Origin of the sequence: Actinokineospora pegani, from assembly GCF_009745975.1 — a bacterium.
GTDB classification, from domain to species: domain Bacteria; phylum Actinomycetota; class Actinomycetes; order Mycobacteriales; family Pseudonocardiaceae; genus Actinokineospora; species Actinokineospora pegani.
Genome location: NZ_WHOL01000065.1, coordinates 54,861 through 112,531 on the forward strand (window position 1 = coordinate 54,861; position 57,671 = coordinate 112,531).

At 73.0% G+C, this 57,671-nt stretch carries 50 protein-coding genes, 1 tRNA gene and 1 riboswitch (1 of these 52 only partly in view); of the genes, 39 read left to right on the top strand and 12 right to left on the bottom strand.

What is annotated here, in order from left to right:
• Positions 1-80: 80 nt before the first annotated feature.
• The 4 genes from GCL84_RS09555 to GCL84_RS09570 all read right to left on the bottom strand — a co-directional run bounded on the left by GCL84_RS09555 (position 81) and on the right by GCL84_RS09570 (position 6,285).
• Entirely contained in the window at positions 81-1,754 is a 1,674-nt protein-coding gene (locus GCL84_RS09555; protein ID WP_235926118.1) for a serine hydrolase domain-containing protein, read from the bottom strand.
• A gap of 81 nt (positions 1,755-1,835) precedes the next feature.
• Complete coding sequence (locus GCL84_RS09560; protein WP_156755040.1) at positions 1,836-3,104, bottom strand: exo-beta-N-acetylmuramidase NamZ family protein; 1,269 nt, start codon at positions 3,102-3,104, stop codon at positions 1,836-1,838.
• A 4-nt stretch (positions 3,105-3,108) separates the two neighbouring features.
• Positions 3,109-4,926, bottom strand: a complete 1,818-nt coding sequence (locus tag GCL84_RS09565; protein WP_197523130.1) for a glycoside hydrolase family 3 protein — start codon at positions 4,924-4,926, stop codon at positions 3,109-3,111.
• Positions 4,927-5,475: 549 nt separating this feature from the next.
• Positions 5,476-6,285, bottom strand: a complete 810-nt coding sequence (locus tag GCL84_RS09570) for an HAD-IB family hydrolase (protein WP_235926119.1) — start codon at positions 6,283-6,285, stop codon at positions 5,476-5,478.
• A gap of 551 nt (positions 6,286-6,836) precedes the next feature.
• On the opposite strand from GCL84_RS09570, the gene ssd reads away from it, so the two are divergent.
• The 8 genes from ssd to GCL84_RS09610 all read left to right on the top strand — a co-directional run bounded on the left by ssd (position 6,837) and on the right by GCL84_RS09610 (position 12,371).
• Complete coding sequence (ssd, locus tag GCL84_RS09575) at positions 6,837-7,934, top strand: septum site-determining protein Ssd (protein WP_156755041.1); 1,098 nt, start codon at positions 6,837-6,839, stop codon at positions 7,932-7,934.
• 22 nt (positions 7,935-7,956) lie between these two features.
• Positions 7,957-9,120 (top strand): TadA family conjugal transfer-associated ATPase, encoded by a 1,164-nt coding sequence (locus GCL84_RS09580; RefSeq protein WP_156755042.1) that lies wholly within the window; start codon positions 7,957-7,959, stop codon positions 9,118-9,120.
• Positions 9,114-9,908 carry a type II secretion system F family protein gene (locus tag GCL84_RS09585; protein WP_156755043.1) on the top strand — a complete coding sequence of 265 codons (795 nt, stop codon included), beginning with the start codon at positions 9,114-9,116 and terminating at the stop codon, positions 9,906-9,908. The genes GCL84_RS09580 and GCL84_RS09585 overlap by 7 nt, the downstream gene beginning before the upstream one ends.
• Positions 9,908-10,489: a type II secretion system F family protein gene (locus tag GCL84_RS09590; protein ID WP_156755044.1), complete on the top strand. Its 582-nt coding sequence runs from the start codon at positions 9,908-9,910 to the stop codon at positions 10,487-10,489. Before GCL84_RS09585 ends, GCL84_RS09590 begins: the two co-directional genes overlap by 1 nt.
• 34 nt (positions 10,490-10,523) lie before the next feature.
• Positions 10,524-10,694 carry a DUF4244 domain-containing protein gene (locus tag GCL84_RS09595; RefSeq protein WP_156755045.1) on the top strand — a complete coding sequence of 57 codons (171 nt, stop codon included), beginning with the start codon at positions 10,524-10,526 and terminating at the stop codon, positions 10,692-10,694.
• A complete protein-coding gene (locus GCL84_RS09600) occupies positions 10,691-11,038 on the top strand; it encodes a TadE family type IV pilus minor pilin (protein WP_156755046.1) in 348 nt (115 codons plus the stop codon). The genes GCL84_RS09595 and GCL84_RS09600 overlap by 4 nt, the downstream gene beginning before the upstream one ends.
• A 31-nt stretch (positions 11,039-11,069) precedes the next feature.
• A complete protein-coding gene (locus GCL84_RS09605; RefSeq protein WP_156755047.1) occupies positions 11,070-11,420 on the top strand; it encodes an Rv3654c family TadE-like protein in 351 nt (116 codons plus the stop codon).
• Between the two features lie 318 nt (positions 11,421-11,738).
• Positions 11,739-12,371, top strand: a complete 633-nt coding sequence (locus GCL84_RS09610; RefSeq protein ID WP_156755048.1) for a bifunctional DNA primase/polymerase — start codon at positions 11,739-11,741, stop codon at positions 12,369-12,371.
• Positions 12,372-13,020: 649 nt separating this feature from the next.
• Here GCL84_RS09610 and GCL84_RS09615 read toward each other — a convergent pair.
• On the bottom strand, positions 13,021-15,396 hold the full coding sequence (locus tag GCL84_RS09615; protein WP_156755049.1) for a DEAD/DEAH box helicase: 2,376 nt from the start codon (positions 15,394-15,396) through the stop codon (positions 13,021-13,023).
• 270 nt (positions 15,397-15,666) lie between these two features.
• Between GCL84_RS09615 and GCL84_RS09620 the strand changes: the two genes are divergently transcribed.
• From GCL84_RS09620 to GCL84_RS09655, 8 genes are all read left to right on the top strand, one after another.
• Entirely contained in the window at positions 15,667-17,964 is a 2,298-nt protein-coding gene (locus GCL84_RS09620; RefSeq protein WP_156755050.1) for a sodium-translocating pyrophosphatase, read from the top strand.
• A gap of 296 nt (positions 17,965-18,260) precedes the next feature.
• Positions 18,261-18,677, top strand: a complete 417-nt coding sequence (locus tag GCL84_RS09625; protein WP_156755051.1) for a hypothetical protein — start codon at positions 18,261-18,263, stop codon at positions 18,675-18,677.
• 119 nt (positions 18,678-18,796) lie between these two features.
• Positions 18,797-19,405, top strand: a complete 609-nt coding sequence (locus tag GCL84_RS09630; protein WP_156755052.1) for a hypothetical protein — start codon at positions 18,797-18,799, stop codon at positions 19,403-19,405.
• Positions 19,406-19,412: 7 nt separating this feature from the next.
• Positions 19,413-19,922, top strand: a complete 510-nt coding sequence (locus tag GCL84_RS09635) for a hypothetical protein (protein WP_156755053.1) — start codon at positions 19,413-19,415, stop codon at positions 19,920-19,922.
• A gap of 70 nt (positions 19,923-19,992) precedes the next feature.
• Positions 19,993-20,598 carry a hypothetical protein gene (locus tag GCL84_RS09640; RefSeq protein ID WP_156755054.1) on the top strand — a complete coding sequence of 202 codons (606 nt, stop codon included), beginning with the start codon at positions 19,993-19,995 and terminating at the stop codon, positions 20,596-20,598.
• 142 nt (positions 20,599-20,740) lie between these two features.
• A complete protein-coding gene (topA, locus tag GCL84_RS09645) occupies positions 20,741-23,551 on the top strand; it encodes a type I DNA topoisomerase (protein WP_156755055.1) in 2,811 nt (936 codons plus the stop codon).
• Between the two features lie 132 nt (positions 23,552-23,683).
• Positions 23,684-25,747 (top strand): bifunctional MFS transporter/dTMP kinase, encoded by a 2,064-nt coding sequence (locus tag GCL84_RS09650; protein WP_407924379.1) that lies wholly within the window; start codon positions 23,684-23,686, stop codon positions 25,745-25,747.
• A gap of 22 nt (positions 25,748-25,769) precedes the next feature.
• Complete coding sequence (locus tag GCL84_RS09655) at positions 25,770-26,960, top strand: DNA polymerase III subunit delta' (protein ID WP_156755056.1); 1,191 nt, start codon at positions 25,770-25,772, stop codon at positions 26,958-26,960.
• Positions 26,961-26,996: 36 nt separating this feature from the next.
• On the opposite strand, the gene GCL84_RS09660 is transcribed toward GCL84_RS09655, so the two are convergent.
• Positions 26,997-28,619: a hypothetical protein gene (locus GCL84_RS09660; RefSeq protein WP_197523131.1), complete on the bottom strand. Its 1,623-nt coding sequence runs from the start codon at positions 28,617-28,619 to the stop codon at positions 26,997-26,999.
• Positions 28,620-28,747: 128 nt separating this feature from the next.
• Between GCL84_RS09660 and GCL84_RS09665 the strand changes: the two genes are divergently transcribed.
• Positions 28,748-28,821 (top strand) — tRNA-Thr (locus GCL84_RS09665).
• A 91-nt stretch (positions 28,822-28,912) separates the two neighbouring features.
• On the opposite strand, the gene GCL84_RS09670 is transcribed toward GCL84_RS09665, so the two are convergent.
• Positions 28,913-29,200 (bottom strand): hypothetical protein, encoded by a 288-nt coding sequence (locus GCL84_RS09670; protein ID WP_156755057.1) that lies wholly within the window; start codon positions 29,198-29,200, stop codon positions 28,913-28,915.
• A 607-nt stretch (positions 29,201-29,807) separates the two neighbouring features.
• Between GCL84_RS09670 and GCL84_RS09675 the strand changes: the two genes are divergently transcribed.
• Positions 29,808-30,653, top strand: coding sequence for an HNH endonuclease (locus GCL84_RS09675; protein ID WP_156755058.1), 846 nt, complete (start codon positions 29,808-29,810; stop codon positions 30,651-30,653).
• A gap of 9 nt (positions 30,654-30,662) precedes the next feature.
• Here GCL84_RS09675 and GCL84_RS09680 read toward each other — a convergent pair whose 3' ends face one another.
• Both GCL84_RS09680 and GCL84_RS09685 read right to left on the bottom strand, forming a co-directional pair.
• Positions 30,663-32,378: a serine/threonine-protein kinase gene (locus GCL84_RS09680; RefSeq protein ID WP_156755059.1), complete on the bottom strand. Its 1,716-nt coding sequence runs from the start codon at positions 32,376-32,378 to the stop codon at positions 30,663-30,665.
• Positions 32,375-33,127 carry a hypothetical protein gene (locus GCL84_RS09685; protein ID WP_328618763.1) on the bottom strand — a complete coding sequence of 251 codons (753 nt, stop codon included), beginning with the start codon at positions 33,125-33,127 and terminating at the stop codon, positions 32,375-32,377. Before GCL84_RS09685 ends, GCL84_RS09680 begins: the two co-directional genes overlap by 4 nt.
• Before the next feature lie 119 nt (positions 33,128-33,246).
• Between GCL84_RS09685 and GCL84_RS29955 the strand changes: the two genes are divergently transcribed.
• Complete coding sequence (locus GCL84_RS29955) at positions 33,247-34,131, top strand: hypothetical protein (RefSeq protein WP_235926120.1); 885 nt, start codon at positions 33,247-33,249, stop codon at positions 34,129-34,131.
• On the opposite strand, the gene GCL84_RS09695 is transcribed toward GCL84_RS29955, so the two are convergent.
• Positions 34,099-35,130, bottom strand: coding sequence for an LLM class F420-dependent oxidoreductase (locus GCL84_RS09695; RefSeq protein WP_156755060.1), 1,032 nt, complete (start codon positions 35,128-35,130; stop codon positions 34,099-34,101). The two genes, GCL84_RS29955 and GCL84_RS09695, sit on opposite strands and share 33 nt — an antisense overlap.
• 23 nt (positions 35,131-35,153) lie before the next feature.
• On the opposite strand from GCL84_RS09695, the gene GCL84_RS09700 reads away from it, so the two are divergent.
• A complete protein-coding gene (locus GCL84_RS09700) occupies positions 35,154-35,672 on the top strand; it encodes a gamma carbonic anhydrase family protein (RefSeq protein ID WP_156755061.1) in 519 nt (172 codons plus the stop codon).
• Here the strand turns inward: GCL84_RS09700 and GCL84_RS09705 are convergent.
• A complete protein-coding gene (locus GCL84_RS09705; protein WP_156755062.1) occupies positions 35,669-36,127 on the bottom strand; it encodes a DUF4442 domain-containing protein in 459 nt (152 codons plus the stop codon). The two genes, GCL84_RS09700 and GCL84_RS09705, sit on opposite strands and share 4 nt — an antisense overlap.
• A 48-nt stretch (positions 36,128-36,175) precedes the next feature.
• A riboswitch (ZMP/ZTP riboswitch) is annotated at positions 36,176-36,265 on the top strand.
• A 31-nt stretch (positions 36,266-36,296) separates the two neighbouring features.
• Between GCL84_RS09705 and GCL84_RS09710 the strand changes: the two genes are divergently transcribed.
• The 4 genes from GCL84_RS09710 to GCL84_RS09725 all read left to right on the top strand — a co-directional run bounded on the left by GCL84_RS09710 (position 36,297) and on the right by GCL84_RS09725 (position 40,713).
• Positions 36,297-37,559, top strand: coding sequence for a serine hydroxymethyltransferase (locus GCL84_RS09710; protein WP_156755063.1), 1,263 nt, complete (start codon positions 36,297-36,299; stop codon positions 37,557-37,559).
• Between the two features lie 116 nt (positions 37,560-37,675).
• Positions 37,676-38,209, top strand: coding sequence for a MarR family winged helix-turn-helix transcriptional regulator (locus GCL84_RS09715; RefSeq protein WP_235926121.1), 534 nt, complete (start codon positions 37,676-37,678; stop codon positions 38,207-38,209).
• A complete protein-coding gene (locus GCL84_RS09720) occupies positions 38,206-39,831 on the top strand; it encodes an MDR family MFS transporter (RefSeq protein WP_156755064.1) in 1,626 nt (541 codons plus the stop codon). The genes GCL84_RS09715 and GCL84_RS09720 overlap by 4 nt, the downstream gene beginning before the upstream one ends.
• Positions 39,832-40,173: 342 nt before the next feature.
• Positions 40,174-40,713 carry an SMI1/KNR4 family protein gene (locus GCL84_RS09725; RefSeq protein WP_197523132.1) on the top strand — a complete coding sequence of 180 codons (540 nt, stop codon included), beginning with the start codon at positions 40,174-40,176 and terminating at the stop codon, positions 40,711-40,713.
• 49 nt (positions 40,714-40,762) lie between these two features.
• On the opposite strand, the gene GCL84_RS09730 is transcribed toward GCL84_RS09725, so the two are convergent.
• Positions 40,763-41,260, bottom strand: a complete 498-nt coding sequence (locus tag GCL84_RS09730; protein WP_156755066.1) for an inorganic diphosphatase — start codon at positions 41,258-41,260, stop codon at positions 40,763-40,765.
• Between the two features lie 126 nt (positions 41,261-41,386).
• On the opposite strand from GCL84_RS09730, the gene dacB reads away from it, so the two are divergent.
• From dacB to panD, 15 genes are all read left to right on the top strand, one after another.
• A complete protein-coding gene (gene dacB, locus GCL84_RS09735; protein WP_156755067.1) occupies positions 41,387-44,371 on the top strand; it encodes a D-alanyl-D-alanine carboxypeptidase/D-alanyl-D-alanine endopeptidase in 2,985 nt (994 codons plus the stop codon).
• 57 nt (positions 44,372-44,428) lie between these two features.
• Positions 44,429-45,484, top strand: a complete 1,056-nt coding sequence (locus GCL84_RS09740) for a zinc-dependent metalloprotease (protein WP_197523141.1) — start codon at positions 44,429-44,431, stop codon at positions 45,482-45,484.
• Complete coding sequence (tilS, locus tag GCL84_RS09745) at positions 45,481-46,404, top strand: tRNA lysidine(34) synthetase TilS (protein ID WP_156755068.1); 924 nt, start codon at positions 45,481-45,483, stop codon at positions 46,402-46,404. Before GCL84_RS09740 ends, tilS begins: the two co-directional genes overlap by 4 nt.
• Before the next feature lie 10 nt (positions 46,405-46,414).
• The gene (gene hpt, locus GCL84_RS09750) at positions 46,415-46,963 is read left to right on the top strand and encodes a hypoxanthine phosphoribosyltransferase (protein WP_156755069.1); all 549 of its coding nucleotides are present in this window, start codon (positions 46,415-46,417) and stop codon (positions 46,961-46,963) included.
• Positions 46,964-47,181: 218 nt separating this feature from the next.
• Positions 47,182-49,521: an ATP-dependent zinc metalloprotease FtsH gene (gene ftsH / locus GCL84_RS09755; RefSeq protein WP_156755070.1), complete on the top strand. Its 2,340-nt coding sequence runs from the start codon at positions 47,182-47,184 to the stop codon at positions 49,519-49,521.
• Positions 49,522-49,566: 45 nt separating this feature from the next.
• The gene (gene folE, locus GCL84_RS09760) at positions 49,567-50,187 is read left to right on the top strand and encodes a GTP cyclohydrolase I FolE (protein ID WP_156755071.1); all 621 of its coding nucleotides are present in this window, start codon (positions 49,567-49,569) and stop codon (positions 50,185-50,187) included.
• Between the two features lie 29 nt (positions 50,188-50,216).
• Entirely contained in the window at positions 50,217-51,014 is a 798-nt protein-coding gene (folP, locus tag GCL84_RS09765) for a dihydropteroate synthase (protein ID WP_197523142.1), read from the top strand.
• Entirely contained in the window at positions 51,011-51,391 is a 381-nt protein-coding gene (folB, locus tag GCL84_RS09770) for a dihydroneopterin aldolase (RefSeq protein WP_156755072.1), read from the top strand. Before folP ends, folB begins: the two co-directional genes overlap by 4 nt.
• On the top strand, positions 51,388-51,873 hold the full coding sequence (folK, locus tag GCL84_RS09775) for a 2-amino-4-hydroxy-6-hydroxymethyldihydropteridine diphosphokinase (protein ID WP_156755073.1): 486 nt from the start codon (positions 51,388-51,390) through the stop codon (positions 51,871-51,873). Before folB ends, folK begins: the two co-directional genes overlap by 4 nt.
• A complete protein-coding gene (locus GCL84_RS09780) occupies positions 51,870-52,334 on the top strand; it encodes a DUF3180 domain-containing protein (RefSeq protein WP_156755074.1) in 465 nt (154 codons plus the stop codon). The genes folK and GCL84_RS09780 overlap by 4 nt, the downstream gene beginning before the upstream one ends.
• Before the next feature lie 46 nt (positions 52,335-52,380).
• Positions 52,381-54,273, top strand: coding sequence for a DUF6779 domain-containing protein (locus tag GCL84_RS09785; protein ID WP_156755075.1), 1,893 nt, complete (start codon positions 52,381-52,383; stop codon positions 54,271-54,273).
• A 65-nt stretch (positions 54,274-54,338) separates the two neighbouring features.
• Positions 54,339-55,496, top strand: a complete 1,158-nt coding sequence (locus GCL84_RS09790) for a PrsW family intramembrane metalloprotease (RefSeq protein ID WP_235926122.1) — start codon at positions 54,339-54,341, stop codon at positions 55,494-55,496.
• A gap of 161 nt (positions 55,497-55,657) precedes the next feature.
• Entirely contained in the window at positions 55,658-56,572 is a 915-nt protein-coding gene (locus GCL84_RS09795; RefSeq protein WP_156755076.1) for a Rossmann-like and DUF2520 domain-containing protein, read from the top strand.
• The gene (gene panC / locus GCL84_RS09800) at positions 56,569-57,477 is read left to right on the top strand and encodes a pantoate--beta-alanine ligase (protein WP_156755077.1); all 909 of its coding nucleotides are present in this window, start codon (positions 56,569-56,571) and stop codon (positions 57,475-57,477) included. Before GCL84_RS09795 ends, panC begins: the two co-directional genes overlap by 4 nt.
• A gap of 34 nt (positions 57,478-57,511) precedes the next feature.
• Positions 57,512-57,671: the 5' portion of an aspartate 1-decarboxylase gene (gene panD, locus GCL84_RS09805; RefSeq protein ID WP_156755078.1), read on the top strand. It continues 293 nt past the right edge of the window; only the first 160 of its 453 coding nucleotides appear in the window; it begins with the start codon at positions 57,512-57,514; its stop codon lies off the right edge, out of view.

Sequence of the window (57,671 nt, forward strand, 5' to 3'; positions counted from 1 at the left end):
GCGTCTGCGACCGCCGGGCTCCACGAGCGGGGCTTGCCCTCGGAATCGCTGGTGGAGCACTGTTTGTTAGCGTCCAACCCTCACCGAGTTTGGACGCGCCAGCCAACTGGCCGCAGCAGGTGGGGTTCTTTCTCACCGTTGAGGAGCAACCGGTCACCCTCGGTGATGAAGATGCCGTCGATCGAGATTTTCCGGCCCGTGAAGCGACTATCCGTACTTGATCGCCACCGGACCGTCACAGGTCTCGTGCTGGTCACGATTGTGTCAGCGGTCCACCAACTGCGGTGTCCTGAGCCCGTGAGCGAGGCGGTCTCGCCCGCGGGCGCGCCCGGTCCGCCGACCCGCAGCGGGACCGGTTCCCACGCGGTCCCGTCGCTACTCGTCTCCACAACGAGCGCGTCGGCGTCACCGGTGTCGACGAACGCGGCGAAGCGCACCCGGATCGGCCCCCTCGCGGCCAACGGCGGACTGGTCAACGTCGCCGTGGTCGGGCTGGCAGGCGGGACGGACCAGGCTGTCCGCCCGTGTCTGGGCCGCACAGCCATGGCCAGGGCGAGGCTGGATGCCACCCGTTCGCGCGCCATGTTCACGGATGCCCCGTCACGCGCCGGGTGAACCCTGTTCGTCAACAAGATCGCGATTGAACGCGAGGCCGGGTCGATGACCAGCGATGTCCCGGTGAACCCCGTGTGGCCCGCCGTGCCGGGCCCGGACAGGCCGCCCATGTACCAGCGCTGGTCCAGTTCGAAGCCGAGACCGTGCTCGTCGCCGGGGAAGGCCTGGTTGTAGTTGGTCAACATCGCGCGCACCGACTCCGCCGTCAGCACCCGCCGCCCCCGGTAGGTGCCGCCGTTGAGGATCGTCTGCCCCAGCACAGCGAGGTCGTGGGCGGTCGAGAACACCCCGGCGTGCCCGGCCACCCCGCCCAACGACCAGGCGTTCTCGTCGTGGACCTGCCCCCGGACCATCCCGCGCGGCGGCGTCGCCTGGAACTCCGTGGCCGCGATCCGGTCGAGCTTGGCCGCGGGTGGGTTGTAGCCGGTGTCGGCCATGCCCAACGGCCGGGTGACCCACTCGGTGACGACCTGGTCCAGGCCCTTCCCGGTCAGCCGCTCGACCAGCACGCCGAGGGTGATGAGGTTCAGGTCGGAGTAGGTGTAGGCGGTGCCGGGCGGGGTGGCGGGTGCGCGGTCGAGCACGGCCCTGATCCGGGATGCCTCGTCCGGCCAGTCGCGCCAGAGGGGGATGAACGGCTCGAAGCCCGAGGTGTGGGTCAGCAGCTGCCGGACGGTGATCGCGTCCTTGCCGTTGGCCGCGAACTCGGGCAGGTGGGCGGCCACCCGCTCGTCGACGTCGACCAGGCCCCGGTCGACCAGGCCCATCACCGCCATCGAGGTGAACAGCTTGCTCACCGAGGCCACGTCGAAGATCGTGTCCGGCCGCACCGGGGCCTGGGAGGCCGCGGGCAGCTCGGTGCCGTTCCCGTCGGCGTAGCGCAGCGCCTTGCCCGTCGCGGTCCGGCTGACGGCGACGCCGTGGTGGGCCAACAGCGACACAGCACCGGGGAACAGCGGCGGAGACGCCGTGGCCCAGCCCGCGAGCGCCTCGGCCGCGGCGTCGATGGGTCCCGGGTCCAGCCCGACCGACCGGGGCGTGCCCGAGCGCAGCACCGTGTCCGCCGGGGCGAACCCGGACTGGGGGAGGTCGAACCGCCCCACCGCGGACGGTCTGCCCCGATCGTCCAGGTCAGCCACCGCTACCGCGCTGCTCGTGGTCGTGACCACGACCAGTGCCGCGCACGCCACCCGTCTCCACACCACCGCCCGACCCCCACATCACCGGTACAGCAGGTACTTGCGGCGGAGACCGCGGAAAGCGGCCTCCTCCCCGGCCCACGCGCCGATCAACTCGTCCACCCCGGCGCCCGCGTCGACCATCCGGCGCAGTCGGTCGGAGCCGGAGAGCTTGTCGATGAAGTTGTCCGGTCGCCAGCCGAACGCGTCCGGGTGCACCCGCCGGGCGGTCACGATCATGGCCACACCCACCCGGATGGCGGGGAAGCGGCGGGGGTCGGTCACGTGCACCTGCACCCCGCCGCACGCCTCGCCGACGAACTTGCCGAACGTCGGCGTGAAGTACTGCTCGCGGAACCGCGCCCCCGGCAGCCGCAGCGCGTTCAGCGCCTCGGCCCACCGCCAGTCCAGCCCCGGCGCGCCGATGATCTCGAACGGGCGCGTGGTGCCCCGGCCCTCGGAGAACACGGTGCCCTCGAACAGGCACGTGCCCGGGTAGGCCAGCGCTGTCGTCTCGGTCGGCACGTTCGGGCTGGGCAGCACCCACCGCAGCCCGGTCTCGCCGAAGAGCTGATCGCGCCGCCACCCGCGCACCTTCACGACCTCGAGCCCCGGCAAGAGCTTGCCCCCGGTGTCACCGGGCAGGAACTCCGCGGCGAACAGGCCCGCCAGCTCGCCCACCGTCATCCCGTGCTGCTGGGCGATCGGTTTGCGGCCGACCCCGGACGCGTACGCCGGGTCGAGGGTCGGCCCGAACGCCTCGCCGCCGATGGGGTTGGGCCGGTCGAGCACGACGAACCGCGAGCCCGCCAGCGCCGCCGCGTGCATCGCGGTGTAGAGCGACCAGATGTAGGTGTAGAAGCGCGCACCGATGTCGGCGATGTCGAAGACCACCGTGTCGACCCCGGCGGCGCGGTACTGGTCGGCCAGCTTCTCCGCGGTGATCCCGTAGGCGTCGTACACGGGGAGCTGGGTGCGCGGGTCGAGGTAGTCGCCCTCGGACCCGCCTGCCTGCGCCGTCCCGCGGAACCCGTGCTCGGGGCCGAAGACCGCCACCGGGGCCACCCCGGCGGCAACCATCGAATCGACCAGGTGCGTGCCGTCGCGCAGAACGCCGGTCGGGTTGGAGACCACGCCGATCCGCGCGTTCGCGAGTGGTCGCCAGCGCCGCGCCGCGAGCTGGTCGGCCCCCGGCTCGACCGGTCCGCCGCCGTGGGCGGCCTCCGGGGAGCCCGCCAGCGCGGGGGCGGCTGAGGCGGTGAGCAGCGGGGCGGCCAGCGCGGAGGTGGCGAGGAACTTGCGTCGGTCCATGGCGCTACCAGCTCAGACCGTGGTCGAACGGGTACCGCACCTTCGTCGGGTCGGTGGCCTCCGGCACGTCCACCGGGAGCTTTCCGCGCGGCGAGACCTCGCCGAGGATCACCTTGGCCAGCGACTCCAGCGACACCGCCCGCCAGGAGTAGGTCGCGACCCAGGTCGGCGCGTCGACGAAACCGGCGTCGTAGGGCACCTGCGAGGCGACCGCGACGACCGGCTTGCCGGTGGCGAGCAGCTCGGTCAGCAGGGTCCGCTGCCCGGCGTTGCCGGACAGGTTGTTGGTCAGCACGACGACGAGGTCCGAGTCCTGGGCGGCGGCGACCGCGCCCGCGATGGCCGCCGGGGTCGGTTTCAGCCCGGTGGCCAGCGGTGTCGCCGTCGATCCGCGCGCGCGGATGCTGTTGGCCAGGTTGGTCGGCGAGTTCGCCGGGGTGACCGTGTCGCCGACGCCCGCGACCAGCACCTTCCCCGGGGCGCTCGACACGGGCAGGACCGCGTCGTCGTTGCGCAGGACAGTCACTGTCTTGTCGGTGAGCCGCTGGATGGATGCCTTGTTGGCGGGCGTGCCCACCACCCTGTCCACGGCCCGCTCATCGACGAACGGGCGGGCGAGGATGCCCCGCTTCCACTTCAGCTCCAGCACGCGCAGCACGCTCTCGTTGACGCGCTGCTCGGTGATCCGGCCGCTGCGCACCGCCTCGATCACCGCGTTCTTGGCCAGCTCGAGGTCAGGGGGCATGAGCAGTTGGTCGACCCCCGCCTCGACGGCCCGCACCGCCACCTCGGCATCGCCGAACATCTCCCGCACGCCCTGCATGCCCAGCGAGTCGGTGACGATGACGCCCCGGTAGCCCAGCTCCTCGCGCAACAGCCCGGTGAGGATCGGCCGGGACAGGGTCGCGGGCACGCCGGACGGGTCCAGGCTGGGGAACTGGATGTGCGCGGTCATGATCGAGTCGATGCCCGCCTCGATCGCGGCCTGGAACGGCGGCAGGTCGACCGCGCGCCACTGCTCGGCCGTCCGGGTGATCACCGGGAGCCCGGTGTGGCTGTCGGTGGCGGCGTCGCCGTGGCCGGGGAAGTGCTTGGCGGAGGAGGACACGGTCTCGGTCGGCCTGCCGGAGGCCTGGTATCCGCGCACCTGGGCGGCGACCAACTGGGCCGACAGCTCCGGGTCCGCCGAGAACGACCGCGCGCCGATGACCGGGTTGAGCGGGTTGGAGTTGACGTCGGCGACCGGGGCGAAGTCCTGGTTGATGCCCATCGCCCGCAGCTCGCGGCCGTTCACCGTGGCCAACACCTTGGCGTCGGCCGGGCTGCGGCCCGCCCCGACGGCCATGCTGCTGGGGTACTCGGTGGCCGGGGCCTCGATCCGGGTGACGTTGCCGCCCTCCTGGTCGATGCTGACCACGAGCGGCAGGTGCGGGGCCGAGGTCAGCGCGGCGCGCTGCAACCCGTTGGAGAACGCGGCCATCTGCCGGGGGTTGTCGACGTTGTCGGTGCCGCTGTTGTTGAAGTAGATGACGCCGCCGACCTGGTGGCGCCGCACGACCTGCGCGGCGGTGTCCACCCCGTACTTCTCGCGGTTGGTCGGGTGCGCCTCGTCCGCGGACTTGCCCCACACGGTCGCGACGAACATCTGCCCGACCCGCTGTTCCAGCGGCATCCCGCGCAGCACCGCCTCCGCCCAGCCGCGCGCCACCGACTCCGCGCTGGGCGGCCCCGGCGCGGCCGAGGCGGGCAACGCGAGGCCCACGACCGTCAGGGAGATGACGGACGTGGTGAGGGCGCGGCGGAAAAGGTCGTGAACGGGCACCGAGTCCTCCAGGGTGTGCCAAAACTTGTTCACGAAGAACAAGTGTTCACCGGCAAGTTACCCACGACGCCAGGGTACGTGTCAACGGCCGAACGGATCATGTGGACAACTCGGCCGCGTCCGTGCGGCCCTGTGGGCAACCGGACACGACAAGGGCGGCCCCGCTCCCGTGGGAGCAGGACCGCCCTGGCGTCATCTGCGCGGACATCGCGGGTTACCAAGCGTGCAACCAAGTCGTACAAAGCTGGCCTCGGCGCCCGGCGTCCCGGTACGCAGGCCCCGGACGACATGCCTTACGCGGCGTGCTGCGCGTGGGTACTCCGGTGTCCGCGCACGGAGCTCGGGTCAAGGTGGCTTCCGGACTTCTCTTCGTCCGGTCCTTGGCTGACTCGAGGTCCGCATCTCCTTTCTACCCAGTGAAGAAGGTCACTTCAAGAGCTCGTTCGGGTGCACCGGTCAAGGTCGCGCGAACCCTCGACTTGAACACCGCGTGTTCCTAGACTCCGCCGTTCGTGGGAGTTTCTCCCTTGCGGGGCACCGCATCCGCGTTCAACGCTTGCGCCTGCGCTGCAATCCGTACCAAGCGGCGCCGGTCGCGGCCATGGCACCCAGTCCGATCGCTACCACCGGGGTGGCCGAGCGCGGTCTCGGCGGCACCGGCTTGGTGAACGCCAGCACCGGCCACTCCCGCTCCACGGCCACCTTGCGCAGCGCCCGGTCCGGGTTGACCACCGACGGCCGCCCGACCGCCTCGAGCATCGGCAGGTCCGTGCTGGAGTCGGAGTAGGCGTGGCTGCGGCTGAGGTCGTAGCCGTTGCGCTCGGCCAGCTCGCGCACCGCCGCGGCCTTGTTGGGCCCGTAGCAGTAGAACGCGATCTCCCCGGTGTAGCGGCCGTCCACGGCCACCATCTCGGTCCCGACGCTGTGCGTCGCGCCGATCATCGACGCGATCGGGGCGACGATCTCCGCCCCGGACGCGGACACGACCACCACGTCGTGCCCGTCGGCCTTGTGCGCGGCCACCAGGTCCGCTGCCTCGGCGTAGACGAGCGGGTGGACGATGTCGTGCAGCGTCTCCTCCACGATCGCCCGCACCTGCGCCACGTCCCACCCGGCGCACAGCGAGGTCAGGTGCGCCCGCATCCGCTCCACCTGGTCGGCGTCGGCCCCGGAGGCGACGAAGACGAACTGGGCGTAGGCGCTCTTGAGCACCCCGCGCCGGTTGATCAGACCGCCGTGCCGGAAGGGCTTGCTGAACGCGAGGGTGCTCGAGGTGGCGATGACCGTCTTGTCGAGGTCGAAGAACGCGGCTATCCGACCTGTCCCCGCCGTGGTCCCGGGGCTACCTGCGTCGCTCACCCGGTCAGCATAGGGAAGCAGTGGTGTGGACCGGATGGCCGAGGCGAACGGGGGACGTACACAGCACGGATGAGCCGCGGTGCATCTTGGCGGCACTTCTGCTCCGAACTCGCCCCCGGGGTGGCGCGGACGAGATACAGTATGCGCAGCCCGGCTTCGAGCCGGGCGGTTCAGTCCGACCCCCCGGGGCTGAACCTCTGACGACCCCCGCCCCTCCCCCCTGGCGGGGGTCGTCCCTTTTTCGGGTCCGATCCGCCTTCTTCGCAGGTCTTGGTCTTGGTCAACACCGATTGGTGAACTCTCGTCGGGTGCTGGCGTTCGCCCAATCGGGTCTTCGTGTCCTGGCGCGCTTTCCTTGTCCGCTGCGGGTTTGAGGGTCCCCAGGGGATCGTCGCACCCCGGTCTGACGGAAACCCGCTCGCGCCCGCGAGTTGTCCACAAGCCCCATCGGTGGTCCACAGAAGTCGAGGACGTCTTCCCCGGCCCCCTCCGCCGCTCCGATGCTGTTTGCGACGGCCCGAACAGGCGGGCTCGGAGGGGGAGGCAAGGGCATGGACAAGCCGGTCGTCTCGGTGCGGGACAGCGGAGTGCTCGACGACGTGCTGCGGCTCGCGGCGGCGGCGGGCACGGAGGTCGAGCGCGCGGACGGGGCGGAGGAGCTGCGGGCGCGGTGGGCGACAGCGCCGCTCGTCGTGCTCGACGACACCGCCGTGGCCGAGTGCGTCGGCGCCGCGTTGCCCCGGCGGGAATCCGTCGTCCTCGTCGCGACGGGCCCGCCCCCGCCCCCGTTGTGGGAGAAGGCGGTCGCGCTGGGGGTCAGCCGGGTGGTGGAGCTGCCCGACGGCCGCGAGTGGCTGACCGACGCGCTCGCCGACGCGGCCGACGCCCCGGCGGGGGCCGCGGGCCGGGTGCTCGCGGTCATCGGTGGTCGGGGTGGCGCGGGTGCTTCGGTGTTCGCGGCGGCGGTCGCGCTGTCCGCGCTCGAACTGGGCAGCGGCGCCCTGCTGATCGACTGCGACCCGCTCGGCGGCGGGCTGGACCTCGTGCTCTGCACCGAGGAACAGCCGGGTCTGCGCTGGCCCGACGTCCGGCTCCGCTCCGGCCGGGTGCCGGTCGCGAGCCTGCGCTCCGCACTGCCCGGACGGACCAGGGCCGGTGCGCGGCTCACCCTCCTGTCCAGCGCCCGCGACGGTGACGGCCCGGCCCCGGAGGCGGTGGCGGCCGTCGTCGACGCGGGCCGCCGGGGCGGCGAGACCGTCGTCTGCGACCTGCCCAGGGCACCGGACCCGGCCGCGGACGCCGCTCTCGACCGGGCCGACCTGGTGGTCGTGGTGGCGCCCGCCGACCTGCGTTCCGCCGCGGCGACCCGGCGGGTGGTCGCCCACCTCACCTCCCGGGGTGTCCGCCCGTCCCTCGTGGTCCGCACGCCCGGCACCGCGACCCTGCGACCGCAGGCCATCGCCGAGGCCGTGGAACTGCCGCTGCTCACCACCATCCGCTCCGACGCGGCCCTGGCCCGTTCCATCGACACCGGGGAGTTCCGGCTCCGGCCGTCCATCGCCCGCGCCGCCCGCGCCACGCTCAGGTCCCTGGCCGACCCACCGCTGGCAAAGGTCCCCCGCGCCCGGCCGTTCGCGATGCGGTTCTAGAACGATCCACAGGAGACACAAGATGTCCACATCAGATCTGGTCGACCGCGTCCGCGGCAGGCTCGCCGGTCTCGGGGCGGGGATCAGCCCGTCCGCCGTCGCCTCCGCCGTCCGGGCCGAGGCGGGCGGCGTGGTCGGCGACGGCGACGTGCTGGCGGCGCTGACCCTGCTGGAGCAGGAGTTCGTCGGCGCGGGCCCGCTCGACCCGCTGCTGCGCGACCCGACCACGACCGACGTCCTCGTGACCGCGCCGGACGAGGTCTGGGTCGACGGCGCGGGCGGGCTGCGGCGGACCGCGGTCGCCTTCGCCGACGAGGACGCCGTCCGCAGGCTCGCGCAGCGGCTGGCGATGGCGGGCGGGCGCAGGCTCGACGACGCCCAGCCCTACGTCGACGGGTGGCTGCCCGCGGTCGCGGTCGGCAGCCGCGTCCGCCTGCACGCCGTCCTGCCGCCGATCGCGGAAGCGGGCACCTGCCTTTCGCTGCGGGTGCTGCGACCCGCGTCGCACGGCCTGACCGACCTGCGCGACCTGGGGACGTTCGACGCCGAGGTGCACGACTTCCTCGCCGCCGTCGTCCGAGCCCGCTTGGCCTTCCTGGTCACCGGGGGCACGGGGTCCGGGAAGACCACGCTGCTCGCTGCCCTGCTCGGGCAGGTCCCAGCCGGGGAGCGGGTCGTCTGCGTCGAGGACGCGGGGGAGTTGCAACCCGACCACCCCCAGTTCGTGCGCCTGCTCGCCCGGCCCGCGAACATCGAGGGGGCGGGCGAGGTCACCCTTCGCGACCTGGTCCGCCAAGCGCTGCGGATGCGTCCCGACCGAATCGTCGTCGGCGAGGTCCGGGGGCCCGAGGTCTGCGACCTGCTCTCCGCGCTCAACACCGGACACGACGGTGGTGCCGGGACCGTCCACGCCAACGCCCCCTCGGAGGTCCCCGCCAGGCTGGAAGCCCTGGCCGCGCTGGGTGGCTTGTCCCGCGGCGCCCTGCACAGCCAACTGGCCGCCGCCATCCACCTCATCCTCCACATGCGACGAACCCCCGACGGTCACCGCACCCTCACCGACATCGCAGCCTTGACGAGGACACCCACGTCGGTCACGACAACCCCCGTTTGGACCGCGGGTTGTTGGCAGCCCGGCCGGGTCCAGATCGATGGGCTTCTCGGGTCTCGGACTGCGCCATGCTGAGCCTCTTGCTGCTCGCGGGGGCGATCGTCTCCTGGCCCGCCACCGCCTCCACCCGCCGCCTCCGCGCGCTGAACCCGCACCGGACCCCGCGCCGCGTCGCCCAACCCAAACCGGTGCTGCTGGCGCTGGCCGCGGCGATCACCGGCTGGTTCGCGCTCGGGCCTGCGGGCGCCATCGCCGCACTGCTCGCCGGGGGGACCTTCTTGCGGGCGCGTCGCGAGCGACGGCGGCACCACGACACGCTGTCCGGTGTCGAGGCGTTCACCGAGGCCATCGGGGCCTTCGTCACCGAGCTGTCCGCAGGCGCGCACCCGGCCTCGGCCGCCGAGCGGGTGGCGCTCGACGCCGACCCCGCTGCCGCGCGGGCGTTGCTGGCGACGGCCTCGGCGATCCGGCTCGGCGGGGACGTCGGGCAGGCGTCGGCGGGGGCGCGGCTCCCCGCCGCGCTGACGCCGGTCGCCGACCAGCTCGGCCGGGCGTGGGCGCTGGCGACCCGGCACGGGCTGCCGCTGGCGCCCATCCTCGACGCCGTCCGCCGCGACCTCGACCACCGCGTCCGCTTCGCGCGCCAAGTCCAAGCCCGGATGGCGGGGCCGAGATCCAGCGCCGCCGTGCTGGCGGGGTTGCCTGTCGCGGGCGTCCTCATCGGCGCCGCGGTCGGGGCCGCACCGCTCGACGTGTTCAAGGGGAGCGCCTTCGGTCAGGGCTTGCTCGTGTTCGGCGTGCTGCTCGCTTGTGCGGGCACCGCGTGGACTGCCCGCCTCACCCACCAGGTGGTGCTCCGGTGATGTCGCTGCTGCTCCTCGCCGCTGCCCTGCTCATCGGGGGCAGGCCGAACCACGCCCGGCGCAGGCTTGTCGCGCTCGGCCGAGGGCCTGCGCGTGCGCGCGCCCGCCGACGGTTCCTCCCGGCCCGGTCGCCCCCGGTCGACCGGCTGGGGCTCGCCGGGGGGTGGGACCTGCTCGCGGCCGGCCTCGCGGCTGGGCTCCCGGTGCCGACCGCCGTGCGGGCGGTTGCCGCCGACCTGCCGGAGCGGGTCGGGGGCGTGCTCCGCGATGCCGCCGACCTCCTGGCGCTGGGGGCCGACCCGGGGCGGGCGTGGGCCGCGGCGCTGGCTTGCCCGGAGACGGCTGAGCTGGCCAGGGGCGCGCGGCGGAGCAGCCGGTCGGGGGCGGCGTTGGCCGGGATCGCCAGGGACCTGGCCGCCGGGGTGCGTGAGCGCGCCGTCGACCTCGCCGAGGAGCGGGCGCAGCGGGCGGCGGTCCGGGTGACCGCCCCGCTCGGGCTGTTCTTCCTGCCCGCCTTCCTGTGCCTCGGGGTCGTGCCCGTGGTCATCGGGTTGGTGACGCGGGTGTCCGCACAGCTCTAACAGACCTGAACACCACCAGTGGAGAGGAACATCGGTGAACGACTTCATCGCAGGGCAGGACCGGGCCGCGATCACCGTGGAGTACGCGGTGCTGACCGTCGGGGCGGCGGCGATCGCCGCGGTGCTCGGGGTGGTGGCCAACGGGGAGTGGCTGCTCAACACCTTCAAGGACCTCGTTGACTCCGCCTTGGACGGGGCGACGTGAGCGAGGACCGCGGGGCGGTGACCGTCGAGGCCGCCATCGCGCTGGCCTCGCTGGTCGCCGTCGCCGTGCTCGTTGTCGGCGGGGTGCTGGCGACGGTGTCGCAGGTGCGGTGCGTCGACGCCGCGCGGGAGGCGGCGCGGTTGGTCGCGCGGGGCGAGCCGGAGCGGGGGCGGGCGGTGGCGGTGGCACTCGCGCCGTCGGGCGCCGAGATCGAGTTGCGGCAGGTGGGAGATGAGGTGTCGGTGGTCGTGCGGGCGCCTGCGTCGGCTCTGGTGCCGGGGTGGGAGTTGAGCGCGGACGCCTACGCCGTCGCTGAGCCGGAGGGGGTGGGGATCAATCGATGAGTCGACGTGGCGGCGGGGGGACCGCGGGGCGGTGACGCTGTGGGCGGTCGGGGTCATGGCCCTGGTCGTCGGGGTGGGCGGGGCCGCGTCGGTGGTCGGGTCGGCGGTGGTGCAGCGACACCGGGCCGAGGCGGCGGCTGACCTGGCCGCGCTGGCGGGGGCCGTCGTCGTGGTGCGGGGCGGGGGTGACCCGTGCGAGCGGGTCGGGTGGGTGGTTTCGCGGATGCGGGTGCGGCTCAAGGACTGTCGGGTCGAGGGAGAGGAGGTGGGAGTAGAGGTCGAGGCGTCGGGTTCGGGGCCGCTTGCGCGGTTCGGCGGCGGACGTGCGGCTGGACGGGCGGGGCCGGTCGATCCGGGGCAAGCGGTCGTCGTGGAACGGTGAGCGGCACCGAGATCGGGGCCGCCTCGGGTGGGGGATGCGCCTTCTCGACGGTGCTCGGGGCCGGGTTTTGCCTGGTCGGAGTGGCCTGGGCGGGGGTGACGAGGGTTGTTCGGGCGGGGTGGGTGCGCGGGGGTGGAGCGAGGGGTCGCCATCCGGTAACCGGTTGTGCGGATTTCGTTCGGCCGTCGAAAGTGTCTTCACTCACCCCGTCAAAACGACCAGTGGCCGACTCCGAGTTCCCCGGCGGCCGCTCATGCCGTTGAGTCATTTGCAGCGAGCCACACCGGCTCCGCCCCACTTGAGGAGGCACCGCCCGCGATGATCGGTAGCGATAGGTCGGACACTTGGCGCAGGGCTTTCCAGGTCGAGCTGCGAGCTGAGGCCATCGGTCTCGCCTTCCGCGGCTGGGCTGTGCTGCCAGGGACCTATCCCGCCGGTGCGCAGTGGGCGGGCCGCCAGGACTTCGAGGCCACCGGGCCGGTTCCGGTGCACGACGACTGGCAGCAGCGGATCGGCACCCGGCCCGACCAGGTCGCCACCTGGTGGGCGGGGCAGCCCTACAGCCTGCTGTTGGCCACGGGGGCGGGTTTCGACGTGATCGAGGTCGACGCCGAGATCGGGCGGCGGGCGGCGATGGCGCTGCGGTCGGTCGGCATGCCCGTTCCGATCATCGCGACGCCCGACAGCCGGTGGCAGTTCCTGGTCACCTCCTCTGACCGGGAGTTGGACTCGGCGCTCGCCGAGCGGTCCGATGTGGTCCTGCGCGGCGGTGGAGAGTGGATCACCTTGCCGCCCAGCCCGTCGCAGCACGGTGTTGTGCACTGGCGCGTCAAGCCGGAGGTGTGCGGTTGGCGCTTCCCGTCCTCGCGAGTCGTGCAGGACGCGCTGCTGGAAGCATTGGGCCTGCCGACTTTCGACAGTCTCGCGACCCAGTTGGTCACGGCGGACTAAGACCGTCCATTTGGGACGAGAGCATGACCTGACAACTCCACAGTGACCACCGTGATCGGCTCGCCCTCGTCCGCCACGAGGCAACGCCGATCACCTCCGCCAGTCCGGCGCGCGGCGCGCAGCTCCCGCCCTGAGCGCGCGCCGCGCCCGGACCGGCAGCCAACCGAGTGACCGCTGGAGGCACGTCCTCCCGCAGCGCTAACGGATTTGGGACCCGCGGCATGGCCGCGGTCGGCGAACCCGCCTGGGGCCGCCACCCGCCCGACACCGACCGCCTCCCCGGTGTCGACAACGCGAGTGGCCGCTCCTCAGCCGACCGTCCCGAGCACAACTCACCGTGGCGCAGCGGTAGCAGGACAGTGCCGAGGAACTCGGTGGCAGGCAGCACGCCGGGGGTGGGCGCTGGATTTCCAGCGCCCCCCGGCGTTGCTGCGTTTCAGGGGGCTGTGGTCACAAGCCGGGGGATTTGCGTTGGTGGCTCGTTGGGCGGGGCCCCTACGACGATCATGCGCTGTGGGAGGGAAAGGAGGGGCTGAAAAGATGCCCCTCCCACGCAGCCGGCTGAGCACATGATCGCCTTCCCCGGACAAACCGATCCACCCCAACGAGCAGTAGGCGTTGCCGGGCGGCGGTTTGTGGGGTGTGGGCGTTAGCGGCGCAGGGTGTTGAGGACCGTGGTCAGGACTGCGATGGCGCCTTGCTTGTCCAAGGGGTCGTTTCCGTTGCCGCACTTGGGGGATTGAACGCAGGAGGGGCAGCCTTCTGGGCATTCGCAGGCGGCGATGGCTTTGCGGGTGGCGGTGAGCCAGGCCGTGAGGGCGGTGTGGCCTCGATCGGCGAAGCCGGCGCCGCCGGGGTGGCCGTCGTGGACGAAGACGGTGGGGTGGGTGGTTTCCGGGTGCACGGCGGTGGAGACGCCGCCGATGTCCCAGCGGTCGCAGGTGGCGAACAGGGGGAGCAGGCCGATGGCGGCGTGTTCGGCGGCGTGCAGGGCGCCGGGGATGCGGGAGCGCTTGAGGTTGGCGCGGTCCAGGCCCTGGCCGGTGAGTAGGTCCTCGGTGATCGTGTACCAGACCGCGCGGGTGTGCAGGGTGTGCTCGGGCAGGTCGAGGGGGACCTGGTCGAGGACCTGGCCGGTGGGCAGCTTGCGCAGGTAGGCCACGACCTGGGAGGTCACCGCGACCTTGCCCAGGCAGACCTCGACCGCGCCGCCGCCGAGGGCGGGGTGGACCGTGCGGGACTCCGTCTCCAGGATGGAGATGTCCACCTCCTCGCGCGGGGAGGTGGTCCAGTCCGGGGTCTCGGCGTGCACCATCGCCAGGCCCGCGTCCAGGTCGAGGTCGTCGACCACGTAGGACGAGCCCTGGTGCAGGTAGACCGCGCCGGGGTGGACGGTCGAGCAGGCGTTGCCCTGGTTGACCGTGCCCAGCATGCGGCCGGAGTCGGTCTCCACCAGCGCGATCTGCTCGCCGCCGGAGCCGCGGATGTCGACCGCGCCGTGCGGGCGGTCGCGCTGGGTCCAGTACCAGCCGCCGGGGCGCTTGCGCAGCGAGCCCTCGGCCACCAGGTCGTCGAGGACGGCGCGGGCGGCGTCGCCGCCGAAGTCGGGGAGGCAGTCGGGGGTCAGGGGGAGTTCGGCGGCGGCGCAGACCAGTTGCGGGGCCAGCACGTAGGGGTTGCCGGGGTCGGTGACCGTGGACTCGACGGGCTTGTCCAGGATGGCCGCCGGGTGGTGCACCAGGTAGGTGTCCAGCGGGTCGTCGCGGGCGATGAAGACCACCAGCGAGCCGTCGCCCGCCCGGCCCGCGCGCCCGGCCTGCTGCCAGAACGAGGCCAGGGTGCCCGGGTACCCGGCGACGATCACCGCGTCCAGGCCCGCGATGTCGACACCGAGCTCCAACGCGTTCGTGCTGGCGACACCGAGCAGCCGCCCGTCGCCGAGGGCGGCCTCCAGTTCGCGGCGCTCCTCGGGCAGGTACCCGGCGCGGTAGGCGGCGATCCGGTTCGGCAGGTCCGCGTCGACCTCGGCCAGGATGCGCTTGGCGCCCAGCGAGGTCAGCTCCGCGCCGACCCTGGACCGGGTGAAGGCCAGCGTGCGCGCGCCACCGACGACCAGATCGGCCAGGACGCGCGCGGACTCCGCGCCCGCCGAGCGGCGGACCGGGGCGCCGTTGTCCCCGGTGACGTCGTCGAGCAGCGGGGGCTCCCACAGCGCCACCGTGCGCGCCCCGCGCGGCGAGCCGTCCTCGTCGACCGCCGCGCAGTCCACTCCGGACAGCCGGGTGGCCGAGCCCGCCGGGTCCGACACGGTCGCCGAGGCCAGGACGAACACCGGGTCGGAGCCGTACCGGCGGCACACCCGGCGCAGCCGCCGCAGCAGCAGCGCCACGTGCGAGCCGAACACGCCCCGGTAGGAGTGGCACTCGTCGACGACGACGTAGCGCAGCCTGCGGAAGAACATCGACCAGCGGTCGTGCGCGGGCAGCACGCCGCGGTGGAGCATGTCCGGGTTGGTGAACACCCAGCGGGAGTGCGCGCGCACCCAGTCCCGCTCGGCCAGCGGCGTGTCGCCGTCGTAGGCGGCGGGGCGGAGGTCGGGCAGGTCGAGGTCGCGCAGGGCGCGGAGCTGGTCGGCGCCGAGGGCCTTGGTGGGGGAGAGGTAGAGCGCGGTGGCGCGCGGGTCCGCGGTGAGCGCGCTGAGCACGGGGAGCTGGTAGGCCAGCGACTTGCCGGACGCGGTGCCGGTCGCGATCACGGTGCTGCGCCCGGCGTGCGCGTGCTCGGCGGCCTCGACCTGGTGCGACCAGGGCAGCCGCACCCCGCGCGCGGCGAAGGCGGCGCGCACCGGCTCCGGGGTCCAGTCCGGCCACTCGACGACGGCGGCCAGGCGCTCGGGCAGCTCGGTCACGTGCGTCAGCGGTTCCTCGCCGCTGGCGACCCCGGCCAGCACCCCGCGCAGCAGCCGCGCCCCGCGGTCGTGGTCGGCCGTGGTCCGGCCGGCCGCTGACGACAGATCGGCGCGCATCCGGCGATTTTCGCACACGTGAGCGAGAGAGCGGCCTGGTGGCGCGGACACGCGGAGATGATCGTGAGATCTCGATCACAAAACAGCGGAGTTGCATCACGGACGGTCAACGGTGTGGAACGAGTCGCGTGAAAGATCCGCTTTACCAATACACTCCGTCGGTGGCCCACTGATTGTGGTGGCTAACACGTGAAAACGGGGTCGGTGCACGTCGTGTGCTAGTGGCGGGTCGCCGGCTGACCGAACAGGCAGATCCTTCAGGGAGGCCGGATGTCCGGGCAGTACCTCGCGGCAGAACTGACACTCACCGGCGGCGATCGCGGTGTCGTGGTGGTGGTCGCCGTGATCGCTCTCATCGCGCTGGCCGTCGGCTACGTCCTGCTCAAGGAGGTCCTGGCCGCGGGCCAGGGGACCGCCAAGATGCAGGAGATCGCCAAGGCGGTCCAAGAAGGCGCGGCGGCGTACCTCAAGCGGCAGCGCAACACCCTGCTGGTCTTCGGCACGGTGGTGTTCCTGCTGTTGTTCCTGCTACCGGCCGAGAGCGCGGGCGAGCGAATAGGCCGCTCGCTGTTCTTCTTGGTGGGCGCGGTGTTCTCGTTCGGCATCGGCTACCTGGGCATGTGGCTGTCCACCCAGGCCAACCTGCGGGTCGCCGCGGCGGCCAACGAGCAGGGCGGCCGGGAGAAGGCGACCAGGATCGCGTTCCGCACCGGCGGCGCGGTCGGCATGGCGACCGTGGGCCTGGGCCTGTTCGGCGCGGCGGTCGTGGTGCTGGTCTACACCGGCGCCGCGCCCAAGGTGCTGGAGGGCTTCGGCTTCGGCGCCGCGCTGATCGCGATGTTCATGCGGGTCGGCGGCGGCATCTTCACCAAGGCCGCCGACGTCGGCGCGGACCTGGTCGGCAAGGTCGAGCAGGGCATCCCCGAGGACGACCCGCGCAACGCGGCGACCATCGCCGACAACGTGGGCGACAACGTCGGCGACTGCGCGGGCATGGCGGCCGACCTGTTCGAGTCCTACGCGGTCACCCTGGTCGCGGCGCTGATCCTGGGCTCGACGGCGTTCGGCAGCGCGGGCCTGCTGTTCCCGCTGATCGTCCCCGCGCTCGGCGTGATCACGGCCATCCTCGGCGTCTACATCACCAAGGCCAAACCGGGAGAGAGCGGGCTGACCACCATCAACCGCTCGTTCTACGTCTCCGCGGTGGTCTCGGCGGTGCTGTGCACGGCGGCGGCGTTCATCTTCCTGCCGAACTCGTTCACGGAGCTGACCGACAGCACGCAGGCCAACACCCCGGGGAGCCCGGCGCTGATCGCGGCGGTCGCGGTGATCATCGGCATCGTGCTGGCGGGCGTCATCCTCTGGCTCACCGGCTACTACACCGGCACCGACCACAAGCCGGTCAAGGAGGTGGGCAAGACCTCGCTGACCGGCGCGGCCACGGTCGTGCTGTCCGGGATCTCGCTCGGCTTCGAGTCCGCCGTCTACACCGCGCTCGTCATCGGCGCGGCCGTCTACGGCGCGTTCCTGCTGTCCGGCTCTGTCGTGGTGGCGCTGTTCGCCATCGCGCTGGCGGGCTGCGGACTGCTCACGACGGTCGGCGTGATCGTCGCGATGGACACCTTCGGGCCGGTGTCGGACAACGCGCAGGGCATCGCGGAGATGTCCGGCGACGTGACCGACGAGGGCGCGCGCATCCTCACCGAGCTCGACGCGGTCGGCAACACCACCAAGGCGATCACCAAGGGCATCGCGATCGCCACGGCCGTGCTGGCCGCGACCGCGCTGTTCGGGTCCTACCGGGACGCGATCGACAAGGCGTTCGCCAAGGTCGGCGAGGCCTCCGGGGAGGCGGGTTCGGCGTTCTCGTTCCTGGTGTCCGACCCGAACGTGCTCGTCGGCGTCGGCATCGGCGCCGCGGTGGTGTTCATGTTCTCCGGCCTGGCGATCAACGCGGTGACCCGGGCGGCGGGCGCGATCGTGTTCGAGGTGCGCCGCCAGTTCCGGGAGATCCCGGGGATCATGGAGGGCACCGGCAAGCCCGAGTACGGCAAGGTCGTCGACATCTGCACCCGCGACTCGCTGCGCGAGCTGGCCACCCCCGGCCTGCTCGCCGTGCTGGCCCCGATCACCGTCGGCTTCGGCCTCGGCGTCGGACCGCTGGCGGGCTACCTCGGCGGCGCCATCGCCACCGGCACGCTGATGGCGGTGTTCCTGGCCAACTCCGGTGGGGCGTGGGACAACGCCAAGAAGCTGGTCGAGGACGGCAACCACGGCGGCAAGGGCTCCGACGCGCACGCGGCCACGGTCATCGGCGACACCGTCGGCGACCCGTTCAAGGACACCGCGGGCCCGGCGATCAACCCGCTGATCAAGGTCATGAACCTGGTCTCGGTGCTGATCGCCCCGGCCATCGTGACCTGGTCGGTCGGGCCTGCCGCCTCGACCGGGCTGCGGATGACCATCGCGCTGGTCGCGCTGGCGCTGATCATCGTGGCCGTCGCGGTGTCCAAGCGGCGCGGCACGGCCATCTCCGACACCCCGTCGGGGGTTTCCGCGCAGGCGTGAGGCCGTTCTGCCGAGGCGGGTCCGGGGCACCCCGGGCCCGCCTCGACATCTGTAACGACCGCCCGGCGCGGCCGATATCTGCTTGGCAAGGGTCTCTCAGGCCCACTGGGGAAGTTCACGGCAGGAGAACACACATGAACCCTCGGCTGTCCGCGCTCGTCGCGATCGCCGCCGCCGCACTGCTCCTCGCGGGTTGCGGCTCGTCCGGTGACACCGGCAGCTCGCCCACGAGCCAAACCGCCACGGGGGCCACACCCACGCAGTGGGTCGAGTCACTCTGCACCGCTCTGAACAACGTGGACAGGAGCCTGAGCACGGCGCCTGCGCCGGACCCCGCCGGGGACGGGCCGCCCTCGGCGAAGCTGCTCATGACCACGCTGGTCAAGGCCATGGAGATGCGGTTCGACCAGGCGCTCACCAAGCTCACCGAGCTGGGGGCCCCGCCAGTGGCCGACGGGCAGCGGCTCTTCGACGAAAGCCTGCGGGAGATGCGCGAGGTCAAGGAGAGGGTGACCGAGCTGAACGCCGAGCTGGCCAAGCTCCAGGACCTCGACGAGGCGGCGTTCATGGCGGCGAGCGAGCCGCTCACGACCGTCCTCGCGGAGTCGGAGGGCGCGAACCCCGTCACCCCGTTGACCGAGAACCCGGAGCTCAAGGCCGTCCTGGAGTCCTCGCCGACCTGCAAGGGCGTTCTCGACCCCAGCGAATCCTGAGCGTCGCCACCACGCGGCCGAGCGGGGCCGGTCCCGCGCCAGGGACCGGCCCCGCTCGGCGTCCACCCACCGGGCGTGCGAGCATCGATGGTCCACGGTCCCCAGTTGAGGAGTCCGGCATGTCTGCTCGACACGCCGTTGTCGTCGCCGCCGTCCTGACGCTCTCCGCCTGTGTGACCGGCGACCCCGCCCAACCACCACCCGCCGCCGCCCCCGAGGCGGTGGACACGGCTGAGCCCACGACCGCCGACGCCGACCCGGAGGTCACCGCGTGGGCGCAGCGGGTGTGCGGGGGGCTCGTGGAGGGCATCGCCGCGCTGGAGCGGCTGCCCGACGCCGACCCGGCTGAGCCCGCCGCCTACCGCGATGCCATCGACGGCTACCTCACCGCGCTGGACGCGGGCTTCGACGACATGCGCGCCACCCTCGACGGCGCGGGCCCGCCCCCGGTCGACGGCGGCGACCAACTGTTCAAGCAGGGCACGACGCAGGTCGACGGGGCCAAGACCGTCGTCGGCCTGGCCAAGGACAAGCTGGCCGAGGTCGACACCTCGAGCCAGGCGGCCTTCCAGACCGGCTTCGCCGCGGTGGCCGACGAGCTGCGCAAGCTGGTCAAGGCGGGCAACGTGGTCAACGTGCTGCGGGCCGACCCCGGCGTCGACGCCGCGTTCGCCGCCGCGCCGAGCTGCGCGCCGCTGAACGAGGCGCCCGCCCAGCCCACGTCATGATGCCGGGGTGAGAACCACCCTGGCCGCCGTCGCGGTCGTCCTCGCCGTGGGCGGCTGCACCGCGACCGACGAGCCGGACGACGACGCCAAGGTGGCGTGGGCGGGCGAGCTGTGCGCGGCCGCCGGGACCGCCGCGCTCGACCGGCCGCCGCCCGCCGCCGACCCGGCCGACCCCGCCGCCGTGCGCTCGGCCGTCACGGCCTACCTCGAGTCCGTCACCGCCGGGCTGACCGCCGCCGTCGACGGGGTCGAGGCCCTGGGGCCGTCGCCCATCGACGGCGGCGACGCGCTCGCGGACCGCCTCGCTGCCGCCTACCGGGGGCTGCGGGAACCGTTCGACGCCCAACTGGCCGCCCTGCGCGCCGACCCCGGGCCGGGGGTGGCACTGACCGCTCTGGCGGCGGTGGTGCCGAGGATCACGTCGCTTGGTGAGCTGGCGGTCGGCCCAGGCTCCGAATTCACCCGATGGGCGGAACGCGCGCCGCGGTGCGCGGCTGTGCCGACGCTGCGGAGCTGAACCGATCAGGGTGCTGAACCGATTCGGTCCAGGGTTTCCCAGATCGAACTCCTGTTCTATCGTGCCACTTGTGGCACAGCAGTTGTCGATCTTCTCGGCGGAGGTCAGCAACCCCAGGCTGACCGACCTCGCCGGGCTGCTGTGCGGGCCGGGCCGGACGGTCGTGTTCGCCCGCGCCACGGCCAGGCTGATCCTCCCCGTTTCCGATCCTTGGCGGGCGAAAGCGCTGCTCAGGGCCTGTGCCGAGCGTGGGATCACCGCTGAGCCGCACGCCTGCGAAGAGACCGGCGAGACCCAGTTGCGCACCGCCTTCCGCCGCGACCTGGCGCCGTTGGCCGCCGCCTGGAGCAGCGCCGGGGACAAGGCCGTGCCGCCCGCGTTCCTGCCCGACGGCGCCGCGTTGCGGATGTGGGCGCTGTCCGCCGGACGGTGGACCGACGGCGGCTATCTGCTGCCCGTCGACCCCGACGCCCCCGGCACCCACGCCCCGCTCGCCGAAGCGCTCCTGCGCTGCGGCCTGCCGACGACCGCTCCGACGGCGAAAGCCGAGGTAGCCGGCCTGCGGGTGGTCGGCAGGCGCAGGCTGGCGCGGCTGCTGGAACTGGTCGGTCCCGCCCCCGGACCGGGCTGCGCCGACCACTGGCCCGCCGTTTCCCGGATGCGCGCCGTGTCCTGAGCGTGCTACTGGTGGAAAGGGGGTCATACTTCGTCGGCCGATCTCCAGCGCTGGGCAACCTGGAATAGGGCTTTTCCTACTCAGCGTGCACACTGACTGGCTGACGCAGGCACGGCACGGGGTAAACAGAGAGCGGGACAGCGTGGCAGCGACTAAGAAGACTGCGGGCGGCGGGGGCGCCGAACCCAAGCGGCTGGTGATCGTGGAGTCGCCTGCGAAGGCGCGCAAGATCGCCTCCTACCTCGGGCGCAACTTCGTCGTCGAGTCGTCCCGGGGCCACATCCGCGACCTGCCGCGCAAGGCGGCCGAGGTGCCGGAGAAGTACAAGGGCGAGACGTGGTCCAACCTGGGCGTCAACGTCGACCACGGCTTCGAGCCCATCTACATCGTCACCCCGGACAAGAAGTCCACCGTGACCGAGCTCAAGGGCCTGCTCAAGGACGTCGACGAGCTCTACCTCGCCACAGACGGCGACCGCGAGGGCGAGGCCATCGCCTGGCACCTGCTCGAAGCGCTCAAGCCCAAGGTGCCGGTGCGCCGGATGGTCTTCCACGAGATCACCGAGCTCGCCATCCGCGCCGCCGCGCAGAACACCCGCGAGCTCGACCGCGACCTGGTCGACGCGCAGGAGACCCGCCGCATCCTCGACCGCCTCTACGGCTACGAGGTCAGCCCGGTCCTGTGGAAGAAGGTCATGCCGCGGCTGTCGGCCGGCCGCGTCCAGTCGGTCGCGACCCGCATCGTGGTCCAGCGCGAGCGCGAGCGGATGGCCTTCGTCGCCGCGAGCTACTGGGACCTCTCCGCGACCATGGACGCGGGCAAGGAGGCCGAGCCGCCCACCTTCGCCTCCCGGCTGCTCTCGGTCGACGGCACCCGCCTGGCCACCGGCCGCGACTTCGGCCAGGACGGCAAGCTCAAGGCCGGGACCGACGTGCTGCTGGTCGACGAGGCCGAGGCGGGCAGGCTCAAGGCCGCCCTCGACGGCGCGCAGCTCACCGTCACCAGCGTCGAGGAGAAGCCCTACACCCGGCGCCCCTACGCGCCCTTCATGACCTCCACGCTGCAGCAGGAGGCGGGCCGCAAGCTGCGGTTCAGCTCCGACCGCACGATGCGCACCGCCCAGCGCCTGTACGAGAACGGCTACATCACCTACATGCGGACCGACAGCACCACGCTGTCGGAGACCGCCATCGAGGCCGCCCGCTCGCAGGCCACCGACCTCTACGGCGCGCAGTTCGTGCACCCGACCCCGCGGCAGTACACCCGCAAGGTCAAGAACGCCCAGGAGGCGCACGAGGCCATCCGCCCCGCCGGTGAGGTGTTCCGCACCCCCGGCCAGGTCGCGGGCGAGCTGGAGACCGACGAGTTCCGCCTCTACGAGCTGATCTGGCAGCGCACCATCGCCTCCCAGATGGCCGACGTGCGCGGCACCACCATGACCGTGCGGATCACCGGCAACGCCTCCTCCGGCGAGGAGTGCGTGTTCTCCTCCTCCGGCCGCACCATCACCTTCCCCGGCTTCCTGCGCGCCTACGTCGAGGCCGTGGACTCCGAGGAGGGCGGCGAGGCCGACGACGCCGAGCGCAGGCTGCCGATCCTGACCAAGGGCCACGCGGTCACCGCGACCGACCTGTCCGCCGACGGGCACAGCACCAGCCCGCCGCCGCGCTACTCCGAGCCCAGCCTGGTCAAGGCGCTGGAGGACCTGGGCATCGGCCGCCCGTCCACCTACGCCTCGATCATCAACACCATCCAGGACCGCGGCTACGTGTGGAAGAAGGGCTCCGCCCTGGTCCCGTCGTGGATCGCGTTCTCGGTGATCGGCCTGCTCGAGCAGCACTTCGAGCGGCTGGTCGACTACGACTTCACCGCCGCGATGGAGGAGGAGCTCGACGGCATCGCCGCGGGCACCCAGCAGCGCACCGACTGGCTGTCCGGCTTCTACTTCGGCGGCCAGGTCGGCCCGGACGGCTCGGTCGGCCGCTCCGGCGGGCTCAAGCAGCTCGTCGGCTCCGGCGTGGACAACATCGACGCCAAGATCGTCAACTCCATCCCGGTGTTCGACGACGCCGAGGGCCGCTCGGTCGTGGTGCGCGTCGGCCGCTACGGGCCCTACCTCGAGCGCGAGGTCGACAACGCGCCGCAGCGGGCCAACCTGCCCGAGGACCTGCCGCCGGACGAGCTGACCCTGGCGCTGGCCGAGGAGCTGTTCGCCACCCCGATGGAGGGCCGCAGCCTGGGCACCGACCCGGTCAGCGGGCACGAGATCGTGGCGAAGGAGGGGCGCTACGGCCCCTACGTCACCGAGGTCCTCCCCGAGGAGGAGCCCCCGGCCGACGGCGCGAAGAAGACCAAGGCCAAGACCGCCAAGCCCAAGCCGCGCACCGGCTCGCTGTTCAAGTCGATGGCGCTGGACACGATCACCCTCGACGACGCGCTCATGCTGCTGTCGCTGCCCCGCGTCGTGGGCGCCGACCCGGCCTCGGGCGACGAGATCACCGCGCAGAACGGCCGGTACGGGCCCTACCTGAAGAAGGGCACCGACTCGCGCTCGCTGACCAGCGAGGACCAGATCTTCACCGTCACCCTGGAGGAGGCGCTCAAGATCTACGCCGAACCCAAGCGCCGGGGCCGCCAGGCCGCCGCCGCGGTCCCGCCGCTGCGCGAGATGGGCGAGGACCCGGTGTCGAAGAAGCCCATGGTGGTCAAGGACGGCCGGTTCGGGCCGTACGTCACCGACGGCGAGACGAACGCGTCGCTGCGCAAGGCCGACAGCGTGGAGGAGCTCACCGACGAGCGGGCTTCCGAGCTGCTCGCCGAGCGCCGCGCCAAGGGGCCCGCGCCCAAGCGCACGACCAAGGCGCGTACCACGACGGCGAAGTCGACCACCGCCAAGTCCACGGCGGCCAAGAAGCCCCCGGCGAAGCGCACGACCGCCAAGTCGAAGGGCTGAGTCAAAAGGCCGAGTCAAAGGCTGAGTCAAAGGTTGAGCCCGGGGTATCCCCCGTCATATCCATCCCCAGGATGACCTGCGCGCGGGGCGCGGGCGGATACGCTGGTGCCCGCTCTACGGCGTGGAAAGTGGGTGGGTGACATCAGCGGCGACGGGGAGACCGGGGGCTCGAGCGGGGACACGGCCGGGGGCTCGATGGCGGCCAGGGCGCGCAGCGTGTTGTCCATCCGACCGTTCCGCAGGCTGTGGGGCGTCACGTTCCTGTGCAGCATGGGCGACTGGATGACGCTGCTCGCGCTCAGCGGGTTCGTCACCAAGCTCACCGAGGACTACAAGGCGCAGAGCTTCGCCTTCGCGGGCGTCGTGCTGACCCAGTTGCTGCCCGGCCTGCTGTTCGCCCCGATCGGCGGCCTGTTCGCCGACCGGTTCGACCGGCGCAAGGTGATGGCGTTCGCCGACGTCGGCCGGGCGCTGCTGCTGGTGTCGATCGTCGTCGTCGGGTCGCCGATCTGGCTGTTCGCGGGCAACTTCCTGGTCGGCTGCTGCGCGCTGCTGTGGATCCCGTCCAAGGACGCCGCGGTGCCCAACCTGCTGCGCCGCCCCGACCAGGTGGAGACGGCCAACCAGCTCGGCCTGGTGATGACCTACGGCATCTCGGTCGTGTCCGGCGCAGGCCTCTACGCGCTGATCACCGGCGTCAGCAACAACCTGAGCCTGTCCTTCGACGACACCGGCCTGGGCATCGTCAAGGTCATCCTGTTCTTGATCGCCGCGCTCTACCTGACCAGCGCCATCCTGATCGCCACCCGCATCCCGGAGCTGTCCGGGCGCGCGTCCGCGCCCAAGGCCGACGCCGAGGACGACAAGCCCGCGCACTCGGGCTTCCTGGCGATGATCCGCGACGCCGGCCGGTTCGTGCGCACCACCCCGATGGTCCGCGGCCTGCTCATCGGGATGCTCGGCGCGATCGCGGCGGCGGGCGCCCTTGTCGGCTCCGCACAGGCCTACGCCAACAGCATGCTCGGCGGCGACGCCACCTTCGGCCTGCTGTTCGTCGCGCTGTTCGTCGGCCTGGTGTCGGGGATGACCGGATCGCCCAAGCTGGTGCAGCGGTTGCCGCGCAACCGGATGTTCGGCATCGCCATCGTCGTGGCCGGGTTCTCGCTGTTCATGTTGGCACTGGCCCCGCACCCGGTGGTGGCGCTGCCGTTCGTGCTGCTGCTCGGCGCCTGCGCCGGGGCGGCGTTCCTGACCGGTGTGACGATCATCGGCACCGAGATCGACGACTCGGTGCGCGGCCGGATCAACGCGATCTACCAGTCGATGATGAAGGTCGTGCTGGCCGGGGCGATGGCGCTGACCCCGGTGCTGGTCGGCCTGGTCCGCCCGCACTCGATCACGCTGTTCGGCCGCGAGATGATCGTCGACGGCACCCGGCCGGTGCTGCTCGGCGCGGGCGTGCTGGCGACCCTGGTCGGGATAGTGGCCTACCGGCAGATGGACGACCGGCGCACCGAGAGCATCCTGGCCGACCTGCGCTCCGCGGTCCGCGGCAAGTCGCGCAGCGGCAGCGGCCTGCTCATCGCCGTCGAGGGCAACACCCACTTCGACACCGCCACCCAGGCCAACCGCCTCGCCGACTGGCTGCGCGGACCCGGTCGCAAAGAGGTCCTGCTGGCCACCGACCCGGTCCTCGACGACGCCAAGCTGCGCGCCGTGCTCAGCGGGGCGCAGCTATCCTCGGCCCGCGCGCACGCCCTGGTCGCCGCCGCCGTGCGCGCCGACCTGGTCGAACGCGAGATCCGACCCGCGCTGGACCGGGGCGCGCTGGTCGTCATGGAGCGCTTCGTCGACAGCCCGCTGGCGCACCTGTCCACCGCGGCCGACCTCGACGCCGCCGAGCTGGAGGGCCTGGCCAACTGGGCGACCTCCCGGCTGCGCCCGGACATCACCCTGCTGCTCGACCGCGACCCGGCCACCCTGCCGCCGCGGCCCGGCAGCGCCCGCCACCACTGGCACGTCCAGGGCGTCCTCGCCGACATGGCCGCCGCCGACCCCGACCGCTACGTCGTGGTCGACGGGGACGGCACGGTCGAGGAGGTCGCGCACCGGGTCAGCGCCGCGGTCTACGTGGCCCTGGTGACCCGCGGGGTGCCGGGCTTCGCCGAGGACGAACCGGCCAAGGTCGACGCCTGACCCGGCGTTAGGGTCTTTCGTTGTGAGCGTGTGGTCCCAGGTCGTCGGTCAGCCCGACGCTGTCGCTGTGCTCGAAGCCGCCTCGGCAGCCGCCCGCGCGGTGGTGGCGGGGGAGCCGGTGGCCTCGGGGATGACCCACGCCTGGCTGTTCACCGGCCCGCCCGGGTCCGGCCGGTCGACGGCGGCCAGGGCGTTCGCGGCCGCGTTGCAGTGCACGACGCCCGGCGAGCCGGGGTGCGGGCAGTGCCAGGGCTGCCACACGGCGCTGTCGGGCACGCACGCCGACGTGCGGCTGGTCGTGCCGGAGGGCTTGTCGATCTCGGTCGCCGAGATGCGCGCCCTCGTGCAGACCTCCGCGCGGCGCCCCACCGGCGGCCGCTGGCAGGTCGTGATCATCGCCGACGCCGACCGGCTCACCGAGGGCGCGGCCAACGCCCTGCTCAAGGCGGTCGAGGAACCCCCGGAGCGGACCGTCTTCCTGCTCTGCGCCCCCTCCGACCACCCCGACGACGTGTCGGTCACCATCCGCTCCCGCTGCCGGGCCATCGGCCTGCGCACCCCGGCCCCCGCCGCCATCGCCGCCGTCCTGCGCCAGCGCGACGGCATGGACGAGGAAACCGCCACCTGGGCCGCCTCCGTCTGCGGCGGCCACGTCGGCCGGGCCCGCCGCCTCGCCACCGACCCCGAGGCCCGCGACCGCCGGGCCAAGGTCCTCCGCATCCCCCTCAACCTCCGCCGCCTCTCCGACGTCTTCGACGCAGCGGACGACCTGGTCAAAGCCGCCGAGACGGACGCGGTGGCGGCAGGCGCGGGCCGGGACGAGGCGGAGAAGGACGCCCTCAAGACGGCCCTGGGCCACGGCGGCACCGGCAAGGGCGCGGGCACCGCCACCCGCGGCAGCGCGGGCGCCATCAAGGAACTGGAGAAGCGCCAGAAGTCCCGCGCCACCCGCACCCAGCGCGACGCCCTGGACCTGGCCCTGATCGACCTGGCCGCGTTCTACCGCGACGTCCTGGTGACCCAGGCGGGCGCGCCCGCGACGCTGAACCACCCGGACCAGGCCACCGCCTCGAGCCAGGCCGCGGCGATGTGGACCCCGGAGTCGACCCTGCGCCGCCTCGAGGCCATCCTCGGCTGCCGGGAGGCCCTGGAACAGAACGTGAAACCCCGCATCGCCGTCGAGGCGATGATCACCGCCCTCCACATGGGCTAGCCCCACCCCCGACGAGCGGGGCCTGCCAGGGGAGGGCTACTTGCGCTTGGGCCGACGGCTGGGCAGCGCGGCCACCAGGACCACACCGACCAGCAGCATCGCCGTCCCGCTCCAGAACAGCGGAATCGACTGGTACGCCGCGTTCGTGTAAGCCAGCGGCGGCATCGGAGACCCCTGCGGCGCCGGAGCGGGCGGGGCCTCCGGGCTGACCGCCGCAGTGCCGCAGACAACGCCACCCTCGGGTGCATAGGCGCGGGCGACCTGCTCACCCAGGGAGACCTGGGCCAGCGCCGACGGGAGGTTCGGCAGCCCCAGGGCCTCGGTGGGCAGGACCTGCAGGTCGAGCATCCGGGCGGTGGCGCCGAGCTGGTAGCCCTGGAACGGCTCGGTCGCGGCGGCGTCGGTCTGGTTGAGGCCCGCGACCGACAGCCGGATCACGCCGAGGTCGAGGGTCTTGAGGCCGTCGGCGATGGCGTCCCGCAGGGGCAGGCCGCCCGCGAGCAGGTCGCCGATGATCGGCAGGCCCTTGAGTCCGTCCTGGACCTGCTGGGGCAGCGCGAGGTCGGGCAGCGGCAGGGCCAGCGGGATGTCGAGCGCGGGGTTGGCCGCGTCCAGCCTGCCCAGGCTCTTGCCGCCCTGGACGACCTCCAGGACCGGCGCGCTGTACTGCACCGACGAGGTGGCCTTGTCGCCGGTGGAGGTGACGGTGAGGGTCGGCTGGCTCACGACGTTGATCGAGATCTCGAAGCCGGTGCCCGCCAGGAGCTGCACCGAGGCCACCTGCAGCGTCGAGACCGACTGGACCGCCTTGTTCGGCGACCCGGGGATGTCGACGAGCTTGACCGTCGAGCGCGCCGAGAGCGTGTCGGGCAGGCGCAGCAGCGAGCCGCCCTCGGTGCTGCCCTGGCCGCCGAGGACGCCGCCGAGGGTGCTCAGCGGGCCGGTCAGCTTCTTGAGCTGGTCGACGACGGCGTTGTCACCGGCCGCGTCGAGGCCGGGCACGTCGAACAGGCCGGTCAGGTCCTTGGCGCTGGGCAGCGTCGGGATGGCGTTGAGCGCCGACAGGCTGGCGATGCTGGTCCTGGCGTCGGAGATCGTCTCGACGCACGGGCCGAGGGTGTCGCTCCACTTGGCGTGCGCCGACCCGTCGAGCCCCTTGACCGTCAGCAGCGTGTCCAGCGGCGTCTTGGGCGGTGCGATCCCGCCGACCACCGGGTTCTCGTTGTTCGGCGGCGCCGTCTGCGCCAGCGACCCCGGCGACTGCGGGCTCGACCCCTGCACCGCGATGCCACCGGGGGAGGCCTGGGCGATCGCCTTCTCGTAGGCCAGGAACGCCTCCGAGTTGACCTGCGCGCTGGCGAGCCCGAAGCCCACCTCCACCGCCGACTGCTTGGGCAGCACGTCCTCGGCCCCCGGGATGACCGCCTTGGTCGGCGTCGAGTTCGGCAACACCCGGATCACCGCCAACCCCGTCCCCGCGTCCCCCACCGCGTGCCCGAGCGGCTGCGGCTGCGCGGGCGACGACGCGGGCGGCCCGCTGGGGTCCCGCAACGGCGGCACCGGCGTCGTCTGCACCTGCGCTGACGCGGGCGCGGCAGCGAGGGCCAGTACCGAAGCGGCGATGGGCAGTGCCAACACCACTGGCAGGCGACGACGCATGACCGGTTCCTCCTACGCGCGAACTCCTGACGCACCGGTGGTAACCGGCGTTCACCCAGTAGAACGACGCAGGCCCCCACTGGTGACGCTCAGGGTTACCGCTATAGTGGTGCACGGCAACGAGCCATGCCGCCTTAGCTCAGTCGGCTAGAGCGATTCACTCGTAATGAATAGGTCAAGGGTTCGACTCCCTTAGGCGGCTCGCACCAGCAGGGCCCCTCCGCCATCCGGTGGAGGGGCCCTGCTGCGTCCCCGGACGACACCGGCGACACCAGCGACACCTCGGGGTCGAGCTAGCTGCGCAGCACGATCGCCTTGACGAGGTCCGCGTCGACACCCAGGATCAGCAACCCGGTGACGACCGCGCTCAGCGTGACGAGCAGTCGAATGGTGCCTGACCAGGTGCGCAGGCTCTCGCCGAGGACCGTGACGACGTTTCGCGACGTCTCCCCGCTCCGTTCGCCGCAGCAGGGGGACTGCTCGTCCGGGTCTGCGATTTCGGTCCGGCTAATGCCCGCCGAGCAGACTTGCCGCTCAGCGCCTGCGGCTGGCCGGTGCGGGTCGGTGGGTTCTACCTTCAAGATGTCCAGTCCTTCGAGTAATTCGGTGCGAGAAGGGAGCGGCGGGCCGTACCTGTCCGGGAGCAGCCCACCGCTCCTGAGCGCCCGATCGAGGGTTGGCGCGGCGCCAGGGCCGTTGCATCGGTCCTCGGTGCCAGCGCGGGCGGTCCCCCGATTCGGGGGACCGCCCGCGGTGCTTCTGCTGCCTCGTGCGCACCGTCAAGGCTATGAGCGCAGGTCGGTGAAAAGGGTTGCACAACGCTGATCGGTGTCTGTTCGACGGCAAACGGGCCTGAGTGTTCAGCCCGGCCAATCAAGTTCGTCGCAGAGACCTTCCCAGAACGGGCTGGTCTGCTGTAGGGGCCACGTCGCGCTTGGGGTTTCCACCAGTGCGCACAGGCCCCTGATCTTGGGGCTGACCTGCGGTGGGGCGGCAAGGGTGTGGTGGGCGGCTGATCGCTGAGCAGTGCGGCTACCGCTGCGGGTAGAACCGTTGTTCGTGCCCGGCTGACTGCTGCGACGTGCCGTTCATCGTGCAGATCGGAGCTGGGTTGCGATCTCGGCGCCCGAAACGGGCCTTGCCGGTGTTCTGGCCCCAGCCTGTTTCGCCTCCTGAGACAGTGACCGGGTGACTACCGGCGAACAGCTCCTGCACTGGCTCGGGCACCTGCGCCCGCACACCAAGCCCGACGGCGTGCGGAGCCTGCACAAGCCGTTGTCGGTCATCTGGGCCCTCGGGCGGGTGGCCGAGGGGGAGCGGCTGCACTCCTGGTCGCGCTTCGACGTCGAGGTCGGTGGGCTGCTCGACGCGTTCGGTGGGGACGGGTCTCGCCGGACGCCGGAGTACCCGTTCGGGCGGCTGCGGGGGGATCAGTGGGAGTTGGTCGGGTGGGCGGATGCGGCGCAGCCGGGGCGGGGGGAGCTGAACCGGCTCAACCCCTCTGGCGGGTTCACCGAGGCGACCTTCGCCGCCCTGCTGGATGACGCCCTCCGGGCCAGGGCCATCGACGTGGTCCGCCGCGCCTACCTCAGCGAGCTCGACCAGGAGGGCGTCCTCGCCGCCGTCGGCCTCGAGGGCTGGGGGAGCGCGTCCGGCGCGCCCCGGCGGACGGTGACCCGCGCGGAGGTCGAGCGCAGCAGGCGCAACGCCGCGTGGGTCAAGCGGCACCACGAGGACACCTGCCAGCTCTGCGGCACCCGCCTGGCGCTCGTCGGCCGCCACTACAGCGAGGCCGCCCACATCCGGGGGCTCGGCGCCCCGCACGACGGTCCCGACGTGCCCGAGAACATGCTCTGCCTCTGCCCCAACTGCCACAAGCGCTTCGACGCCTTCGCCCTCTGCATCGACCCGGCAGGCCGGGTCCTCCAGGTCAGCGAGGGCTCGACAGCCGTTGTCGGTGCCTTGACGACCCGGGACGGCCACGAGGTCGATCAGGCGTGCGTCGCCTACCACCGGGAGCGGTGCCTGGCGTGACCCGGCAGGTCAGCGGGTCCGGACCGGGGAGTTCGCGCGCCTGGCCCGCCACGCCGTGGCGATGACCAGGGCGACCGCCGACACCAGGCCCGCCGCCGCCGTGCCCAGGGCGAACCCCGCCGACGGCTCGTGCCCCAGCAGCGTCGACGTCAACAACCACACCGCCGCCCCCAGCAGCGCGCCCAACGGCGCGGCCGCATAAGGAGCCGAAGGCCGTCGGTGCCCCCGGCGCAGCGCGCGCATCAGGGACTCCACGGATGCCACCGCGAACAGGCCCAGCAGCAAGCTGCCCCCGCCCATCACGCTGGCCAGGGGGTGTTGCGGCGTGCGCACGGTGAACTCCTGTGGCGACCCGCCGTCGACGCTCAAGGAGCCGGTCACCGCCCCACCCACCACCCAGCGCATCAGGGGCTGGGGCTCCACCTTCGCCTCGAAGGTGCCGTCTGGCGCCGGGGCGATCGGCACCCGGCCGGTCCAGAGCGACACCCCCGCCGTGGACAGGGAGAACTCGAGGACGAACGGCGCGCCTGACCCCACCGTCCCGCGCACCGGGACCGGTTTGCTCAAGTCCACCTGGACCGGGCCGGTGATCGGTTGGCCGCCGAGTTCCAGCCTGCCCGGTTGGTGGGCGATCGCGGTCGGGGCCAGGAAGGGGAGCACGACCATCGCGACCAGGGCCACGAGGCCGACCAGCAGTGGGACCACGAACGGTGGGCGGCTGAGGACCTCCTGCGCGGGACGCAGCTCAGCCGGTTCGAGCAGGTGGGTTCGCTCGTCGCGGTCGGTGCCCCGGACGGGTGCTGTCGTGGTGGTGGGGCCAGTGCCCGCGGACGTGGTGGCTGCGCTGACCACGCGGGGGCCGAGGTGGACGGGGGTGTTCGCGCGTTCGAGCCAGCCGGGGCCGAAGACGGCCGCCGCGGCGGCGGCGAGGTCGACGGCGAAGGCCTCGGCGTCGCGGTAGCGGTGGGCGGGGTCGCGGGCCAGGCTGCGCATGACCACTGTGGACAGCGGGGCCGGGACGGCGCGCAGCGGGGTCGGGTCGGTGAACATGCGCTGGCGCAGCATGGAGACGGCGCCGCGGGTGCGGTCGAACGGGAGGTCGCCGCTGAGCAGCTCGTAGAGGACCGTTCCGGCCGAGTAGAGGTCGGCGGCGGGGCTGAGCGGGTTGCCCATCGCCTGCTCGGGGGCGATGTAGGCGGGGGTGCCGAGCACCTCGCCGCCGTGGGTCATCAGGGTGGCGCCCTCGCTGATCACCCTGGCGATGCCGAAGTCGGCGACCTTGACCACACCGGAGGTGGTGAACAGCAGGTTCTTCGGCTTGATGTCCAGGTGCAGCACGCCCGCGGTGTGCGCGGCGTGCAGCCCGGCCAGCATCGCCAGGGTCAGCGCGCACGACTGCTCGCCGGTCAGGCCGCGGCCGGTGAACGCGTCCCACACGGTGCCGCCGTCGAGGCGCTCCATCACGAGCAGGTTGTCCGAGCCGGTCTGCACGTAGTCGTAGACCGGGACGATGTGCGGGTGGTCGAGGCTGGCCAGCACCCGCGCCTCCCGGTCGAAGCGCGCGTTGACCTCGGGGTCGCCCGCCACCGAGCCGGGCAGCCGCTTGATCGCGACCTGCCTGCCCAGCGACCGGTGCACGCCCGCGAACACCACGCCCATGCCGCCCGAGCCGATCTCCGAGCCCACCTCGTACTGCGGCAGCGCCGCCGACAGCGCGGTCGTCATGGCACCGGCCTGGGCAGGGCGGCGGTGGCGTCTTCGCGCACCGTGGCGGGCCCGGCGGGGTGCGGGGTGAAGAAGCCGAGCAGCATGGCCACCACCGCCGCGCCGAGCACGAGCGGGATCTCGACCTCCGGTTCGGGCGCGACCAGCCGCAGCACCGACAGCGACACCACCGCGACCAGCCCGGTCGCCACCCCGGCGGGCAGGAACCGCAGGGCCCGGCGGAAGCGGTTGCCCGGCAGCCGGTGCCGGGCGAGGGCGACCAGGGTGCTCGACCACAGCACGACCGCCAGCGCGAGCATGGCGATCCCGAACGCCCCGTAGACCGACCACAGCGACCCGCGCACGTCCACCACCGTCTCCGCCGACCCGAGCGCCACCCGGTCCTCGGTGAGCAGTTCGACCGACGTCGGCAGCAGCCCGATGGCCTGCCCGTCGAGGTCGCGCACGTCCAGCGGGAACGACCGGGTGACCTGCGAGCGCGGCGGCACGGTGAACGGCAGCGTGGTGTCGAAGGTGAAGAAGTCCAGCGCCAGCGCCTCCCCGGACACCCGCACCAGCCGCACGCTGCGCGTCGTCGAACCGGTGTTGGTGATCGTCAGGTCCAGGTCGACCGCGCGGACGGGGTCGAGGGTGACCGTGCGGTCGGTGATGTCCTGACCCGCCACGGCCACCACGACCGCGAGCGGATCATCCGACGACGGCGTGGTCTGCGCGGCGGCGGGCGCGGTGCCCGTGCACAGCAGTGTCACGAGGGCAACCGCGGTACCGATTACACGTCCCACAGGGAAACTCCCGGGATGGGTTGACCCGACTGGCGCGGATGCTACAGCGCGCGGGCGGGTCGACCCGCGGATTCGAGGTGGACAGGGTGCGCACTGTGGGCATCGTCGCGGCGGGCCTCGCCGTGCTGCTCGGCTGGCTGGCTGTGGGATCGGTCGCGCCCGCCCGGGCGCAGGCGCTGTTCGGGGCATCGGTGTCGCCGAGCAGCGGACCGGCGGGTTCCCCGTTCACGATCTCCTGGTACACCGACGCCTCGGCCTGGCCGTGCAAGACCGTGTCGTTCAGCAGCCAACTGACCGCGCTGCCCACGACGTCCTGGGACCAGCTCTCGCTGTCGTCAACGGTCCCGCCGTCCACCGCGCCGGGCTCCTACGCGATCACCGCCCGCTGCGGCGAGTCCCGGCGCGACCTCACCTTCACCGTCACCAGGTCGGTCCCGACGACGCCCCCGCCACCGTCCACGACCACCGTCTCCCCCGACATCCCGCCACCCACGACGACCACCCCGCCGCGAGTCACCCCGACGCGGACAGCGGCGCCGAGCGCCACCACGCCCACGACGGCGCCACCGAGCACCACCCCGACCGCCCCGCCGCCGACGACGAGCCAGCCGCCGATCACCAGCGGCGACCTGCCGCGCGGGGACCTGCGCCTCGACCGGGCGAGCATCAACCCCGGCGACGAGCTCACCGCCGAGGGCGAGGGCTGCGCGCCCGGCTCGGACGTCGTGCTCAGCTCCGGGGGCGAGCGCGTCGGGACGGCCCGGGCCGACGACAAGGGGGAGTTCACCGCCGGGGTCGAGTTCACCCGGGTCGAACCGGGGCGGCACCTGGTCACCGCCGACTGCGGGGTGCGGCTCAGCGGCTCCGTCGACCAGGTCGTCACCAGCTCGGTGGGCGGCGGGGCGTCCTCGACCCTGGTCGTGCTGGTGTTCTTCGTCCTAGCCTGCGGCGCTGTCGCCCGCTTCGCGTAGGGCCGCGTAGACCTCGGTCCAGCGCGCCGGGTCGGGCGCGTCGGCGGTGGTCAGGCTGACCCGGTCCACGACATCGGCGTAGCGGCGCCGGATCTCCGCCGCCGCCTCGGTGGGCGAGCCGACGACGGCGAAGGTGTTCAGCACGTCGTCGGGAATCCGGTCGGCCATCTCGTCCCACTCGCCGCGCTTGGACAACGCGTAGAGGTCGTCCTGCAGCTCGCCCCACCCGTGCAGCTCAAGAACCGGCCGGTACGCGGGGGTGGACCCGTAGAAGGCGATCTGCTTGCGCACCGAGGCGATCGACGCGGCCAGTTGCTCGTCCGTGCTGCCGGTCGCGACGAAGGACGGCCCGCTGATCTCGAACCCGGCCAGCGGCTTGCCAGCCTTGGCCCGCCCGCGCTCCAGCGCCGGGATGGTCACCTCGCGCAGGTACCGCTCGGTGGTGAAGCTGTGGCACAGCATCCCGTCGGCCACTTCGCCCGCCACCTCGGTCATCCGCTCCCCGACGGCGGCCAGGTAGACCTTGGGGTTGCCGTGCGGGTTGGGCCCCGGGTCGAAGAACGGGGTCATCAGCGTGTGCTGGTAGTGCTCGCCGTGGAACGCCAGCCGCTCGCCGGTCTCGAACGCCGACCAGATCGCCCGCACGGCCAGCACGAACTCGCGCATCCGCGCGGCCGGGGCCGTCCACGGCATGCTGAACCGCTTGGTGATGTGCGGCTTGATCTGCGCGCCCAGCCCCAGGACGAACCGCCCGCCGGAGAGCAGGTGCAGGTCGTTGGCCGCCACCGCCACGGTCATCGGGTTGCGCGCGAAGGCCACCGCGATGGCCGTCACCAGCTCGATGCGCTCGGTCCGCTCCGCGGCCACCGCCAGCGCGACGAACGGGTCCAGTTGCGTCTCGGCCACCCAGGCGCCGTCGTACCCGGCCCGCTCGGCCGCGACGACGGCGTCGGCCGCCTGGGACACCGTGCTCGCGTAACCACCCGAATCCAGCCTCATGGCGGCCACATTAATCTGCCCCCATGCCCCTCTACTCGTTTGAAGGCAAGGCGCCGCAGGTGGACCCCACCGCCTGGATCGCCCCCACCGCCACCCTCGTCGGCGACGTGACGGTCGAGGCGGGGGTGTCGGTCTGGTACGGCGTGGTGATCCGCGCCGACCTCGGCCCGGTCGTGCTGCGCGAGGGCTGCAACATCCAGGACAACTCGGTCATCCACTGCAACAACGAGGGCTGCGAGGTCGGCGCCAACGCCACCATCGGCCACCTCTGCGTCGTGCACGACTGCACGATCGGCGCGGGCGCCCTCATCGGCAACGGCGCGACGATCCAGGACCGCGCCGTGATCGGCGAGCGCACCCTGATCGCGGCGGGCGCGATGGTCGGCCCCGGCACGCACGTGCCCGGCGAGGTCGTGGCCATGGGCGTCCCCGCCAAGCGGCAGGTGCCGCTGGACGGGGTCGCCAAGCTCATGGTCGACCACAACGCGGCGGTCTACCACCACCTCGCCCGCAGGCACGCCGACGGGATCAAGGAGCTCTAAGCCTTCTTGATCGGCTTCAGCGTCCACACCACCGACATCTCGGCGGTGGTCACGCCCTCGCCGTTGGAGATCGTGCAGTCCACCTGGAACTCGGGGCGCTTGCCGGACTCGAGTTCGGCGACGACCTCGTCGGCGGGGCGGGTCAGGACGGCCTCGACCGTGAGGTCGCCCAGCGCCAGCTTCTTGTAGCGGATCTCGGAGCTGACCACCAGCGGCGTCGCCTTCGACATCACGTGGTTGATGGCCGCCAGGCCCACCGCGCCGGAAGCGGTCTCGGCGAGGCCGAACATGACGGCGGCGTGCGGGCCGCCGACGTGGTTGCGCTGGGACTCGACGTCGGTGAGGGCGCAGACCACGCGGGTGGCGCTGACCTCGGTGAACTCCACGCCCGCGGTGCTGACCCAGGGGACGGACTGCTTCATCGCGTCGGCGACCCAGGAGAAGTCGGTGCTCATGGGCGCGACATTACTCGCCGGTAACTTGGTCGCGCCACTGTTAGGCTCACCGGTGACCGCTACTGGCGTGCATGGGTGGAAGTGACCACCGGGGAGCGGTCGAGGCGGAGTTCGGCGCCGAACGCCTGGGCGCCCCGCGCGACCCAGCCGCGCGCAGAAGGGCCCGCCCGTGCACCAGCCAGTCATCCCGTCGCTCACCGCCGCCGACCCCGAGGTCGCCGGACTCGTCGAGGGCGAGGCGCGGCGCCAGTTCGAGAAGGTCCGGCTCATCGCGTCGGAGAACTACGTGTCGCAGGCCGTCCTCGAGGCGACCGGCACCGTGCTGACCAACAAGTACTCCGAGGGCTACCCGGGCAAGCGGTACTACGAGGGCCAGCAGTTCGTCGACCCGGTGGAGGTGCTCGCGGTCGAGCGGGCCAAGGCGCTGTTCGGCGTCGACCACGCCAACGTCCAGCCCTACTCCGGGTCCCCGGCCAACCTGGCGGTCTACCTCGCGCTGGCCAACCCCGGCGACACCGTCATGGGCATGGCGCTGCCCGCGGGCGGCCACCTGACCCACGGCTGGTCGGTCTCGGCGACCGGCAAGTGGTTCAACCCCGTGCGCTACGGCGTGCGCGCGGACACCGGCCGGGTCGACCTCGACCAGGTGCGCGACCTGGCCCGCGCCGAGCGGCCGAAGCTGATCTTCTGCGGCGGCACGGCGATCCCGCGCACCATCGACTTCGCCGGGTTCGCCGAGATCGCCCGCGAGATCGGCGCGGTGCTCGTCGCCGACATCGCGCACATCGCCGGGCTCATCGCGGGCGGGGCGCACCCGTCGCCGGTCGGGCACGCGCAGGTCATCTCCACCACCACGCACAAGACGCTGCGCGGGCCGCGCGGGGCGATGCTGATGTCCGACGCCGAGTTCGCCAAGCGGCTGGACAAGGCGGTCTTCCCCGGCCTGCAGGGCGGCCCGCACAACCACACCACGGCCGCGATCGCCGTGGCGCTGGGCGAGGCGGCCACCCCCGCGTTCGGCGACTACGCCCACGCCGTGGTCGCCAACGCGCGGGCGCTGGCCGAGGCGCTGGTGGAGCGCGGCTTCGACCTGGTCTCCGGTGGCACCGACAACCACCTGGTCCTGGTCGACCTGACCTCGAAGGCGATCGCGGGCAAGCCCGCCGCCCAAGCGCTGGACGCCGCGGGGATCGAGCTGAACTACAACACCGTGCCGTTCGACCCGCGCAAGCCGTTCGACCCGTCCGGCATCCGGCTGGGCACCGCCGCGATCACCACCCGCGGCCTGGGCGTCGAGCAGATGCCCAAGCTCGCCGAGTGGATCGACCGGGCCGTGCGCGCGGGCGCCGAGGACGACGCGGGCGAGATCCGGGCGGTCGCGGGCGAGATCCGCGAGCTGCTCGCGAGCTACCCCATGCCCGGCTGGGCCTGATCCGCGAACACTGCGACCGGAGTCACAGCTTATTGGTTTGCCCGGAGCGGCCCCCGAGGTTCATGCTTGTATCTACCATCTAATTGGGTGCTGCAAGCAACTCGGGGGTCGCAACCATGGTCACGCCGAAGCCCGACGCGCCATCCGCCGAACTGTCCTCGACCGAGGTCGAGCGGGGCGAGCGGCTGGCGAACGCCATCATGGGCTTCGGCAAGCAGCAAGGCGCCTTCATCGCCAGGATGAACCGGACGACTGGGATCGACCGCTCCGCGTTCATCCTGCTCAAGAACCTCCTCCACCTCGGCCCGAGTCGTTCGCGGGCGCTCGCCGAGGCGGTGCACTCCGACCCCTCCACGGTCAGCCGCCAGGTGGCGACGCTGGTCAAGGACGGTCTCGTCGAGCGCCGCGCCGACCCGGAGGACGGACGCGCCAGCCTGCTGGCCGTCACCGCCGCGGGCGTGCGGCTGCTCGAGGAGCAGCGCGCCCGGTTCGCGCTCTCCCTCACCCGCATGGTCCGGCACTGGGAGCCCGCCGACCTCGACCACTTCATCGAGTTGTTCGAGCGCTTCCTCGGCGACCACCAGGACTACCTACCCATCATGATCAACGAGTGCGCCGGACCGGTGCGTTCGGAAGGGGAATCCCGATGAGCACTCCGGTTTCGGATGCCGCGCCGGGGCAACTGAGCCACCGGCAGATCTTGACCGTCCTGTCCGGACTCATGCTCGGCATGCTGCTGGCCGCGCTGGACCAGACGATCATGGCATCGGCGATGAAGACCATCGCCGACCAGCTCCACGGCCAGACGATCCAGGCCTGGGCCACCACCGCCTACCTGATCACCGCCACCATCTCCACCCCGCTCTACGGCAAGCTGTCCGACATCTACGGCCGCAAGCCGCTCTACCTGGTCGCGATCTCCGTCTTCCTGCTCGGCTCGGTGCTCTCGGGCATCGCGGACTCGATGTACGAGCTCGCCGCGTTCCGCGCGGTGCAGGGCCTCGGCGCGGGCGGCCTGATGTCGCTGGCGCTGGCGATCATCGCCGACATGGTCTCGCCGCGCGAGCGCTCCAAGTACCAGGGCTACTTCATGGGCATCTGGGGTCTGTCCTCAGTGGCCGGACCGGTCGTCGGCGGCTTCTTCGCGGACATGCCCACCTTCGCGGGCTTCGACGGGTGGCGCTGGGTCTTCCTGATCAACATCCCGATCGCGCTCGTCGCGCTGGTCGTCGTCGCCCGCTACCTCAACGTCCCGCACAAGCGCGTGCCGCAGCGGGTCGACTACTGGGGCGCGGTCACCCTGACCGTCGGCCTGGTGCCGCTGCTGATCGTCGCCGAGCAGGGCCGGGAGTGGGGCTGGGCCTCCGGCCGCGCGCTGCTGGCCTACGCCCTCGGCGTCGTGGGCGTCGCCGCGTTCGTGGTCGTCGAGAGGCGCATGGGCGACGCCGCGCTGCTGCCGCTGCGCCTGTTCCGCCGCCGGACGTTCGCCCTGGCCAACGCCATCAACTTCATCATGGGCGTGGGCATGTTCGGCATGATGATGTCGCTGCCGCTCTACCTGCAGATCGTCAAGGGCGCGACCCCGACCGAGTCGGGCCTGATGACCCTGCCGATGACCGTCGGCATCCTCGCCGCCGCCCTGGGCTCGGGCGCGCTCATCTCCAAGACCGGCCGCTACCTGCGGTACCCCATCATCGGCCTGGGCGCCCTGGCCGCGGCGCTGTTCCTGTTCGCCACCATCGGCGTCGACACCCCGATCTGGCAGACCATGGGCATCATGCTGCTCGCGGGCGTCGGCCTCGGCCTGAACATGCAGACCCTCATCCTGATCATCCAGAGCGACGCCCCGGTGAAGGACATGGGCGTGGCCACCTCCTCGGCGGCCTTCTTCCGCTCCATCGGCGGCACCGTGGGGACGGCGGTGTTCCTGTCGATCCTGTTCAGCGTCGTCGGGGACCGCATCACCTCCGCCTTCGCCGCCGTCCGGACCGACCCGGCGTTCTTGGCGGCCGCGGGGCAGAACCCGCAGTTCACCCCCGGGGCGGGCATCGACCTGAACAACACCGAGTTCCTGGCCACCCTCGACCCGGTTCTGGCACGGCCGGTGCTGTCCGGGTTCGCCAGCGCGCTCGACACGGTGTTCCTGGTCGGCGGGGTCGTGGTGATGGTGGCTTTCGCGCTGGTCTGGTTCCTCAAGGAGGCACCGCTGTCGACCAAGTCGGGGATCGAGCGGGCCGCGGATGAGGAGCCTGCGCCGGTGGCCATGCACTGAGTCTTGACGTTGTCGCGGAAGGACCCCTGCGCTTGCGGGGGTCCTTCTTGCTATCTGCGAGGACCGCACGCCTGCTCCCCCGCGACGGCGAGGGTCTTGACGCCCGCTTGATCGTCGGTGGTGACGGCGTGGCGGAAAGTGTTGAGCGTTGCTTGTGACCCCGTCGTGCGCGGGGGTGGGGTACCTTTCGCCGTGCGCGTCGTGCTGTCGATCTTCCTGGTTGGGGGGTTGATCATTGCCGGGGCGTGGGGGCTGGGCGTTGCGCGCGACCGGGGGGCTCCTCCGGCGGCGCCTGCCACCACTACGAAGAACCGCTGCGAACTCGGCGCCGGTGGCCCCGTGGTGTCCGAGCCCGCCGCCGCTGCCCGAGGTCGCGTGGAGGCGGCGTGGCAGCGCATCGATGAGTGGTTGCGGGACTTCGCGCCCGCGACGGCGGAGCGGTGGAACGCGCCCGCGACGCCGGAGCAGATCGCGGAGTTGCAGCGCGAGCTCGGGGTGCAACTGCCCGGCGACCTCGTGGTCAGCCTGGGCGTGCACAACGGGGCCAGGGTCGGCGGCTTCACGCTGCCGCCGCTCTACGCGCCGCTGTCGACCACGGAGATCAGCCGCAAGGCGCGTGAGCTGTGTGCGCGGGTCGCCGAGTGGGACGGGCAGTTCGTGCCGTTCGCCTCCGGTGGCGCGGGGAGCGTGCTCTACCTCGACCAACGCGGTGCGGCCAGGTTGGCGGAGCACTCCGGCGCGGGGCGGGGCGGGTGGCCACCGACCCTGCCCGACCTGCTGGAGCAGACCGCCGAGCTGCTCAGCTCCGGCACTGGCCCACTGGCCGCGCGCTACCGGCCGACTGTCGACGGCGACGGTGCGCTGGGGTGGGTCGTCCGCTGATCACGGGCCCCGCGCCTGGCGTGCGCGCGGGGCCTGGTCCGCGACGGCGTCAGTGCAGGGTGAGACCCGACTCCTTGAGCCGCTTGTACGAGCGCTCGATCTCGGCCTCCGCCTCGGTCCGGCCGACCCAGCTCGCGCCCTCGACGCTCTTGCCCGGCTCGAGGTCCTTGTAGACCTCGAAGAAGTGCTGGATCTCCAGGCGGTGGTACTCGGCCAGGTGGTGGATGTCGCGCAGGTGCTCGGTGCGCGGATCGTTGGCCGGGACGCACAGGACCTTGTCGTCGCCGCCCTTCTCATCGGTCATGCGGAACATGCCGATGGTCCTGGCCTTGATCAGGCAGCCGGGGAAAGTCGGCTCCTGGACCAGCACCAGCGCGTCCAACGGGTCGCCGTCCTCGCCGAGCGTGTTCTCGATGAACCCGTAGTCGGCTGGGTACTGCGTGGCGGTGAACAGCGTGCGGTCGAGACGGATGCGGCCCGTCTCGTGGTCCACCTCGTACTTGTTTCGGTTCCCCTTGGGGATCTCGATGGTGACGTCGAACTCCACGCCGTCCCTCGCTCGTCTCGGCTGCTTCTGCTACTTCACTAGTGTGGACCACACCGTGCGGGCGTCCCGCACCGATACCGGCGGACGTGGTGCGACCGTTCACAGGCCACCAGGGGAGGACTCAGCGTGCCCGAGCAGGACCATACCTCCGGGCAGCCCGGTGACCCCACCGCCGACACCCCTGCTGAGCAGGTAAAACGTCCCCTGGCGGATTCGCAGGGTACCCCGGACTGGCCCGCGCAGGACACCGCCGCTTGGCCTGATGAGGACGACGACAGCGCCGCTCCCCAGGCGGGGGCCGTCGCGGCGGCCCCGGGAAGTGACGAGTCCCACGTCTCACCGAGCGAAGCGGAACCGGACAAACCCCTCACACCTTCGGGTGAAAGCGCCGCCTGGCCCGAGGTCGATGAGGAAGCAGGACCGGTCGCGGGGGAGTCCCCGGGCGGGACCGAGGCCCCGGACGAGCCGGTCGTCGAGGCCCAGTGGCCCGCCGACCAGGAGGACTCGGACGAGCCTGCGGCTGAGGCCGGGTCGGGGTCGGCGGACGTTGCTGACGCCGATCCCGTCGAGGTCGAGTCGGAGGACGAGCCCGCGGCTGAGCCGGAAGCGGACGCGCTGGCTGAGCCCGAGGCGGCCGAGCCCGAGGTGGTCGGGCAGGCCGATCCTGACCAGGCTGAGCCCGAGGTGGCTGAGCCGGAGGTGGCTGAGCCGCAGCCGGACGAGGTGGCAGCGGAGGCGTCTGAGCCTGCTGAGATCGACCATGCTGCGGAGCCGGAGCCGGAGCCGGAGCCGGAGCCGGAGCTGGCCGAGGCGGCGCGGCCCGAGCCTGAGCAGGCCGAGCCCGAGGCGGCCGAGCCCGAGCAGAACGAGCCCGAGCAGAACGAGCCCGAGCAGAACGAGCCCGAGCCCGCTGTCGCGGCCATCGTGGATCAAGAAGACGACCCCCGAACCGAGCCCGACGCCGAGCCCACCGAGGACGCGCAGGCCCCGGCGGGGGCGGCGCAGCCGCGGGTCCCGTCGTTCTCGTTCAACTGGAACGTCGGCGCGCCCGTCGAGGTGCTCGACGACGAACCGGAGGTCGTGCGGGCCGGCGACGAGCGGGTCGCGGGGGCCTATGCGCTCGTCGACGACCTGGACGAGGACGCCCTCGACGACAGCGAGGAGTTCGTCGCGGAGGTGCCCGCCGCCGAGCGGACGAGCCTCATCCCCATCGCGGACCTGCCGCGGGCCGGGCAGCCGCCCTCAGAGTCCGCCGAGTCCGCCGAGTCCGACGAGTCCGGGGCGGAGGCGACCGGGCTCATCCGGCTGCCCGAGCAGCCCCCGCGCGACACCTCGGACGCCGAGCGCACCGGCCTGATCCGCGTCCCACCTGAGCTCCGCGTCGACAGCGACACCACCGCCCTCCCGCGCCCGGCCACAGGCCAGGACCGCGCCGACAGCACCGCGGCCCTGCCCCTCCCCGAGGCGCCCCAGGCCCCGGACCGCACCGCCCCCCGCCCGCCCGCCCCGGCCTGGGGCCGCGCCACGCCGCCCGAGGCCCCGGCCGAGCGCACCCAGGTCACCGGCCTGTCCCCGGTCCGGCCCGCCGAGCGCACCCAGGTCATCCGCCTCCCGGGGCCCGCCGAGGTCACCGAGCCGGCCGACGAGGCGCCGCCCGCCGCCGAGCCCGCGCGCGCCAAGCCCCAGCGCATCCAGCCGAGCACCCCCGAGCCCGAGGCGCCCCGCAAGTCCCGCAGGGGCCTGGTCACCGCCGTGGCGCTGGTCGCCGCGGTCGCGATCGCGGCGGCGGTGGTCTTCCTGGTGCCGGGGTTGGCCGCGCAGATCGGCCTGACCAGCGGGGAGCCGGAGGCCAGTGCGCCGCCGCCCGCCGCCGTCGAGTTCACGCCGACGCTCAAGGGGCCCGGCGGGGACGCCGCACCGCCGACGGCGGCGGGGGTGCGCAGCGCGCTGGCCGGGCCCCTCGGCGACCCGGCCCTGGGCACGTTGACCGGCGTGGTGCTCGACCCGGCCACCGGCGAGGTGCTGTTCTCCCAGGGCGCTGACACCCCGCTCGTGCCCGCGTCGACGACCAAGCTGCTGACCTCGGCGGCGGCGCTGCTCGTGCTGCCGCCCGCCGACCAGTGGGTCACCCGCGTCGTCCAGGGCGACAAGCCCGGCACGGTCATCATCATCGGCGGCGGCGACCCCACGCTGTCCTCGCTCGAGCCTGGCAAGAACTCGGTCTACCCGGGCGCGGCACACCTGACCGACCTGGTCAACCAGGTGAAGACCACAGGGGCGGTCGACACGGTGCTGCTCGACCTCGACCGGTACACCGGGCCGCTGCTGGCCGACGGCTGGCTGCCCGGCGACGTCGGCGTGGGCTACATCTCGCCGATGGTGCCCGCGATGCTCGACGGCGGCCGCGCCGACGCCACCAAGGCCACCTCGCCGCGCGCGCAGAACCCGGCGCGCGACCTGGCCGAGGAGTTCGCCGAGCGGATCGGCGCGCAGGTGCCGGACAACGCCATCACCCAGGCGCCCGCCGGGGCCAAGGTGCTCGGCGAGGTGCGGTCGGCGCCGTTCGTGGAGCTGGTCGACACCAGCCTGCAGCGGTCGGACAACGTGCTCGCCGAGGCGCTCGGCCGCGAGGTCGCGCGGGCCAAGGGCAAGGACCCGTCGTTCGCAGGCGCGCGCGAAGCGGTGATCGAGACGTTGCGGGAGAACGGGTTCGACACCACCTCACTGGAGCTCAGTGACGGCAGTGGACTGTCCACCGACAACAAGGTGACCGTGGCGCTGCTGGCCGACGTGCTCGAGGTCGCCGCGTCGCCGGACGGCGGCGACCAGCGCACCGCCAAGCTGCGCCCGCTGCTCGGCGCGCTGCCCGTCGCGGGCGGCAGCGGCACCCTCGCCACCCGCTACCAGCAGGGTGGCGGGCAGCCCGGCCGCGGCTGGGTGCGGGCCAAGACCGGCACCCTGTCCGGGGTCAACACGCTCGCCGGGGTGGTGCTCGACGAGGACGGCCGGGTGCTGGTGTTCGCGCTGATGTCGAACGGCGCGGACGGCCCGGGGACCCGGCCCGCCCTGGACACGATCGCGGCCGCGCTGCGCGGCTGCGGCTGCCGGTGAGGGGTTTTCAGCTCGGGTAGCGTCGTGGGGGTGAACGCGACCAGGACGGATGCCGCCGTGCACGCGGGGCACGACGCGAGCCCCGGGGTCCCGCCGATCGATTGGGACGTCGCCGTCTCGACCGCGAGCAGACTCGTCCGCCCCGGTCCGTCCGTGCCCGTGGCCGAGGCCGAGGCGTCGGTGGCCCGGCTGCGGTCGATCACCGCCGAGGCCGAGGGGCACGTGCGCGAGCTGACCGGGCTCGGCGGCGGGCCGCTGCTCGACGGGGTCGTGGTCGACCGCGCGTCGTGGCTGCGCAGCGCCGCGGACGGCATCGCCGCGATGACCGACGGCGCGCTGCCCACCCGCACCGGCAAGGCCGCCGCGGTCATGGCCGGGACCGCCGGGGTGCAGGCGGGCGTGGTGCTGGCCTACCTGGGCAGCCGGGTGCTCGGCCAGTACGACCCGTTCGCGGGCGAGTCCGGGAAGCTGCTGCTGGTCGCGCCGAACATCGTCGCCGCGCGCCGGGCGCTGGAGGTCGACGCCGCCGACTTCGACATGTGGGTCTGCCTGCACGAGTGCACCCACCGGCTGCAGTTCACCGCCGTGCCGTGGCTGCGCGGGTACTTCCGCGACCAGGTCGCGGGCTTCGTCGGCGGGCTCGAGGACTCGGCGGAGAGCCTGAGCACCCGGCTGCCGGAGCTGCTCAAGGCGGCCAGGGGCAAGCCGGACCCGACGTCGTCGTCCGGTCCGATGGGCGTGGTCGAGTTGATGCAGTCGCCCGCCCAGCGGGCGGTGTTCGACCGGCTGATCGCGATGTCGACGCTGCTGGAGGGGCACGCCGACCACGTCATGGACGCCGTCGGCCCGGTGGTCGTGCCCAGCGTGACCACCATCCGCAAGCGCTTCACCGAGCGGCGCAAGGGCGGCGGGCTGCTCGACCGCGTGCTGCGCAGCCTGCTCGGCGTCGACGCCAAGATGAAGCAGTACGCGGTCGGCGCGAAGTTCACCACCGAGGTGGTCGACACCGTCGGCATGACCGCGTTCAACGCGATCTGGACCTCGCCGGAGACGCTGCCGCTGCGCTCCGAGCTGAGCGACCCGCAGGCCTGGGTCCGCCGCGTCTGCCCATGAGCCGCAAACCGCACCCAGCGGTCGCCGAGACCAGGGTCGCGGTGCGCAGGCTCTTCGGTGGTCGGGACGCGGACGTGTGCGTCGCCGTGTCCGGTGGCGCCGACTCGCTGGCCCTGGCCGCCGCCGCCCGCCACGAGTGCGACCGCGTCGAGGGCCTGGTCGTCGACCACGGCCTGCAGGCAGGCTCCGCCGAGGTCGCGGCCAGGGCCGCCGAGCAGCTCGACGGGCTCGGCTTCGACGCCGTGCGGGTGCTGACCGTCGTCGTCGACGGCCCCGGCGGTCCGGAGGCCGCCGCCCGCCGCGCCCGCCACACCGCGCTGCGCTCAGCGGCCGGGGCCCGCCTCATCCTGCTCGGCCACACCCGCGACGACCAGGCCGAGACCGTGCTGCTCGGCCTCGGCCGCGGGTCCGGGCCGCGCTCCATCGCCGGGATGCGCCCGCTCGACCCGCCCTGGGCCCGCCCGCTGCTGGGCGTCGCGCGGGCCACCACCCGCCGGGCGTGCGCCGCGCTCGGCCTCGAGCCGTGGGACGACCCGCACAACACCGACCCCCGCTTCACCCGCGTCCGGCTGCGCGGCGAGGTGCTGCCGCTCCTCGAGGACGTCCTGCAGGGCGGGGTCGCGGCCGCGCTGGCGCGCACCGCCGCCCAGTTGCAGGACGATCTCGCCGCCCTCGACGAACTCGCCGAGGGGCTCGAACCCGACCCGGCCACCCTCGCCACCGTGCCCGCCGCGCTGCGCCGCCGGGCGCTGCGCCGCTGGTTGGCGGGGTGCGGGGTCTCCGGGTTGACCGACGCGCACCTGCGCTCGGTGGAGGAACTCGTCACGCGGTGGCGAGGTCAGGGGGGTGTGGCGCTGCCCGGTGGCTTGGTGGCGCGCCGCGCGCATGGCAGGCTCACCTGTGGAAGGCCGGAAACCTGAGAGGGGTGCCGTGTACGACGGCGATATCGCGTCCGTGCTCATCTCCAAGCAGGAGATCGACGAGAAGATCACGGAGCTGGCCACCAAGGTGGCCGCCGACTACCCGGAGAGCGGCTCGGACCTGGTCCTCGTCGGGGTCCTCAAGGGCGCGGTCATGTTCATGACCGACTTCGCCCGCGCCCTGCCGGTGCCGGTCCAGTTGGAGTTCATGGCGGTGAGCTCGTACGGCTCGGCCACGTCGTCGTCGGGGGTGGTCCGCATCCTCAAGGACCTCGACCGCGACATCGCGGGCCGTGACGTGGTGATCGTCGAGGACATCATCGACTCCGGGCTGACGCTGTCCTGGCTGCTCAAGAACCTGGCCTCGCGCAACCCGCGCTCGCTGGAGGTGGTGACGCTGCTGCGCAAGCCGGACGCGATCAAGGTCGAGGTGCCGGTCAAGTACGTGGGCTTCGAGATCCCCAACGAGTTCGTCGTCGGCTACGGCCTGGACTACGCCGAGCGCTACCGGGACCTGCCCTACATCGGCACGCTCGATCCCAAGGTGTACTCGGGGTAGCGGTCGGACCCGGCGCGGATGGGCTGTGACCGGCGGGAACCCGGCCGGCCGGTCGCGCGTTGACCCCTCTGTGGCGCCCCTCCGGGCTTCGTCCGGTGAGGGCGCCCACGCGGACGGTACTCTGGTGGGACCGGAGGCCCCGTCCGGTCGGGCAATGGTCGTCATTGCCCCCAGGGCAAGTCAGGGAGGGTGGAGGCCGCCGCCGCGGCCGTAAGCGCATGGATCGCAAGCGCCTGCTTCGCAACCCGCTGCTGTGGATCTTGGCTGCGGTGTTGATCTATTTGGTCTTCAGCCAGCTCTTCGACGACACGCGCGGGTATACGAACGTGTCCACGTCGAAGGCTGTGGCCCAGATCACCGCCGGCAACGTCAAGGAAGCCGAACTCGGTGACAAGGAGCAGCAGCTCAAGCTCACCCTCAACAACGCCATCGAGCAGGACGGGCAGCAGGTCACCCAGATCCTGACGCAGTTCCCGGCCAGGGCGACGCCGTCGATCTACGACCAGCTGATCGACTCGGGCCAGACCGACTTCAAGACCGAGGTCACCCAGGAGTCCTTCCTCACCCAGATCCTGATCTTCCTCATCCCGCTCGGCCTGCTCCTGCTGCTGCTGATGTGGATGATGAACAACGTCCAGGGCGGCGGGAACCGGGTGATGAACTTCGGCAAGTCCAAGGCCAAGCAGTTGTCCAAGGACATGCCCAAGACGACGTTCGCCGACGTCGCGGGCGCCGACGAGGCCGTCGAAGAGCTCTACGAGATCAAGGACTTCCTGCAGAACCCGGGCCGCTACCAGGCCCTGGGCGCGAAGATCCCCAAGGGCGTGCTGCTCTACGGGCCCCCCGGGACCGGCAAGACCCTGCTCGCCCGCGCCGTCGCGGGTGAGGCCGGGGTGCCGTTCTACTCGATCTCCGGCTCCGACTTCGTCGAGATGTTCGTCGGTGTCGGCGCCTCCCGGGTGCGCGACCTGTTCGAGCAGGCCAAGCAGAACTCCCCGTGCATCATCTTCGTCGACGAGATCGACGCGGTCGGCCGCCAGCGCGGCGCGGGCCTCGGCGGCGGCCACGACGAGCGCGAGCAGACGCTGAACCAGTTGCTGGTCGAGATGGACGGCTTCGACGCGCGCGGCGGAATCATCCTCATCGCGGCCACCAACCGGCCCGACATCCTGGACCCGGCGCTGCTGCGCCCCGGCCGGTTCGACCGGCAGATCCCGGTGTCGGCCCCGGACATGTCCGGCCGCAAGAAGATCCTGCAGGTGCACGGCAGCGGCAAGCCGATGGGCGACGACGTCGACCTCGACGGCTTGGCCAAGCGCACCGTCGGCATGTCCGGCGCCGACCTGGCCAACGTGCTCAACGAGGCGGCGCTGCTCACCGCGCGCCAGGGCGGCACGCTGATCACCGGCGCGGCGCTGGAGGAGTCGGTCGACCGCGTCGTCGGCGGCCCGGCCCGAAAGAGCCGGATCATCTCCGAGAAGGAGAAGAAGATCACGGCCTACCACGAGGGCGGGCACGCGCTCGCCGCGTGGGCCATGCCCGACCTGGAGCCGGTCTACAAGCTCACGATCCTGCCGCGCGGGCGCACCGGCGGGCACGCGCTGGTCGTCCCCGAGGACGACAAGCAGATCATGACCCGCTCGGAGATGATCGCCCGCCTGGTGTTCGCCCTCGGCGGCCGCTCGGCCGAGGAGCTGGTGTTCCACGAGCCGACGACCGGCGCGTCCAGCGACATCGACCAGGCGACCAAGATCGCCAAGGCGATGGTGACCGAGTACGGGATGAGCGCCAAGCTCGGCGCCGTCCGCTACGGCCAGGAGCAGGGCGACCCGTTCCTGGGCCGGTCGATGGGCCACGGGGCGGACTACTCCCTCGAGGTCGCGCACGGCATCGACGAGGAGGTGCGCAAGCTCATCGAGGCCGCGCACACCGAGGCGTGGGAGGTGCTCAACACCTACCGCGACGTGCTCGACAGCCTCGTCGAGGAGCTGCTCGAGCGGGAGACGCTCAACCGCAGCGACCTCGAGCGCATCTTCTCCGGCGTCGAGAAGCGGCCGCGCATCACCGCGTTCAACGACTTCGGCGACCGCACCCCGTCGGACAAGCCGCCGATCAAGACCCGGCGCGAGCTGGCGATCGAGCGCGGCGAGCCGTGGCCGGACGAGCAGGAGAAGGCCCGGCTCGAGGAGAAGGCCAGGCGGGAGACCCCGGTCGCGGTCGCGCCCGGTGGTGGCGACCTGCCCGGCGGCCCGCCGCACAGCACCCCGGAACTGCCGCCCGGCACCAACGGCAAGGGCGCTCCGCCGCCCTACGGCAACCCCGGCGCCAACGGCACGCCGCCCTACGGGCAGACCTACCAGCCCGGTCGCAGCTCGGGCCCGCCGCACTACGGCGCGCCCCCCGGCTGGACCCCGGGCACGGCACCGCGCAACAACGGTCCGCAGTGGAACCCGGCCCCGCAGCCGCCCCAGGGCAACGGCCACCAGGCCGAGCAGCCCAAGGGTGACGAGGCCAACGGTGGTGAACGGGACGCTGACGGGCGCGGCAGCGGTTCCTGATGCGATGGTGGCGGCGTGTGGCCGCCGCGATCGACGGAGGTGCCGATGACGACCACGACAGACGGGGCTGGGACGACAGCAGTCCCAGCCCCGGCGTTCAACCAGGAGCGCGCCCAGCGCGCGGTCCGCGAACTGCTGCTCGCCTGCGGTGAGGACCCCGATCGCGAGGGCCTGCGCGAGACGCCCGCGCGGGTCGCGCGCGCCTACGCGGAGCTGTTCGCCGGTCTCTACACCGACCCCGAGCACGTCCTCGACAAGACCTTCGACGTCGACCACGAGGAACTGGTCCTGGTCACCGACATCCCCATGTACTCCACCTGCGAGCACCACCTGGTGCCCTTCCACGGGGTGGCGCACGTCGGCTACATCCCCGCCCTCACCGGCCGGGTGACGGGGCTGTCCAAGCTGGCCAGGCTCGTCGACCTGTTCGCCAAGCGCCCGCAGGTGCAGGAGCGGCTGACCTCGCAGATCGCCGACGCGGTGATGCGCAAGCTCGACGCGCGCGGGGCCATCGTCGTCATCGAGGCCGAGCACCTGTGCATGGCGATGCGCGGCATCCGCAAACCCGGGGCGCGCACCACCACCTCCGCGCTGCGCGGGCAGTTCAAGACCTCCCCCTCCTCGCGCGCCGAGGCCATGCAGCTCATCAACGGGCGCACCAGGTGACGCTGCCCGCCCCCGGCCGCTGCGCGGTGATGGGGGTCCTCAACGTCACCCCCGACTCGTTCTCCGACGGTGGCCGCTTCCTCGACCTCGACGACGCGATCGCGCACGGCCTGGCGCTGTGGCGGCGCGGCGCGGACCTGGTCGACGTCGGCGGTGAGTCGACCCGGCCCGGCGCCGAGCGCGTTGCCCCGGGGGTCGAGGTCGAGCGGGTCGTGCCCGTCGTGCGCGCGCTGGCCGCCGCGGGCGTCGCGGTCAGCGTCGACACCACCCGCGCGGCCGTCGCCGAGGCGGCGCTGGACGCGGGCGCGCAAGTGATCAACGACGTCTCCGGCGGGCGGGCCGACCCGGCGATGGCCGGGGTCGCCGCCGCGAGCGGGGCGCCGTGGGTGCTGATGCACTGGCGCGGGCACAGCGCCGACATGGCGGCCCTGGCCACCTACGGCGACGTGGTCGCCGACGTCCGCGCCGAACTGCTGACCCAGGTGGACGCGGCGCTGGCCGCGGGCGTCGCGCCGGAGCGGATCGTGCTCGACCCCGGCCTGGGCTTCGCCAAGCGCGCCGAGCACAACTGGGCGCTGCTGCGCGGGCTCGACGTGCTGATCGACACCGGGTTCCCGGTGCTGGTCGGCGCCTCGCGCAAGCGCTTCCTGGGCACCCTGCTCCCCGGTCCCGGTGGGTCGCCGCGGCCCCCGGACGGGCGGGAGGACGCCACCGCCGCGATCACCGCCCTCGCCGCCGCCGCCGGGGTGTGGGGCGTGCGGGTGCACGACGTGGACCGCTCGCTGGACGCGGTCGCCGTGGTGGCCGCCATGAGGGGAGTCCGATGACCGACCGGATCACGCTGACCGGGCTGACCGTGCGCGGCCACCACGGGGTGTTCGAGCACGAGAAGCGCGACGGCCAGGACTTCGTCGTCGACATCACGCTGTGGATCGACCTCGCCGAGGCCGCGGCGACCGACGACCTGACCAAGACCGTGCACTACGGCGAGCTGGCCGAGCGCGCCGCCGCCGTGGTCGCGGGCGAGCCGCACGACCTGATCGAGACGGTCGCCACCCGCATCGCCGATGGCGAGATGGGCGACGACCGCGTGCACGCCGTCGAGGTCACCGTGCACAAACCCGCCGCGCCCATCCCGCTGTCGTTCGCCGACGTCGCCGTCACGGTCCGCCGGTCGCGGCGGTCGCGGGGCGGGGCGCGGTGAGCCGGGCCGTGCTGTCCCTGGGGTCGAACCTGGGGGACCGGCTGGCGCACCTGCGCTCGGCCGTCGCCGCGTTCGCCGATGAGGTCGTCGCTGTCTCACCGGTGTACGAGACCGCGGCGTGGGGTGTGGCTGACCAGCCGGACTTCCTCAACGCCGTCTTGGTGGTCGAGTCACCGTCGGTGGACGAGTGGGGCTGGCTGCGGCGCGGCCAGGCGGCGGAGGACGCCAGCGGCCGGGTCCGCGAGGTCCGCTGGGGGCCCCGGACGCTGGACGTGGACGTGGTCACCGTCGACGGGGTGCGCAGCGACGACCCCGAGCTGCTGCTGCCGCACCCGGGCACGGCCGAGCGGGCGACGGTCCTGGTGCCGTGGCTGGACGTCGAGCCGGACGCGGTCGTGCCGGGCGCGGGTCGGGCGCGGGACCTGCTGGCCGGGCTGGACACCGCCGGGGTGCGCAGGCGCGACGACTTGGAGCTGCGGTGAAGCCGACGAACAAGCAGGACCTGCTGCTGGTGGCGATCGCGGGGGCCGTGATCGGTCTGGGCGGGTTCTCCCTGTTCTACGCAGAGCTGCCGGGGGTTCCGCTGGCCGCCGGGGTTCCGCTGGCGGCGCTGGCCGTGGTCGAGGCGCTGTTCGGGTACGGGCTGCGCTCGCGCGTCCAGGGCAGGCCGGGCAAGCCCGTGCAGGCGCTGTCGGCCGCGCGGGCGCTGGCGCTGGCCAAGGCGTCGTCGGTGCTCGGGTCGCTGATGACCGGTGTGTGGGTCGGGGCGCTGGTCTACCTGCTGCCCAAGCGCGACCGGATCACCGCGGCGGCCGACGACGTGCCGGGCGCGGTGATCGCGGCGGTGAGCGCCGCCCTGCTGGTCGCCGCCGCGCTGTGGCTCGAGCACTGCTGCCGGACCCCGGACGACCCCTACACGGATGAAGAACGATCAACAACGTGAGATCCGTTTGGTCTCGGCCGGGTAACAGGCCGGTACGGTAGGGCGCATGACCGATTCGTCCGGCGAGCGTGACGACCGCGCCCCGATGGCGCGGCTGCTGCTCGTGGCGGGTTTGGTCCTGGCGGCGGGGGCCACCGCGGTCCTGGTCTTCGGCGAGTCGTTGAAGTGGATGCGGCTGGGTGTCGTCGCCGCGCTGTGGGCCGCGCTGGCAGGCACGTTCGTCGCCGCCCGGTACCGCAAGCAGGCGGCCGACCGCGCCGCGTCGACGGCCGAGCTGCGCAAGGTCTACGAGCTCGAGCTCGAGCGCGAGGTCGCCGCCCGCCGCGAGTTCGAGCTGGAGACCGCGGCCGAGGCCAAGCGCACCGCCGAGGAGAAGTCCGCCGCCGACCTGCACGCGCTGCGCTCCGAGCTCAAGGACATGCGCGACTACCTGCAGTCGCTGCTCGGCGGCGAGGTCCTCGTCGAGCGCATCGCCCTGCACGCCGAGGCGATCCGGATGCGCGGCCTGGCCGAGTCGGGCACGGGCGGGCCGGGCAACCTGCGCAGGCTGACCGTCGACCAGCACGCCATCGACCCGCACGACGACGGCTGGTTCGACCGCGACAACGTCGAGCAGGAGTGGAAGCCGTCCTGGGACGCCAACCGCCGCCCGGCCGCCGCCCAGTCCACGCGTTCCCAGCCGCAGCGCCAACCGGACTCCCCGCACGCCGCCCCCACCCGCTCCACCCCGAACAGGCCCGGCGCCGCTCGCCCCGGTCAGGCCGACCCCAAGCGCACCGCGGCCCAGCCCGCCCCGTCCGCGCCGCACGGCCCCGGCCACACCACCCCCGGCCAGCCCGAGCCGCAGCGCGCCCCCGGCCAGGCCCCCTCGCGCGCCGCCGCCCCCCTGACCGCCCGCCGCAGGCCCATCGCCGACGCCCGCCACCCCTCCGACGCCTTCCCCGCGGTCGCCAACCCCGGCGGCGGGCGCCCCCTGCGCACCGACGAGGTGGCCAACCGCCACGTCCCCGCGGAGCCCGAGACCAGCACCTTCCCCGCTGTCGCCCCGGAGTCCCGCCCCGCCCAGGCCCCCGCCGACCGCCGCCCGGTCCGCCGCTCCACCGCCACCGGCGCCTATCCCGCGCCCCAGGCAGACGCCCCCCGGCGCACCCCGACGGGGTCCTTCCCCCCCGTCCAGCCCCCGGCTCGCTCCTCGGCCACCACCGCCCGCACCCAGTCCGCGGATTTCGACGAGCCCCGCCGCGCCCCGCAGGACGCGGCCGACCGCCGCCGCTCCGCGACGGCCCCGCAGGACGCGGCCGACCGCCGCCGCTCCGCGACGGCCCCGCAGGACGCGGCCGAGCCCCGCCGTGCTCCCGCGAACGCCCACTCCGCCCCGCAGGGCCCGGCCGACCCCCGCCCCGCCACGACCGGCGCCTACCCGGCCCCGCAGAACCCCGTCGAGCCGCGCCGCGCTCCCACCGGGACCGCCGAGCCCCGCCGCACCCCCACGGGCGCCTTCCCCCCCGTCGAGCGCAGGCCGGTCCAGGACCCAGGCGAGGGCCGCCGCCGAACCCACACCGGCCAGGAGCAGCCCGAGGGCCGCCGCCGAGCCCCGACCGGCACCTTCCCCGCCGTCCCGGCGGGCGGCGACGTCAGGCAGGAGTCCGGCAGGCACGCCCCGGTCGAACCGGCCGAGGGCCGCCGCCGCGCGCAGACCGGCACCTTCCCCGCGGTCGGGGACCCCGGCCGCCGCAGGCCCGAGTCCGACGACGGCCGCCGCAGGCCGACCGCCGACCAGGACGAGGGCCGCCGCCGCGCCGACACCGGCTCGCACGCGACCCCGCCCGCCGAACAGGGCGGCTCCCACGCCCAGGGCAAGTCCGTGGAGGAACTCCTCGCCGCCCACGGCGCCACCACCGCCATCCCCCGCAGGCACCGCCGCCGCGCCGAGGACTGACCGGGCGACCACCAACCCCCGAGCCTGCCCGGTCGAGCCCGGTCGATCCCCTAAGATCACCGCCCGTGTCCGACGCGAAGTTGCACCGGCATACCCCGCGCAGGCTCACGGTGCTCCTCCCGGTGCTCGCGCTCCTCGCGCTGGCCGCGTGCGGGCTGGTCTTGCTCGCGATCAGCACGGCCCGGGTCGGGCTGGCGGCCGAACTGGTCGGCGTCGGGGCCGCGCTGCTGCCCGTCGGGCCGGTGGTGGCCGCCTTCCTGTGGGTCGACCGGTGGGAGCCCGAGCCCGCGAGGCTGCTGTGGACGGCGTTCGCGTGGGGGGCGTGCGGGGCGACGATCACCGCGCTGCTGATCAACAACACCGCCGAGGCCGTCGGCGACCTGGTGCTGGGGGAGGGGCAGGGCGACAAGCTCAGCGCGATCGTGTCCGCGCCGATCTTCGAGGAGGCGGCCAAGGGCGTGTTCCTCCTGGGCATCTACCTGTTCCTGCGGTCGGAGTTCGACGGGGTGGTCGACGGCATCGTCTACGCCGGGTTCACCGCGGCCGGGTTCGCCTTCACCGAGAACATCTACTACTTCGGCCGCGCGTTCAGCGACTACGGCATCGGCGACAGCTCCTCGCCGGGGGTCGTCGCCGCGTTCATCCTGCGCGGGGTGTTCTCGCCGTTCACGCACCCGCTGTTCACGGTGATGATCGGCATCGGGATCGGGCTGGCGGCCAGGACCGCCTCGACCAAGGTGCGGGTCCTCGCGCCGCTCGGCGGCTACCTGGTGGCGGTGGCGCTGCACGCGGCCTGGAACGCCTCGGCGACGCTGGGCAGCGCGTCGACCTTCTTCGCCGTCTACTTCATCGTGATGGTCCCGCTGTTCGGGGCGGTGGTCTGGCTGATCAGCTGGCACCGCAAGCGCGAGCAGGGGGTGATCGCCGCGGCCCTGCCCGCGATGGTCGAATCCGGGTGGATCCTGCCCGCCGAGGTGGAGCCGCTGGCCGACCTCGATGCCCGCAGGCACTGGCGCAGGCGGGTGCGCAAGCGCAGGGGCAGGGCGGCGGCCGCGGCGGTCGAGGAGTACCAGGCCTCGGTGAGCGAGTTGGCGTTCCTCTGGCACGCCATGGCCGTGGGCACGGCCGGGCCGCAGGGGCCCGCGCACGAGACCAAGCTGATCGCCGTCCTGCGCGAGTCCCGCAGGGCGGCGGCCGCGGCGAGCCGGGAAGCGACCACCTGACCTGTGGCGCAGCGGACAACGTGGTGGCGGTCACCTGACGGCCACCACGTCCGCGTCGGGCGGCTACTCTCGCGGCCGTCGTCCGGTACCCGCGCCGTTGCGGGACTGGAACGAGGAGGAGTCACAACGATGTCGTGCAGTGCCGTTCCCGGGGCCGCGTCGTGAGCAGGCCCGCTCGGTTGTCCGTCGGTGTCGTCTCGGCGGGTCGGGTGGGGGCCGTGCTCGGCGCCGCGCTCGCCCGCGCCGGGCACACCGTGGCCGCCGCGGCCGCCGTGTCCCGCGCCTCGCTGCGCCGGGCCGAGGACCTGCTGCCGGACGTGCCGATCCTGCCGCCGGACCAGGTGGTCGCCTGCGCCGACCTGGTCCTGCTCGCCCTCCCCGACGACGTCCTCCCCGGCACCGTGCGCGGCCTGGTCGCCGCGGGCGCCATCCGGCCGGGCCAACTGGTCGTGCACACCTCCGGGGCCAACGGCGTCGCCGTGCTCGGACCCGCCGCCGAGGCCGGGGCGATGACCCTGGCGCTGCACCCGGTGATGACCTTCACCGGCCGCGGCGAGGACCTCCAGCGCATCGCCGCCTGCTCCTTCGGCGTGACCGCGGCAGACGGCGACGAGATCGGGTGGAGCGTGGCCGAGGCGCTGGTCGTGGAGATCGGCGCCGAGCCGGTGCGCGTGCCCGAGGCCGCCCGGCCGCTCTACCACGCCGCCCTCGCCCACGGCGCCAACCACCTGATGACCCTGGTCTCCGACTGCGCCGACCTGCTGCGCGCCGCCGGGATCACCGCCGACGGGGCGGCCGAGAAGGTCATCGGCCCGCTGCTGTCCGCCGCCCTCGACAACGCCCTGCGCCACGGCGACCGCGCCCTCACCGGCCCGGCCGCGCGCGGTGACAGCGGCACCTTGACCACGCACGTCACCGTCCTGGCCGAGAACGCCCCCGAGTTGCTGCCCGCCTACCGCGCGCTGGGCGCCCGCGCCGCGGGCCGAGCCGAGGCGGCCGGGCTGCTGCCCGCCGACCGGGTGCCCGACGTGCTCGCCGCCCTCAGCGAACCCCCAACCCCGGGAGACCCACGATGACACCGGCGACGACGTCCGCCGCCCCCCGCTTCACCCCGGGGAAGCTGCACGTGCACAGCGACGTGGCCACGCTGTCGCGGACCACCCGCGCGCTGCGCGCCACCGGGCGCAAGATCGCGCTGGTGCCCACCATGGGCGCGCTGCACGAGGGCCACCGGGAGCTGATGAGCCGCGCCCGGCGCATCCCGAACACCGTGCTGGTCGTGTCGATCTTCGTCAACCCGCTGCAGTTCGGCGCGGGCGAGGACTTCGACCGCTACCCGCGCCCGCTCGACGCCGACCTGGCCGTGTGCGAGGCCGAGCGCGCCGAGCTGGTCCTCACCCCGTCCGCCGAGGCGCTGTACCCGCCGGGCGCGCAGGTGACCGTCCACCCGGGACCGCTGGGCGACGAGCTGGAGGGCGCCGCCCGGCCCGGGCACTTCGCCGGGGTGCTGACCGTGGTGGCCAAGCTGCTCAACATCGTCCGGCCGGACTTCGCGATGTTCGGGGAGAAGGACTACCAGCAGCTCACGCTGATCAAGCGGATGGTGCGCGACCTGGACATGGAGACCCAGGTCGTCGGGATCCCCACCATCCGCGAGCCCGACGGGCTGGCCATGAGCTCGCGCAACGCCTTCCTCGACGACGACCAGCGCGCGGCGGCGGTCACCCTGTCCGCCGCGCTGACCGCCGGGGCGCACGCCGCCCAGCAGGGCGCCGAGGCCGCCCTGTCCACCGCGCGGTCGGTGCTCGACGAGGCCGACGGGGTCTCGGTCGACTACCTGGAGCTGCGCGCGCCCGACCTGGGCCCCGCCCCGGACGGCGGCGAGGCCCGGCTGCTGGTGGCCGCCAGGCTCGGCGCCACCCGCTTGATCGACAACGTCGCCGTGCACCTGGGCGCGGGCAGCGTTGGGACCTACGTCTGAGGGCGCCGCCCGAGACCGCTTGAGAGGAAATGCCGTGTTCCGCACCATGCTCAAGTCCAAGATCCACCGTGCCACCGTCACCCAGGCCGACCTGCACTACGTCGGCTCGGTCACCGTCGACCCGGTGCTCATGGAGGCGGCCGACCTGCTGCCCGGCGAGCAGGTGGCGATCGTCGACGTGACCAACGGCGCCC

Bases quoted from the DNA above. Each gene is read 5' to 3' on its own strand.
- GCL84_RS09560 (WP_156755040.1), bottom strand. From the start codon at position 3,104: ATGGACCGACGCAAGTTCCTCGCCACCTCCGCGCTGGCCGCCCCGCTG.
- ssd (WP_156755041.1), top strand. From the start codon at position 6,837: ATGGACAAGCCGGTCGTCTCGGTGCGGGACAGCGGAGTGCTCGACGAC.
- GCL84_RS09580 (WP_156755042.1), top strand. From the start codon at position 7,957: ATGTCCACATCAGATCTGGTCGACCGCGTCCGCGGCAGGCTCGCCGGT.
- GCL84_RS09585 (WP_156755043.1), top strand. From the start codon at position 9,114: ATGCTGAGCCTCTTGCTGCTCGCGGGGGCGATCGTCTCCTGGCCCGCC.
- GCL84_RS09590 (WP_156755044.1), top strand. From the start codon at position 9,908: ATGTCGCTGCTGCTCCTCGCCGCTGCCCTGCTCATCGGGGGCAGGCCG.
- GCL84_RS09610 (WP_156755048.1), top strand. From the start codon at position 11,739: ATGATCGGTAGCGATAGGTCGGACACTTGGCGCAGGGCTTTCCAGGTC.
- GCL84_RS09615 (WP_156755049.1), bottom strand. From the start codon at position 15,396: ATGCGCGCCGATCTGTCGTCAGCGGCCGGCCGGACCACGGCCGACCAC.
- GCL84_RS09620 (WP_156755050.1), top strand. From the start codon at position 15,667: ATGTCCGGGCAGTACCTCGCGGCAGAACTGACACTCACCGGCGGCGAT.
- GCL84_RS09630 (WP_156755052.1), top strand. From the start codon at position 18,797: ATGTCTGCTCGACACGCCGTTGTCGTCGCCGCCGTCCTGACGCTCTCC.
- GCL84_RS09660 (WP_197523131.1), bottom strand. From the start codon at position 28,619: ATGCGTCGTCGCCTGCCAGTGGTGTTGGCACTGCCCATCGCCGCTTCG.
- GCL84_RS09680 (WP_156755059.1), bottom strand. From the start codon at position 32,378: ATGACGACCGCGCTGTCGGCGGCGCTGCCGCAGTACGAGGTGGGCTCG.
- GCL84_RS09695 (WP_156755060.1), bottom strand. From the start codon at position 35,130: ATGAGGCTGGATTCGGGTGGTTACGCGAGCACGGTGTCCCAGGCGGCC.
- GCL84_RS09700 (WP_156755061.1), top strand. From the start codon at position 35,154: ATGCCCCTCTACTCGTTTGAAGGCAAGGCGCCGCAGGTGGACCCCACC.
- GCL84_RS09705 (WP_156755062.1), bottom strand. From the start codon at position 36,127: ATGAGCACCGACTTCTCCTGGGTCGCCGACGCGATGAAGCAGTCCGTC.
- GCL84_RS09715 (WP_235926121.1), top strand. From the start codon at position 37,676: ATGGTCACGCCGAAGCCCGACGCGCCATCCGCCGAACTGTCCTCGACC.
- GCL84_RS09720 (WP_156755064.1), top strand. From the start codon at position 38,206: ATGAGCACTCCGGTTTCGGATGCCGCGCCGGGGCAACTGAGCCACCGG.
- tilS (WP_156755068.1), top strand. From the start codon at position 45,481: ATGAGCCGCAAACCGCACCCAGCGGTCGCCGAGACCAGGGTCGCGGTG.
- ftsH (WP_156755070.1), top strand. From the start codon at position 47,182: ATGGATCGCAAGCGCCTGCTTCGCAACCCGCTGCTGTGGATCTTGGCT.
- folE (WP_156755071.1), top strand. From the start codon at position 49,567: ATGACGACCACGACAGACGGGGCTGGGACGACAGCAGTCCCAGCCCCG.
- folP (WP_197523142.1), top strand. From the start codon at position 50,217: ATGGGGGTCCTCAACGTCACCCCCGACTCGTTCTCCGACGGTGGCCGC.
- folB (WP_156755072.1), top strand. From the start codon at position 51,011: ATGACCGACCGGATCACGCTGACCGGGCTGACCGTGCGCGGCCACCAC.
- GCL84_RS09785 (WP_156755075.1), top strand. From the start codon at position 52,381: ATGACCGATTCGTCCGGCGAGCGTGACGACCGCGCCCCGATGGCGCGG.
- panC (WP_156755077.1), top strand. From the start codon at position 56,569: ATGACACCGGCGACGACGTCCGCCGCCCCCCGCTTCACCCCGGGGAAG.